This window comes from Paenibacillus sp. GCM10012306, assembly GCF_042649265.1.
Lineage (GTDB): Bacteria > Bacillota > Bacilli > Paenibacillales > Paenibacillaceae > Paenibacillus_AQ.
The window spans coordinates 1-57671 of sequence record NZ_JBHRYW010000012.1; the positions used below are offsets into that span (position 1 = coordinate 1).

The window sequence follows — 57671 nt, forward strand, 5'->3', positions numbered from 1 at the left end:
TTCCACGCGTACCCATCCCGAACACGACCGTTAAGCCCTCCAGCGCCGATGGTACTTGGACCGAAGGGTCCTGGGAGAGTAGGACGCCGCCAAGCACATGAGTCCTTGTTGAGTAATCAACAAGGACTTTTTTGTTGTCTAAAGTTTTAATTTACAGAAAAATTCACAGATGAGTTTGTGGGTAAATACAGGAAAAGTGTAAACTATTTAAAGTTACCCACATGTGGATAAGGGCTTTTAAGTGTTTTTAAGTACTTTTTAGGTGAGTACTCCCCAGATTATGTGGATAGGCAGTGGGATATGTGGATACCGCCTACAAAACTGATAGATATTTTTACATGAAAGAAGGATACCTATGGATAACTCTAATAAACTTGTGTGGATAGAGAAGCAGGTTGTACATGCTAGCGATACAGATTATCGTTCCAATGCTAAATTGTCCTTTATTCTGGATATGATGCAGCGTGCAGCGGATTCTGCGGTAGGTGGGCTAGGAGTTAGTCTGGAGAAATTGTTAGAGGTAGGAATGGCATGGATGCTAATTACTCTGGACATTGATTTTCAATCCACGCCACGGCCGAATGACACGCTATCTATTCGAACTTGGAGTAAGGGAACCAAAGGCGCTTTGTGGCAGCGGGATTACCGAATTTTTGATAGTAGTGACAATGAGATTGCGAGCGCGCGCTCTATTTGGGCTCTGGTTGATATCGAAAAACGTAAAATTCTCCGGCCTTCGGCACTACCAGTTCCAGTGCAGCACTATGTAGCCGACTCAGTAGGAGAGATGCCGAGCAAAGTGGAGATTCCTGAGGGGTTACTTATGCAGGAAGCTTATCGCTATCAAGTAAGATACAGCGGACTGGACAATAACGGGCACTTGAACAATGCCAAGTACGGTGATTTATGTTGTGATGCGCTGTCTTTGGATGAATGGGATGGAAAAAAGCTGAAACGGTTTAATATCACTTATTCACAAGAGGCGACCTTTGGACAGGAGATAACAATTTCCCGGTCTTCGTTGTCAACTGAAGGAGCGTATGTGCAGGGGATTTCCGGCGATACGATCTTATTCACTGCTTGTTTGATATTTGAAAGATAAGAAAATTGTATATAGTACTCTTTTTTATTAAACGGAGAGATCTAATCTGATATAGACAAGGTCCTTTGTTTTTAGGAAAGATGTATGCCCTTACAGTAAATCAGTCCTGACGTTATTTGCTGTCTTTCATTTAATGCTATAATAATTCCGTATGGAAAGGAGAGAGTTATGAAGGTACTCGTATTGGCGGAAAAGCCGTCTGTGGCGCGGGAGATTGCGCGGGTTATGGGATGTAAGGAGAAGCAGAAGAGTTATATTGAAGGACCTAAATATATAGTCACCTGGGCTTTGGGGCATTTGGTTGGCCTGGCGGAGCCTGAGGATTACAACAATAAATTTGCAACCTGGGCTTTGGAGGATCTGCCGATTCTGCCGGAGAAAGCGAAGCTGAAGGTGCTGCGGGAGACGAGCCAACAGTACAAGGCGGTACAGCATCTGATGAAACGGCAGGATGTCGGAGAGCTGATTGTGGCTACCGATGCTGCGCGTGAGGGTGAGCTGTTGGCGCGTTGGATCATGAACATGGCCGGTTGGAAAAAGCCGTTCCGGCGCCTTTGGATCTCTTCGCAGACAGATAAGGCGATCAAGGAGGGGTTTGCTGCACTGCGGCCGGGCAAGGATTTTGACCGGTTGTATGAATCAGCACGCTGCCGGGCAGAGGCCGACTGGATGATTGGGCTGAACGTAACGCGGGCATTGACCTGCAAGTTCGGCGCACCGCTATCGGCGGGCCGGGTGCAGACACCATCGCTGGGAATGATCATGGATCGGGAAAATGAAATTACCAGCTTCCGCTCGCAGGATTTTGAGACCTTGTCTGCTGATTTTGGGCATTTTCAGGCTAGCTGGCGGGCCAATGGTGGAGATGGACGGATTTTTGATAAAGAGAAGACAAAAACTTTAAGCGAGAAGCTGACCGGACGGAACGGACGGATTACGAAGGTACAAAAAAGTGAAAAGAGTGAGCCGCATCCACTCGCTTATGACCTGACGGAGCTGCAACGCGATGCTAACCGCAAGTTCGGCTTCTCTGCGAAGCAGACATCCAGTGTATTGCAGCGTCTTTATGAACAACATAAGCTGGTGACTTATCCGCGTACGGATAGCCGTTATTTGTCCTCTGATATGACGGGAACACTGAAGGAGCGTCTGGATAGTGTGGCTGTCGGGCCTTACGCGACGTTAGCCCGTCCTCTGCTGCGCAAACCGCTGCCGATCACGAAGCGGATTGTAGATGACAGCAAGGTGAGCGATCACCATGCGATCATTCCTACGGAGCAGACGGTGCTGCTGAATGGCTTAAGCACGGAGGAACGGAAGCTGTACGACCTGATCGTACGGCGCTTCATTAGCTTGTTCTATCCACCGGCTCGCTACGATGCTGTAGCGGTGACTGTACAGGTGGAGGGCGAGAGCTTCCACGTCAAAGGCACCACGGTAAAAGATGCCGGATGGCGTGAGGTTTACGGCGGCGATATGAGTAACGACGACGAGGATGAGCAAGCGGCGGATGAACCAGCCGCGAGCGGTGTAAAGCTCCCCGAGCTGCGCGAGGGCGAGACGGTTACGGTCCGGCGCTGCCTAGTCAAAGCCGGACGGACTCAGCCGCCGAAACGGTATACGGAGGCGTCGCTGCTGACGCAAATGGAGAAGCACGGGCTGGGCACCCCAGCCACACGCGCCGACATTATCGAGAAGCTGGTTAGCTCGGATACGATCGAGCGTCAAGGGAATTCGCTGCATCCGACGGGCAAAGGAAAGCAGCTTATCGGTCTGGTATCACCACAGCTGCGCACACCGGACCTCACTGCTCGCTGGGAAGCAGAGCTGGAGAAGATCGCTCGCGGTCAAGGCCGTCCTGAGCCATTCCTGCAGGGTATCCGCAGCATGGCACAGGAGCTTGTATCTGGCGTAAAGACCAGCTCGGCGGAATACAAGCCGCATAATGTTTCGAACAGTCATTGCCCGGAATGTGGAACAAGACTCTTGGAGAAGAAGAGCAAGCGGGGTAAGATGCTCATCTGCCCGGCAGATAGCTGTGGCTACACCCGTTCGGGAGAGAAGCGCTTATCCAACCGCCGCTGTCCACAGTGCCATAAGAAAATGGAACTGAAAGAAGGCAAGGCAGGACTGTACGTACAATGCCTCGGTTGCGGTATTACAGAGACGATGGATAAAGACCACAAGCATGTCAACAAGCGTGAGCAGCAGAAGCTCGTGCAGCAGTACAGTAAGCAGGAGAGCATCGGCTCCAACCTGGGTGAGCTGTTAAAGGCTGCAATGGAAGGCAAGAAAGGAAACGAGTAGCGAGTAGGGCCGCGTATCTTCAAAAAAAAGGAGCAACGGGGTCAGTAATAGTAGCAAGTAGGGAATTCGCTTGTTTAAAATCTCAGGAGTAGCTAAAGGCCTCACTATAGAGGGCGAGCTGAAGCTTCAGACGTTATAAATATAACGATATGGATCTAACCTTATGAATCGGTAAATCCCTGTTGGGGTATGGTATCAGTCGGTTGACGCTTATTAATTCTTAAGTTCAGCTTATAATAGAAAAAAAGACATTACGAACAAAGCTGATTAGATTAGATCAGAGCAGAAGGAAGAAGAGGCTGGCAATCACTACAAGTAAGAGCTCCTCGCCTCCAATCTTGAAGTACGTTGAAATTCACGCTATTAAGTAAATGTGTTGGGGTCAGAAACACAGCCTAATTTTCATCGAAAAGATAAGAGAAAGATTAGCTGGCTTGGCTCTAAAAATATGAAAGGACTCGGTGTTGGTTGCCGAGTCTTTTTTTGTATCGTGCCGCCATAAGGTACTTATAATAAGGATGAACAAGGCATAAATTTGACGTTAACGTTAACATTATATATAATATAAGAGTAGTCAAAAATAATCATAAAGTAATGACCTAATAGATTGGAGCAGGAGGCTGTTATGAGCTGGTTAAAGATTGAACAGGTCGCGCAGGAGACTGGGCTAACCAAACGAACCATCCGCTATTACGAAGAGATGGGGCTGCTGGCCTCACCGCAGCGGAGCGAAAAGGGAACGCGGCTATACACCGAGGAGGACATTGAGAGTCTCCGTAGGATTATGGATGCGAAGGAAGTACTGGGCATCTCACTGGTGGATTTGCAACAGTTTGTAGCTTTTCATGATTTGCTGGAAAGCTATCGCAGCCATTACAAAGGGAGAGACGAAGTGCCAGGACGGAAGGAAAAGCTGATTGAATTGGAGCAAAAGCTGGGTGAACAGTTAGAAGCTCTGGACCGGAAGCTGGAAAAAATGACATCATTCCGTGCAGAGCTGGAGGATATGAGGAAGCGATCCAGAGATGTTCTGGATCAACTGTAGTCACAGGAGAGTTGAGTCCATACTAGGACAAGATGACATCATTCCGAGCGGAGCTGGAGGATATGAGAAAGCGATCCAGGGATGTTTTGGAGCAACTGTAGTCACAGGAGAGTTGAGTCCATACTAGCTGGAAAAGATGACATCATTCCGAGCGGAGCTGGAGGATATGAGGAAACGATCCTGGGATGTTCTGGAGCAACTGTAGTCACAGGAGAGTTAAGTCCATACTAGCTGGAACAACGATCGATGAGGTCTGGGGATAGTTAGTCTGGACAGCTTGAGATCTAAATTTGGAGGGAAAGAAAATGGGAATAGACTCGGAAGGTTTGCAACGCAATGCCGGACGATTGACTCAGCCACGGGCGGTTTGGGCCGTGGCTTTTGCTTGCGTAATTTCTTTTATGGGACTTGGATTGGTGGACCCGATTTTGCCGGCTATCGGTAAGCAATTGCATGCTACGCCGAGTCAGGTATCACTGCTGTTCTCCAGTTATAATCTGGTGACTGGGATCGCGATGTTGGTTACAGGTTTCATTTCTAGCCGGATCGGGATGAAATGGACGATGATGACGGGAACGGCATTAATAGTCATATTCGCTCTGCTGGGCGGAATGTCGAGCAGCATTGGACAGCTTGTTGGTTTCAGAGCTGGCTGGGGTCTCGGCAATGCGCTGTTCATTGCCACAGCCCTCTCGGCGATTGTAGGCCTGTCGGTGCGCGGTTCAGCTAAGGCGGTTATTTTATATGAAGCGGCTCTGGGGCTAGGGATTTCGGTCGGACCGCTGCTAGGCGGTGAACTCGGTTCAATTTCGTGGCGCGGGCCGTTCTTCGGTGTAGGCGCACTGATGGCAATAGCTTTTATATCCATAGGGCTGCTAATGCCGAAGATTCCAAAACAGAAAAGCCGGGCTTCACTGGCTGATCCTTTTAAGGCGCTTAGACATCCGGGCTTGCTGGTGCTGGCCATTACCGCGTTCTTATACAACTTTGGATTCTTCACACTGATGGCGTACACGCCGTTTGTAATGAATCTGGATGAGCATGGTTTAGGTTATGTGTTCTTCGGCTGGGGCTTGCTGCTGGCCTTCACTTCTGTCTTTGTCGCCCCGCGTCTGCAAAAAAGGTTCGGGTCGATCCGCTCCATGTCTGCTGCTCTACTGCTCTTTGCCCTTACGCTACTGGTCATGGGAATCTGGACCTCTTCACAAATTACGATGATTCTGGCAGTAATCATTGCCGGAGCTTTCCTCGGAACCAATAACACGCTTATTACAACGGCTGTTATGGAGGCGGCACCTGTAGAGCGGTCCACGGCATCGGCTGCGTACAGTTTTGTACGCTTTATCGGCGGTGCATTGGCACCTTGGCTGGCCGGCAAGTTGGCGGAATGGTACAACCCGCATGTTCCTTTTTACATTGGTGCATTATTCGTTGTGGTTGCTATCGGCATAGTTTTGTTGGGACGCAAGTATCTGACACATGTGGATAAGGCTTCTGCCGGACACTGAGAGATTTGTTGTCGATAGAGGTTGACTCGCTCCATCATCTTCCAAACCCGTGAGGGATGTGTTTTACTTAAAGGGCCGAAGACGAACCCTGTGAAATACCAAGCCTTCGGACTATGAAGGATGGAGCAGGTGATGGTATGTCCGATCTGCGACAGGCAGATCAACTTGCATCGGCAGGAACCTCACATCGGGGTCGGAACAGCCGATTTTTCTTTTTGATCATTGTTTATTTCTATTGGTTCTCTTCTTATATCTATGTTCCAATACTTTCACCTTACGTAGAGCATTTGGGTGCTTCCTACATGATGGTTGGCATGGTGCTTGGTGTGTACGGGCTGATGCAGATTTTGTTCCGTCTACCAATGGGCATCGGTTCGGACTATATGAACCGCAGACGACCGTTTATTTATTTGGGACTTATTGCAACAGCGGTGAGCTGTTTGCTGTTCATGTGGGGTGCAGCGCCTGGTTGGGCGCTTGCAGCCCGGGCTGTGTCCGGCATTTCTGCATCGGCATGGGTTGTGTACACGGTGATGTTCACGGGATATTTTTCTAAGGATGAAGCCGGAAAAGCAATGGGCATGCTGCAGTTTACTACAGTGATCGCCCAGCTCACAAGCATGATGATCAGTGGCTATATTGTTGATCACTGGGGCTGGAGTACACCGTTTCTGATCGGTAGCATTGTTGCTATCTTGGCCCTGTTGTTGGCTCTCCGCTTGCCGGAGCAAAGGCTCGAGCGAAGCGAAGGGAGGATGCAGGTCAAGGATTTGGCACTCGTTATTAAGGAGCCGCTGCTAGTCAGGGTATCACTATTGTCGGCTTTGGCCCACTGCGTGCTGTTCATTACGATGTTTGGTTATACGCCGAATCAGGCGTTGAGTATCGGGGCGAGTAAAGAAAGTTTGGGTTGGCTGACACTGGCCTTCATGGTCCCGCATGCGGTAGCCACTCTCTATGGTTCTCGTATGTTCGGAAAGCTACTGGGTGACCGAGGGACATTGTTACTGGGTTTTGTCGGAACTGCTTTGTGTACCTTATTCATCCCATTCATGCCGACGCTTGCCGCCCTATGCATCACTCAAGTGGGCAATGGCTTTATGCAGGGCCTCATTTTTCCGCTGCTGCTAGGTAAGTCGGTCTCGGGTGTTGACCCGGCTAAACGGGCTACGGCTATGGGGTTTTACCAAGCGGTGTATGCTGCAGGAATGTCGGCTGGACCGTTCGTGGCTGGCTGGATGAGCTCGGCGTATGGTCTTGCGGGGGGATTTTGGCTAGGAGCAATTGCTGCTGCCTTGGCGGCGGTGTTGTCCCTGGTATGGATCGAGGGAAAAGTGCCTGCGAAGAAGGTTTTGCGCTGAGAGTGTCAGGCCGGTAGAATGTTAAGAATCTCGAATGCCCAGTTGAACAGTCAGAACAAGATAGCCCGGCCTCGCGGAACATCGGGGGACTATTATTGGTTTTTTGTGAAAAGGGTAATATAATAAGAAGTAGATAGGTTGCAAGGAGGAGGGGCCGGAAAGAATGGTCAAATTGGTCATGCTGTGGTTTGTGGCGATTAATATTATTGGGTACGTGGTCATGTCAGAGGACAAGAACAAAGCCCGGAAAAGACGGGATCGGGTACCTGAAAAGACCCTGTTTCTGCTGGCGGCCATGGGCGGAGCATTAGGTGTGCTGATCGCAATGTACCGCAAGCGCCACAAGACGCGACATATGTCCTTTAGGATCGGAATTCCGCTGCTGCTGCTTCTGAATGCCTTGCTCTACAGCTATTTTCTAAGATGATAGCATTATGAATTTCATGATGGCTATACAAAACAGAAAAAGAGGTGGCGTACATGTTATTCTCTAAAATTTTGCTCGCCTATGACGGTTCTAAGGCTTCCAATCAAGCGTTGGAGCGCGCAATTGAACTGGCCAAGGTCACACCAGGTTCATCCCTGCATGTCGTACACGCATTTGATTTCCCGCGCTTTTTCATCGGGGAAGCTCTTGCGCCTCTGCCAGCTTCGGTGAACAAGGAATATTATGATCTCGCGGTGCAGACGACAGAAGAAGTGAAGGGACGTCTTGAGGCGGAAGGGTTGAATGCAAAGGTAGAGCTGCTGCAGGGTTCGCCTGCGGAGGTCATTCTGAATTATGCCAAGGAGAACGGTGTGGATGTGATTGTCATCGGTAGCCGTGGGCTTGGTGGGATCCGTGAATTCGTTCTGGGAAGTGTCAGCCATAATGTCGTGCAAAGTGCACGCATTCCAGTGCTGGTTGTCAAATAAATCGATTATAGGGGAGGCCGCTAGCGGCATTCCCCTTTTTTGCGTACAAGTAGGTACAGGTTGTCAGGTCCCTAATCCTGAAGGTGGAAGCCTTTGTAAGAAAATAAATCTGTTTTGCAGAACATTAGCCCTTTATTACGAAAGAAAAGATACTCAAAAGCGAACGTTTAAACTTTTGTATTTTACAATGTTCGTGTTTAAGTTGACATGATGTGTAGGGCGTTGTTAAACTAAAGCTATGAACAGCTCGTATAAAGCCGGGGATATGGCCCGGAAGTTTCTACCCGGGAACCGTAAATTACCGGACTACGAGGAGATGTGATGAAGGATAGCCGCAGCAGCACCGGGCCCGTATAACTGGCCGAAGCTGTATGTGCTTTTCCCGCACCGGATGAAATGTCATTCAGGGACAGCGGGACCCGCCCTCATGTATTTCCTTGGCAGTCCGATCCTCCCGCAGCAAAATGCGTCTGGAAATCGGGCTTTTTTTTTCGGAATTATGGGAAACTAATGTGTATCCATCTTATTTTTACGGAAGGCAGGGTCAAATCATGTCTGTGCAAGTCGGTGTCATCATGGGCAGTACATCGGATTGGGAAACGATGGAGCACGCCTGTGCAGTGCTTGAGGAACTGGAAATATCCTATGAGAAAAAGGTAGTGTCCGCGCATCGTACGCCGGACCTGATGTTCCAATATGCTGAGGAAGCGGTGGGGCGTGGCCTCCGCGTCATTATTGCAGGCGCAGGCGGAGCAGCGCATCTGCCAGGGATGGTGGCAGCGAAAACGATACTGCCAGTCATTGGTGTGCCCGTACAATCCAAGGCCTTGAACGGCCTGGATTCGCTGCTCTCGATCGTGCAGATGCCAGGCGGGATTCCGGTGGCGACTGTAGCGATCGGCCGTGCTGGAGCCGTGAATGCGGGCCTCCTGGCCGCGCAAATCATCGGCGCATTCGATCCGCAGGTGCAGGATCGAGTGCAGCTCCGGCGGGATGCTATTACCGCCGGAGTGCTGGAAAGCAGCGACAGCTTATGAGGCCGGAGGCACAGAAGCTGTTGGCTGCGGATGTGGCAGGCGGCGCGGGTAATGGCGCCGCTGCTGCCCATGGGGCGCTGGATACGACAGCGGCCGGTGGGGCTGGTTCGGGGACGGACGGTGGAACAGGGCCGTCCGGATCGACAGCGGCCGGTAGAGATGGTTCGGTAACGGACGCCGGAACGGGGACGTCCGGGGCGGCAACGGCCCGGACACTGCTGCCGGGCTCGACCATCGGCGTGCTCGGCGGCGGCCAGCTTGGCCGCATGCTGGCGCTGGCTGGCAGCGCCATGGGCTACCGCTTTGTGGCGCTAGACCCTGCGCCGGATGCGCCCTGCGGGCAAGTAACGCCGCAGATTACGGCGGCGTACAACGACCGGGACGCGGCGCGTGAGCTGGCGCGCCGCTCCGATGTGATCACGTACGAGTTCGAGAACGTCGACGCAGGCGTAGCCGCGCTGCTGACGGAGGAATCGTACGTGCCACAGGGCAGTGCGCTGCTGTATACGACACAGCACCGACTGCGTGAAAAAGCTGCGATCGAGGCTGCCGGCGTGCCGGTCGCCCCGTACCGCAAGGTGGGCAGCCTGGCCGAGCTTGAGGCCGCGGCTGCCGCACTGGGCCTGCCCTGTGTGCTGAAGACAGCCACAGGGGGCTATGACGGCAAGGGGCAAGCCGTCATCCGCGAGGTGGCCGAGCTCGAAGCGGCGTTCCGGCAGGTAGCGCCGGGAGCCGCAGTGGCTGGAGCGCCCGCCGGTGAAGCGGGCAAATCAACCGAAGCAGCCGTGCCGGAGCTGGTCCTGGAGAAATTCGTTGCTTTTCAGTGCGAAATCTCCGTAGTTGCCGCCCGCAGCGCGTCTGGCGAGGTGAAAAGCTTCCCGCCTGCGGAGAATATCCACGTGAACAACATTCTGCATCTCTCTATTGTGCCTGCAAGGGTATCGGAAGAGATTCAGCGCAGAGCCTGCGAGCTGGCGGAGAGACTGATCACCGGATTGAACGCTGTCGGCCTGCTGGCCGTGGAAATGTTCGTTACGGAGGATGGTGAGCTGTTCGTCAATGAGCTGGCGCCAAGACCGCATAATTCTGGGCATTATACTATGGACGCTTGTGCGACCTCGCAGTTCGAGCAGCATGTGCGGGCGATTACCAATCTGCCGCTGGGAGACACGACGCTACTGACCCCGGTGGTGATGGTCAATGTGCTTGGACAGCACTTGGAAGGTGCGGTAAGTAAGGTTAGCGCTTATGATGAAATAGCCGGCAAGCTGGGGGTTATCCCTAAGCTTCATATATATGGCAAGACAGAGAGCAAAAATGGTCGTAAAATGGGCCATATCAACCTGCTCTGCAAGGACACCGGAGACGGGCTGTCCTGGGTAGAGCAATCTAACCTTTGGAGGAACTGAAAAAATATGATCGAACGTTACAGCAGACCGGAAATGCGGGCCATTTGGACCGAAGAGAATAAATTCGCAGCATGGCTGGAAGTAGAATTGTGCGCATGTGAAGCATGGGCCGAGCTTGGCGTAATCCCACATGAAGATGCGGCGAAGCTGCGTAAGGATGCCAAATTCGATATCGACCGCATTAATGAGATTGAGCTGGAAACCCGCCATGATGTGATTGCTTTTACCCGTGCCGTATCCGAGAGCCTTGGTGCGGAACGCAAATGGGTGCATTACGGCCTGACTTCTACGGATGTCGTTGATACTGCGCTGGGATATCTTTTGCGCCAGGCGAACGAGATACTGGAGAAGGACATTATTAACTTTATTGAAATTCTGAAAGACAAGGCGATTGCCTATAAAGATACACCGATGATGGGCCGTACACATGGTGTTCATGCTGAGCCGACTACTTTTGGTCTCAAAATGGCGCTTTGGTATGAAGAAATGAAACGGAACCTGGAGCGTTTCCGCCGTGCAGCTGATGGTGTGCAGTTTGGTAAAATCTCCGGTGCGGTTGGCACGTATGCCAACATCGACCCGTTTGTAGAAGAGTTCGTCTGTCGCAAGCTGGGCACTAGCCCGGCGCCAATCTCCACACAGACCCTGCAGCGTGATCGTCATGCAGAGTACATGGCTGCGTTGGCATTGGTTGCAACTTCACTCGACAAATTCGCTACTGAAATCCGCGCCCTGCAAAAGAGCGAAATCCGCGAGGTGGAAGAAGCTTTTGCCAAGGGACAAAAAGGCTCGTCGGCAATGCCGCACAAACGCAACCCAATCGGCTGCGAAAATATCTCCGGCCTGTCCCGCGTGATTCGTGGTCATATGGTTACTGCTTACGAGAACGTGCCGCTGTGGCATGAGCGAGATATCTCCCACTCTTCCGTAGAGCGGATCATCCTGCCGGATGCGACGATGTTGCTGAACTACATGCTGAATCGTTTCGGGAACATCGTGAAGAACCTGACTGTCTTCCCAGAAAACATGAAGCGCAACATGAACCGCACCTTTGGCGTACCGTTCTCCGGCCGCATTCTGACGAAGCTGATCGACAAAGGCCTCAGCCGCGAGCAAGCGTACGATACTGTACAACCGCGCGCGATGCAGGCTTGGGAAGAACAGACGCAGTTCCGCGATATCGTGGAAGCTACACCTGAGATCACCAGCGTGCTCAGCCCGGAAGAAATTGAAGATGCCTTCAACCCTTCGTGGCACCTGAAGCATGTAGACACCATTTTCCGCAAGCTGGAGCTGATTTAGTAGATAGAGTGCTACAAGCTTCCATAACGGAGTAGCGGCGGGATGGATGCAGGAATGCATGGTTTATCTGCCAAGTAGTGGTGGCACGGAGAAGTACTATATGGTTTTGCTTGCTAACTAGTGCTGAACAGACGTGGTGCTATATGGTTTTGTCTGCTAAGTAGTCGTAGGACGGCCACCGTGCTACGTGCTTTTAACGGCCACGTAGCACTGGAGCGGCCGCAGCGATTGTGAAGGACGTTAGTATTAGTGCGATTTGCAATTAACGGCAATATTGCACCTTATATCCTGTGTTTAAGGCTAAAAAGGGGAAATAAGAGCATTTTTGTACCTTATTTTTAGGGAAAAGGCCCCTTAGAGGGCAATTTGAAAGATTTAAGGTGCAATAATGCCTTTAATCTGAGGTTGCCCCGGGGTTGGCACTAATTAAGGTACAAAAATGCCGTTATTTACGCGTAGAACCTGCTTTGATTACCGATATGATATAGGCCGTAAATGGTGAATACCGTAAACACCGCTCTCAAGAAGCAACGTAGCAGGAGATACTCTTTTCGCAAAAGTTACAGGTTTCGCAAGTTATAGAAGATCATTCGTTCATAGGGAGGAAAGATCATGACATCACCGGCCATATCCACAGCTGTGGAACTCATTGATGCGCCGCTGCTCTATAAAGGGAAGGTTCGTGAGCTGTACGATTTGGGGGATAACGTATTGATCGTCGTCACAGATCGCATCTCCGCGTTCGACTATGTGCTCGATCCGGCGGTGCCGGAGAAAGGCAATGTGCTTAACCGGCTGAGTGCTTTCTGGTTCGGCCAGACGAAGAACTTGATCGAGAATCATGTGGTGCATATCGATGTGGATCAGCTTGGCGGGATCGTCAAGGATCGGGAAGCTTTGCGCAACCGTGTTATGGTGGCCCGCAAGGCGGAGCGTATCGACATCGAATGCGTCGTTCGGGGCTGCATCACCGGCGGTGGCTGGAGGCAGTATCAGGAGACCGGCAAGGTCAATGGTATTGAGCTTCCTACAGGCCTGCGCAAGAATGCGCTGCTGGCGGAGCCGATTTTTACCCCGGCGGCTAAAAACGATGTCGGTCACGACGAGGATATTCCCTTCGAGAAGATGCAAGAATTGATTGGAGCGGAGCTGGCGCTTGAGCTGAAGGAGAAAAGCCTGAAGCTGTTCGCTTTTGCCAGAGAATACTGCGCCGAACGGGGCATCATTCTCGCAGATTGCAAATTCGAGTTCGGTCTGCTGGACGGCAAGGTGATTCTGATCGACGAGATTTTCACACCGGATGCTTCACGCTTCTGGGCTAAGGACAATTACGCACTTGATATTGAGATTGATAGCATGGATAAGGAGCCGGTACGGTCGTACCTCGCTGCCTCTTCCTGGGATAAGAATAGCAAGCCTGATCCGCTTCCAAATGAAGTGGTGGAGGAAACCACCCGCCGTTATCTGGATATTTATCATCGTCTTACCGGCAAGTCTCTATAGATGCTCTACGGTATGCCCACAAACTTTTAGGAGGAACTACAAGCGTATGTTAAAAGCAACGGTCTATGTCACCATCAAGAAAAGTGTGCTCGATCCCCAAGGGGTAGCAGTTCAGGGTGCACTGCACTCAGTTGGCTTTCAGGAAGTAGAAAGTTTGCGTATCGGTAAATATATGGAGCTGACCTTGGATACGAATGACCGCGCTGAAGCGGAAGTACGCCTTAAAGATATGTGTGAAAAGCTGCTGGCCAACACGGTGATCGAGGATTACCGCTACGAATTGGAGGACTAAAAGTCATGAAATTTGCGGTACTTGTCTTTCCGGGCTCCAATTGTGATATCGACTGCTATAAAGCGGTAGAAGAAGGCCTCGGCGAACCAGTTGATTATGTGTGGCATACGGCGACAGACTTGTCGGCCTATGATTGTATTCTCGTTCCAGGCGGCTTCTCCTATGGAGATTATCTGCGCTGCGGCGCTATTTCCAGATTTGCTCCTGTAATGGCTGAAGTGGCCAAAGCAGCAGAGCAAGGCAAATTCGTCCTAGGTATCTGCAATGGATTCCAGATTCTTACTGAAGCTGGACTATTGCCGGGCGCACTGCTTCGCAACGAGTCGATGAAGTTCCGCTGTCATGATACGGTGCTTAAGGTGGTTAACAATGGGACACCATTTACCGTGGATTATGCCGAAGGCGAAGAGATCGTTGTTCCTATCGCGCATGGCGAAGGCAACTATTACTGTGACGAAGAGACACTTGAGCAATTGAAAGCTAATGATCAGATCGTATTCACATACAGCGACAATCCTAACGGTTCCGTGGCTGATATTGCAGGTGTTAGCAATATAGCAGGCAACGTGGTTGGCATGATGCCTCACCCTGAGCGTGCAGTCAACAGCCTGCTTGGCTCGGAAGACGGTAAACGGATGTTCACATCAATCTTGAAGACCTGGAGGGATCGTCATGGCGCAGCAAGTATCCGCTAAGGAACCGACCGCAGAACAGATCAAAGAGCAGAAAATTTACAGTCAATTCGGCGTGTCGGACAGCGAGTATGAGCTGATTACGTCCTTCATGGGCCGTTTGCCGAACTACACAGAAATCGGTGTATTCAGCGTAATGTGGTCCGAGCACTGTGCGTACAAGAACTCCAAACCGCTGCTCCGTCGTTTTCCGGTGACTGGACCACGTGTCCTGATGGGACCGGGCGAAGGCGCGGGTATCGTGGATATCGGTGACAATCAAGCGGTTGTTTTCAAAATCGAAAGTCACAACCACCCTTCGGCAGTAGAACCTTACCAAGGCGCGGCAACAGGTGTGGGTGGTATCATTCGTGATATTTTCTCGATGGGTGCAAGACCGGTGGCGCTAATGAACTCCCTGCGTTTCGGGAAGCTTGAAAGTGACCGGGTAAAGTATTTGTTCGAGCATGTAGTATCCGGAATTGCAGGCTATGGTAACTGTATCGGCATTCCGACTGTCGGCGGCGAAATTATGTTCGACGACAGCTACGATGGCAATCCACTCGTCAATGCGATGTGTGTGGGCTTGATCGATCATGATAAAATCCAGCGCGGTGTCGCTAAAGGTGTGGGCAACCCTGTCTTTTATGTAGGTCCTCCTACAGGTCGGGATGGCATTCATGGTGCAACCTTCGCTTCCGTCGAACTGAGTGAGGAATCCGAAGCTAAACGTACAGCCGTACAAGTAGGCGATCCGTTCATGGAGAAGCTGGTTATGGAATCCTGTCTGGAGCTGATCGACAGCGGCATTGTGCTCGGTATTCAGGATATGGGTGCGGCCGGTCTGACCTGCTCTAGTGCGGAAATGGCAAGTAAAGCGGGCAATGGACTGGAATTGTACTTGGATCAGGTGCCACAGCGCGAGGAAGGCATGACGCCTTATGAAATGATGCTGTCCGAATCCCAAGAGCGGATGCTGTTTGTAGTTGAACCTAAGGATGAGGCGCAGGCCCAGGAGATTTTTGACCGTTGGGGCGTAATCTGCCGCAAAGTAGGTAAGGTTACGGATGATGGACGACTGAAGCTGTTCCATCACGGCGAAGTGGTTGGCGATATGCCGGTAACGGCGCTAGTAGATGAGTGCCCGGTGTATGACAAGCCGTCTGCAGTTCCTGCTTATTATGAAGAGAATGCTTCTGTAGATACATTGCGTTATGAAGAAGTGACTGATCTTGGTGGTGCACTGCGCAAGGTGCTGGGATCGCCAACTGTAGCAAGCAAAGCTTGGGTTTACAACCAATACGACTACATGGTACGGACTAGCACTGCGGTTCGTCCGGGTTCGGATGCGGCAGTAGTTACGATTCAAGGAACACGCAAAGGTCTGGCGATGACAACGGACTGTAACGGTCGTTATGTCTATCTGGATCCTGAAGTAGGCGGACGGATTGCTGTCAGCGAAGCAGCACGTAACATTGTCTGCTCTGGGGCGGAGCCGCTGGCGATTACAGACAACTTGAACTTTGGTAGTCCCGAGAAACCGGATATTTTCTGGCAAATGGAACGTGCGGTTGATGGTATGGCTGAAGCTTGCCGTGTGCTGGATACGCCAGTTATCGGCGGAAACGTCAGCTTGTACAACGAAAATGCTTCCGGTGCGATCTATCCGACACCTGTTGTTGGTATGGTGGGTCTCGTTAGCGATACTGACCATATTACGACTCAAGCGTTCAAGCAGGAAGGCGATGCGATCTTGCTGCTCGGTACGACCAAAGCAGAGCTTGGCGGTAGTGAGTTCCAATATGCGGTGCACGGTGTAACTGAAGGCCGTCCGCCGGAGCTGGATCTTGCGGTTGAGCGGAAACTGCTTGATGGTGTACTTGGCGCTATTCGCGGCGGGTTAGTACGTTCAGCGCATGACCTATCCGAAGGTGGCTTGGCTGCGGCGCTGGCTGAGAGCTGTATCAGCGGTGGCATCGGTGCCAACGTGAACCTGTCTGCGAATGGACTTCGCCGTGATGTGGCGTTGTTCAGTGAGAGCCAATCGCGGATTATTTTGACAGCAGCACCGGATCGGGCCGAAGAACTGAAAGCTGCGATTGCTGCGGCTGGAGTTCCTGTGGAAGTTATCGGAACCGTTGGCGGAGACAGATTGCGTGTGAACTTGGACGACGCAGCCGCGCTTGATGAGCAGGTATCTGCGCTGAAGTCCGTTTGGGAGGATGCCATTCCATGTCTTATGAAATAAAGACCGGGAAAGAGCAGACGGAACCTATTCTGTGGACCGGCGACTTTTACAATGAAGGAACGGGCTCGGGAGATATTTTTGATACGTTAAAAGAAGAATGCGGTGTGTTCGGGGTCTTCGGACACCCGGAAGCCGCATCCATGTCCTATTACGGTCTGCATGCCTTGCAGCACCGTGGGGAAGAGAGCGCAGGTATCTGCGTGGCAGATGGACGCGATTTTAACTACCACCGCGGCATGGGGCTGGTTAAGGAAGTATTTGATAAGGACAGAATTGCCTCACTGGTCGGCGACATGTCCATCGGGCATGTCCGTTATTCCACCAGCGGCGACAGCCGATTGACCAACGCGCAGCCGCTTGTGTTCAAGTACCGTGATGGTGATCTGGCGATTGCTACGAACGGTAACATTGTGAATGAGCCATTAATTCGGCGTCAGTTGGAGCAAAGCGGCTCGATCTTCCAGACCACAAGCGATACAGAAGTGCTAGCACATTTGATTGCGCGTTCGCCGAAGGATTTTGTCGAAGCGGCTAAGGATGCTTTGGAGCAACTTGTCGGTGGGTTTGCTTTTCTACTGATGACCAATGACAAGCTCTTGGTGGCTTCCGATTCGCACGGCTTGCGTCCGCTGGTCATGGGACGTGTTGGTGAAGCTTATGTGTTCGCTTCTGAATCCTGTGCCCTGGAAACCATTGGTGCAGAGTTCGTACGTGATATTGAGCCGGGAGAACTGCTCGTACTTGATAAAGACGGTCTCCGCGAAGATCGCTTCACTGAGCCGAAGCGTAAGGCATTGTGCGCGATGGAGTACATTTACTTTGCGCGCCCAGATAGCGATCTGAACGGCTCGAACCTGCACGCCGCCCGTAAGCGGATGGGCAGTCGGATGGCGCTGGAAGCTTTCGTCGATGCGGATATCGTCACCGGCGTGCCGGATTCCAGTATCTCAGCAGCTATTGGCTATGCCGAGCAGACGGGGATCCCGTATGAACTTGGACTGATCAAGAACAAGTATACTGGCCGCACGTTCATCCAGCCGAGTCAGGAATTGCGTGAGCAAGGCGTCAAGATGAAGCTAAGCGCCGTACGCCGTGTCGTAGAAGGCCAGAGAGTCGTCATGATCGACGATTCCATCGTGCGCGGTACGACCTCGCGCCGTATCGTCAATCTGCTGCGCGAAGCCGGAGCGGTTGAAGTACACGTGCGGATTACTTCGCCGCCATTCAAGAATCCTTGCTTCTACGGCATTGATACGCCTGACCGCCGAGAGCTCATCGCGTCGTATAAGACGATTGAGGAAATGTGTGAGGAGATTAACGCGGATTCCCTCGCGTTCCTCTCACCAGAAGGGCTGATCAGTTCTATCGGCGGATATAACAGTAATGACTATAAAGGCGGGCTTTGCCTGTCTTGCTTCGATAATGATTACCCAACGCAGGTGGATTTCGGTGGGGAAGAGAAGGATGGGTGCTCCTGCTAGGGTTGTCCATCCCCCTAAATCCCCCTTGCTAAGGGGGACCCCGGAGGGCGCTGCCCTCCGGCCACCCGAAAGCTTGGCGGTAGGTGTTTGGTTTTAACTTGCTAAGGGTGCTGGGGTGCGGCTGCCCGCATTGTCCCTGTTTGCCTCCGGCAAATACGGGACAAGCTCTACGGCGTTCCGCCCCCTGGCGGCATGCTGCACGCCGGGCAACGGCTGGCGCTTGGCTTCGTTCCAAGCGCCGACTGGCGAGAAAAGCTAGCCCCTGTTTGCTGCGCAAATGCGGCTTGCGCTTTTCTCGCCTAGTGAGGTGCTTGGCTTGGCCAAAGCACCGAACCCTTGCTGCTGTGCAAGGTGCGTACTGCGGCTTGCGGCAGGGTTGTATGGTGGTTTGGAAGTCATGGAGAGGAATTTTGGAGCTGTAGAAGCGTAGCGTTCGCCTTTATGATTGGATTTCTACCGAGGATAGCGGTTTAAATCAGGAAATCCAATCATAACAGCGATCGGAAGTCCAAACATTCATCGTAATGACGTCTGAAAACCACCTCCTTCCCTGCCGCCCCGCAAACGCACACTAAACTATAAAGATGAGGTGTCCAATAGTGTCGGAAGCTTACAAGAACGCCGGAGTGGATATTGCGGCTGGCAATGAAGCGGTAGAACGCATGAAAAAGCACGTAAAACGCACGTTCCGTCCCGAGGTCATGACTGAGCTGGGCGGATTTGGCGCGCTTTTCGGCCTCAATAAGGATAAATATGAGGAGCCTGTGCTGGTCTCGGGAACAGATGGCGTAGGCACGAAGCTGAAAATCGCGTTCGCGGCGGATCGCCATGACACCATTGGCATTGATGCAGTGGCCATGTGTGTGAACGATATTGTGGTACAAGGCGCAGAGCCACTGTTCTTCCTCGATTATCTAGCCTGCGACAAAGTAGTGCCGGAGAAGATTGAAGCTATCGTGGCAGGTATCGCAGAGGGCTGTCATCAAGCAGGCTGTGCCCTGATTGGCGGCGAGACAGCGGAAATGCCAGGCATGTACTCGGCTGGCGAGTACGATATCGCAGGCTTTACAGTTGGTATTGCCGACAAAGCCAAACTGGTTACCGGAGCAACCATTGCACCAGGGGATACAGTTATTGGACTAGCTTCGAGCGGAGTGCACAGCAACGGCTTTTCACTCGTACGCAAGCTTTTGTTGGAAGAAGACGGATATGCTCTGAATGAGACAGTTGATGAGCTGGGAGCACCGCTTGTAGATGTGTTGCTGGCACCGACCAAAATCTATGTGAAGCCTTTGTTGTCGCTGCTCGAGCAGCTTCCAGTGAAAGGGATGGCGCATATTACTGGCGGTGGATTCATCGAGAACATTCCGCGTGTGCTGCCGGACGGTGTGAATGTGGAGATCAACTACGGTTCGTGGCCGATTCTGCCAATCTTTAACCTGCTGCAAAGCAAAGGCGACGTAACCAATCGCGATATGTTCACCACATTTAACATGGGCATTGGTCTGGTTCTGGTCGTTGACTCTGCGAATGGCGAGCGGGCACTTGAGTTGCTCAAAGCAAGCGGCGAAGAGGCTTATATTATCGGTACTGTGACCGAAGGTGAGCGCATCGTTACCTTTACGGGGGCTGAAGTATAATGCAATTGAACCGGATCGCCGTGTTTGCTTCAGGTCAGGGCAGCAACTTTGCTGCGCTGGCTGAAGCACAAAAGGCAGGCAAACTGGGGGCAGGGAGTATTGAACTGCTTGTCTCCGACAAGCCGGAATCAGGGGCGGCACAGCGGGCAGAGGAGGCGGGTATTCCGACACTGCTGCTTCGTCCGAAGGATTTTGCCAGCCGGGAGCTATATGAAGCAGAAATTGTGGCCGAACTTCAGCGCCGGGATATCGGGCTGATTGTGCTGGCCGGATATATGCGGCTTATTACACCCGTTCTGCTTACGCCATACGCAGAGCGGATTATCAATATTCATCCTTCGCTGTTGCCGTCATTTGCCGGAATAAATGCGATTGGTCAGGCACTGGATTATGGTGTAAAGCTGACAGGTGTGACGGTGCATTTTGTCGATGGTGGCATGGATACAGGCCCGGTTATTGCCCAGCGAACGGTCGCTGTGGAGGATAACGATACGGCCGAGACGCTCGCTGAGCGGATTCATCAGGTAGAACACGGATTGTATGCCGATGTGGTCGGTGCTTTTGCCGATGGTCGAATTGAACTGTTGGGCAGAAAAGTAACGGTCCGCGAAAAGTGAGTTGCTTAGGCATGTAGTAGTTGCTACTTAGGTTGAACTGGAAAGTAACATAGTGGAAAAAGGGTTGGCGAGTAGCGACATAATTGATAGGAATTTGGAGACAACAGTGAAGAAATGGGAACATTCCCGCACCGCCGATTACTCCATTATGCAAACCCTTAGCTCAACCTGAAATTACGACACCAAGCAACATATCGAGCTTACACCGGCATTGTATGATATTTCTCGGGAAATATTGCACAAACTGCGAGTGATGTCGCATGGTGAGGGATGTAGGCCGATGGTTTAACAGGAATTTCTCCCGTTAATGTGCCTCATTTCCGTGCTTTGGACGATTTAAATGGAAAAACTCCAGTTAATCGGCCTGTTTGGACAGGTTTTGATGAAATCGGACGAAATAACAGGATATTTTCCCGATAAATTGTTCAAAAAGGTGTGAATGGCTAAATTAACAGGAAGAAATCCTGTTAATTGGCAGGGGGCAGATTCTAGTGGGCCGCTAGTGCAGCAATAAACCGGCAGCTTAACATTTTCCATCAAGACAGCTATTCTCAGGTATTCAGATTCACTTCGTTTAGATTGAGGTCCCTTATTTTTTAGTTTATCTTGGCTATTACGGCTTTATAAATTGCACGGAACATCCGGAGGAGGACTATTCAAAGTGAGTATCAAAAGAGCGCTGGTTAGCGTATCGGATAAACAGGGTATCGTGGATTTTTGCCGCGAGTTGTCTGCATTGGGCGTAGAAATCATCTCCACAGGTGGAACTAGCACACTTCTGGCTAAAGAAGGTGTGCCGGTCATCGGCATCTCCGATGTGACAGGGTTCCCCGAAATTATGGACGGACGTGTCAAAACACTTCATCCAGCTGTACACAGCGGCTTGCTAGCTGTTCGTGACAATGAAGAGCACACACGGCAAATGCGTGAGCTTGGTCTGGATTACATCGACCTCGTCGTGGTCAATCTGTATCCGTTCGCGGAGACGATTGCCAAGCCGGATGTTACTTATGAAGATGCAATCGAGAACATTGATATCGGCGGACCAACGATGCTGCGTTCTGCGGCGAAGAACCATGCTTTTGTGAGTGTGGTTGTGGATGCCAGTGACTACGCAGCCGTGCTTGAAGAGGTTCGTGCAGGTGGAGATACGACGCTCGAGACTCGCAAACGTCTTGCGGCAAAAGTGTTCCGTCATACGGCGGCTTATGATGCCCTGATTTCCGATTATTTGTCAAATGTAACCGGTGATCCGCTGCCGGAGCGCTACACGGTAACTTACGAGAAGATCCAGGATCTGCGTTATGGCGAGAATCCGCATCAGAAGGCTGCTTTCTACCGCAAGCCATTGGCTCCGCTGGATACGCTGACAGCGGCCGAGCAACTGCACGGCAAAGAGCTGTCCTACAATAACATCAACGATGCCAACGCTGCCCTGCAAATCGTCAAGGAATTTGAAGAGCCGGCTGTCGTGGCGGTTAAGCATATGAACCCTTGCGGAGTGGGCGTAGGGGAGAGCGTATATGAGGCTTATCAAAAAGCCTACAACGCTGATCCGACCTCCATTTTTGGCGGGATTGTTGCTGCTAACCGGATCATTGATGCGGATACAGCGAATCTGCTGAAGGATATCTTCCTGGAGATTATTTTGGCGCCGGGCTTCACGGATGAAGCGCTCGAAATTCTGACCAAGAAGAAGAATATCCGCCTGCTTAAAATCGGCAATCTCAGTGCGGCAGCTGCGCGCAAGAGCAGCTTTGTGGTGACCTCCATTGACGGTGGTATGGTGGTTCAAGAGAGCGACGTGCACTCCATTAACCCGGATGATCTGCAAATCGTTACGGATCGCAAGCCTACAGAAGAAGAACTGAAGCAATTGCTGTTCGGCTGGAAAGTCGTTAAGCATGTGAAATCCAACGCCATCGTGCTGGCGGCTGATGATATGACGGTCGGCGTAGGCGCAGGTCAAATGAACCGTGTTGGCGCAGCGAAGATCGCGATTGAGCAAGCTGGAGAGAAAGCCAAAGGCGCTATTTTGGCTTCCGATGCCTTTTTCCCAATGGGAGATACCCTGGAAATCGCAGCAAAAGCAGGAATTACGGCGGTTATTCAGCCGGGCGGCTCCATCAAGGACGAAGAGTCCATCAAGGTTGCCAATGAGTATGGCATCGCTATGGTCTTCACCGGCGTACGTCACTTCAAACACTAGAGCTGGCTTGGGAGGATTTCATTGTTATGGATATTTTAGTGGTTGGCGGCGGCGGCCGTGAGCATGCGATTATATGGAGCCTGTCCAAGAGCCCGCGCGTCGGAAAAATCTACTGTGCACCCGGCAACGCCGGGATTGCGCAGTTGGCGGAATGCGTGCCGATCGGTGTATTTGAGTTCGACCAGCTGACGGCTTTTGCGAAGGAGCGGGAGATCGGTCTGGTTGTCATCGGACCGGATGATCCGCTGGCTGGCGGGATTGTCGACGCTTTTGAAGCAGAAGGCATCCCAGTCTTCGGTCCGCGCCGTAATGCGGCGGAAATTGAAGGCAGCAAAACCTTCATGAAGGATCTGCTGCAAAAGTACAATATTCCGACAGCGGCTTATGCAAAATTTGATAATTATGAAGCAGCTTCTGCTTATCTGCAAGAGCAGCCACTGCCGATTGTTATCAAGGCGGACGGTCTGGCAGCGGGCAAAGGTGTGACTGTAGCCTACTCCAGAGAAGAAGCGGATAAGGCGCTGGCAGATATTATGGTCAGCAAAGTATTTGGCGAAGCGGGAGCACAGGTTGTCATCGAGGAATTCCTGGCTGGGCAAGAGATGTCAATTCTGGCCTTTGTGGATGGAGAGACGGTGCGGCCAATGGCTGCGGCTCAGGACCACAAGCCAGTATTCGACGGTGACAAAGGTCCTAATACGGGTGGTATGGGGACCTATTCCCCGCTGCCGCATATTGACGAAGCCATTATCCGCGAAGCTGTGGAGACAATCATTGAGCCTACGGCCAAAGCCATGGTAGCGGAAGGGCGTTCCTTCACTGGGGTGCTGTTCGCAGGGCTGATGATTTCGCCGGATGGCAAGCCGAAGACGATTGAGTTCAATGCTCGTTTTGGCGATCCAGAGACCCAGGTGGTTCTGCCAAGACTAAAGAGTGATTTGCTCGAAATCTTTTTGGCCGTGGTGGAAGGCCGTCTGGCAGACATAGAGATTGAGTGGAGCGAGGAAGCGGCTGTGTGCGTAGTGCTGGCTTCAGGTGGCTACCCGGGCTCTTATCCGAAGGGCGAAGTGATCTCTGGTTTGGAAGAGGACGGGAAAGGGCTGGTCTTCCATGCCGGAACGGCTCGTGGCGAGGATGGAAGCTGGTTGACGAATGGCGGACGTGTCCTGGGCGTCGTAGGACTGGGAGCGGATATTCGCGAGGCCCGTGAAGCGGCTTATGCCCGTGCCGAAGCGATACATTTTCCCGGAAAGCAAAATCGCAGCGACATTGCGATGAAGGCGCTCCTCTAAGGAAATAGGACTGTATCTAGCATTTTTTACGCTATAAGTCCTAAAAAAGGACTGACAAGTGATAGAAGAAGTGCTATAATACAACACGTACGGGGGAAAATGTGCGGATATATACAGATAAAGGCCTTTCCGATCATGGAAAGGCCTTTTTAAACATCAGAGCATGCGGACTTATTACCTGGCTTAAGGCCAATGACTTGAAATCGTATCTTTCAGAACATATGATAAGAAATGGTTCATACCGGGGAAAGATAGGTATCAGAGCATGCCGAAGTTACGCTGAATGGCGTATATTCAGTCACAGATTTAAGGGGGAATTAGTTTTGAGTAAGGTTGGAAGAAATGACTTGTGCCCGTGCGGCAGCGGGAAAAAATATAAGAAGTGCTGTCTCAACAAAGAGACGTCTGCGGTTGAATCCATACTGCGGCTGGTAACAACGGAAGAAGCTGCGGCACATGAAGCAGCAACCGTCGCCCCGGAAATGGATCAAGAGGCAACAGTACAACCCGCCAAGCGCCCGGAGAACAAGCTTACCCTGGCCAAGCTTAGAAAAATGGTATCCCGTGACCTAAAGTGGGAACATCCGTCCCATGAGCAATTGGGGTTGCATCTCATAGAGAGCATGAGAAATGAATTCGACAAGGAGCTTATTCAAGAGGCGCTTGTCCTGTGGAACGGCTATTCTCGTCAGACCAAGCCTGCGGTCAAGAAGATGGGTTCCTTCTGTGCAGCGATAGAATATCTGCTGTCTGAAGAGTACGGCTTCCTTCTCACCCAAGCGGAATTGGCGATTAAATATGAGGTTACTGCGGCAACGATCTCACGTAAAGTGAAGGAAATGCTGAATTATATCGAAGAGTTCGGTATGGGCGAAGCGCCTGACACATTGGCTGAACTGAACAGCCTGGGGAGTCCGAAAGAGAAGGAACATGCACTGCTGCAAAAAGTGATGGAAACCCCATCGGCCAAACGCCGGATTCAGCTTGCGCGTACGATTCTGGAAATTTACCCTGACAGTGCTGACGCTTATCTTGTTCTCGCTGAGGAATCCGAGGATGAGGAAGAGGCGCGTGCTTTTCTAAAAGCCGGGATGGATGCCGGAGCACGCGAACTGGGCGAAGACTTCTTCAAGGAGAATAAAGGTTATTTCTGGGGTCTTGTAGAGACCCGGCCTTATATCCGTATCTGTAAGAGCTACGCGGATTCTTCTTGGTTCGGCGGAAACACTGAAGAAGCGATTAACACGCTGGAGCACGTGCTGGAGCTGAACCCGGACGACAACACCGGCGCCCGTTATTTGCTGGTAGCAGCCTATCTCTACAACAACAAGCTGGGTAAGGCGGATCAGCTTCTTAAGCAATATGGTAAAAATGATGCCGCTGCTTCCTATGCCTATGGCCGTATGTTGCTGGAGTACAAGAAGAACGGACTGACTGCCCAGCTAAAAATGCTGTATCGTGTTGCCCGCAATGTGAACAAGCATGTGCCTGAATATCTGCTTGGCACCAAGCGGCTGCCTCATAATCTCCCGGACTATGTTGGGAGAGGCGATGCCAATGAGGCGATTGAGTATGTCATCGTGAATTCACGCCTTTGGACAAGCGTGCCAGAGCTGCTGAAGTGGATGTTGAAGCAATAATGGAAGAGTGATGTCTGAGATGCCCCTGCTGGCGTCCAGCAACGAATAACAAGAGGTGTCACGAAAGTCATGAAAGGATGACTGCGGGACACCTCTTATTGTATTTTCTACCTAAGAAAAACTGGCCTTGAAAAAAGTCTGAGGGAATAGTATGTTACAAGAAGCAAAACGATTAGACAGAGACAGTGAGGCGAGGAGAGTCATGAGAGAAGACGAAGACCGGATCTTGGGGATGGAAGATATTGTACGAGCACACCACGTGCTGCGGGAGGTCATTGTTCGTACGCCGTTGCAGCGTGATGCGGTACTGTCTGCCAAATATGAATGCGAAGTGTACTTGAAGCGGGAGGATCTGCAAATTGTCCGCTCTTTCAAAATACGCGGGGCTTATAATATGATTCGCAGTTTGTCCCCAGAGGACAGAGAGAAAGGGATTGTCTGCGCCAGTGCAGGCAACCATGCCCAAGGTGTGGCTTATTCCTGCAAAGCGCTTGGAATCAAGGGCAAGGTCTATATGCCGAGCACTACACCAAGCCAGAAGGTGAAGCAGGTTCGTCGCTTTGGTGGGGAGTTCGTAGAGGTCATTCTGAAGGGAGATACCTTTGATGATGCCTATGATGAAGCGTTGCAGGCCTGCATTGATTACGGTATGACGCTGATTCATCCGTTTGACGAGCCGAGAATTATTGCCGGCAACGGAACAATTGGCATGGAGGTTATGGAAAGCTTGGACAACCCTGCCGACTTTATTTTCGTGACCATTGGCGGCGGTGGCTTGGCTGCAGGCGTCTCAACCTATGTCAAAACGGTTAGCCCTGCTACGAAAGTCATTGGCGTTGAGCCACTTGGCGCGGCTTCCATGAGTGAAGCCTTTAAACAGGGCAAAGTGGTGACCTTGGATCACATTAACAAGTTCGTGGATGGTGCGGCTGTTAAACGTGTAGGTGGATTGACGTACGATATCTGTGCACGTTCTCTGGATGATGTCGTTATGGTGCCTGAAGGTAAGGCTTGTACGACTATTCTGGAGTTATATAATGAAAATGCTATTGTTGTGGAACCAGCAGGCTCCCTGCCTATCGCGGCGCTTGATCAGTATCGGGATCAAATCCGCGGCAAGACGGTGGTCTGTATCGTCAGTGGCGGCAATAATGATATTGATCGGATGCAGGAGATCAAGGAACGCTCGCTGATCCATGAAGGTCTGAAGCATTATTTCATGGTGAATTTCCCGCAGCGTGCCGGTGCACTTCGCGAATTCCTGGCAGAGGTGCTGGGTCCGGAAGATGATATCACTCGTTTTGAGTACACCAAGAAGCATGACAAGGAGAACGGCCCTGCACTGGTTGGCATCGAGCTGTCCAGTAAGGAATCGTATGCCCCGCTGATCGAACGGATGCAGCAGAAGGGCATGGATTACACAGAAATCAATAAGGATATGAATTTGTTCAATATGTTAATTTAATTGGATACGGCAGAGAGCTGTATGATCATAAAAAAGGCCCGTCCCACTGTGTTCAATAGTGGGACGGGCCTTACTGTTTAGCTGTCGTGTTGCATAGCTGTCTGAAGGTCTGCATTGCATGATCCCAGGCTACGGAAGTCATTAATGACTCTCTGCGTAACAGTTATATGGCTAAGTCAGCGGGACTTCCTTGGATCTGTACTGCTCTACCTTGTCGTCGAGCAGATAGCCGTTCTCTTTCAGCAGCTTCATGAAGCCTTCGAGCTTCTGCAAGAAGGGGCTGTTATCCGTGTTCTTGGCTGATAACAGACTAGCATAGGCCTTCTGTGCCTCCAAATCCATTTCGAGATTATCGTAATGGAATAGGGGGGTGTTATTCAGGCCGTAGAATGTGCTGGCTGTGTACTTCGTGTACAACTGCTTGGCCGCCGTAATCCGGTTCGACTTCGGATAGCTTCGGGTAAACTGCTCGGCTGCCAGGGCACGGGCAGCGACCTCGGTCCAAGCGATGACCAGCCCGTTATCCTTGGCGGAAGGCAGATCCGATTCAGCAGCCATCATCGTGATGTAATCACTGATGTCCTTCATGACATATATTTTGTATTTACGGTAGGCTCCATAATCAATTACAGGGAAGTAAGTCCCTTCTGCCGTCTCAAGTTTATAGCCGCTCTCTCCAGCGGTCTCCAGCAACGTTCGCAGGGCAGGGTCCTTAACACTCTCTGCCAGTTTGACCATACTGACCTGAGGTTTGTATACGGCAGCCAGCTGGCGTTGCACATCACTTCTGCTAAATTTGTTCTCCCATGCCCCAAGAGCGGCCTTGTGCAGGTTCTCAAGCTGCAAAGTCATCATCGTGGCCCGGTAAGAAGTCACTGCATACAAGTTGCTGTTCAAATATTTAATCGCCTGGGGAAGCTTGGACGACGACGAGAGCAGAGGCTGGGCAGCCTTATATATTGCTTCCGAATGACTGTTGTCTGCGCCTGTTGTGGAAGTCTTGCTGGTATTTTCTTGAGTGCTTGATCCACTCCCTGCTGCATATGTAGATTCGGCAGGTACAGCTTGTACACCGATGGTAATCGCAAGAACGGCTGCTAATAAGTAGGGCTTCTTGTTCATATGTGCTTCCTCCTGTCTGTTTGGAATGGAGTAAGAGACTTATTTTTTCAAGAACAGCACTTTCAGGCCGATCGCCCCGACAGCGAAAATAATCAGACTAACCCAAGGGGAGATCGTGAAGACGGGCAGCAGCGTATCCAGGTACATTCCAACAAATATCACTATAGCTGCTATAGCAATATAAATACCCAGTCCCTTGAGGTCAAAACCCTTTGCCTGCGGAGTGTCGCTGTCAGACAAGGCAGACATCCACTTCAGAAACAATTCAATGACGACAATGGAGCCAATGCCCACGGCAATGAGGGTGAAGAGGCTGATCTGGCTGAATATACCTGCTGAGCCGGTAGTCCATTGAAACAACAGACCGAATGCGCCTAATACACCGAAAAGGGAGGTCAGGGCCGCCCATGGAATCATCAGGTAGTAACTCAGCTTGCTTCTGGCAGGAGCCTCAGGTACACTTTCCACGATTTCTCTGAAATAGTCTTCCGGATGCTCTCCGAAAACTTGTTTAGCGTTCTTCCCCTTGCCTTGTTCCTGAAGCAGCAGCTTGGCCGCTTCCAGGAGTAGTTCCTCCGTACGAAGAGCATCAACCCGGCTGGCCCGCATCGCGAGAATCATATCCTCAAAATACGAGCGGTTGAACGGTGTCATCTGCTCGCGAAGTGCGTTGTTTTCCTTAATCATATCTTTGACTTTCATGGGTTGGATATTACCTCCAGTATCGTAAATCATGAGTACCTTAGCCTAAAGTATACGTTTGACGAGCCGGTAAGTGCAAGGAAATGCATTTCAGCCCGTGATGCATAATCCTTATCAAAGCGTGAACACTGATAAGGTAATGGCTTGAACAAATACAGCACTTGGAAGGGCAGGCGAAGGTTATGGGACATGGTGATCAGAAGGAGCAGAATAGATTCATGGGCGATGGCTTTGAGCCTGAACCGACTCATAGCATGGTTGATTGGGGCGGCTCCGATGGCTTCAGTCTCTGGGATGCTGCCACCGATACGTCCGAGGAGAACTGGATGAAGGATTGGGAAGGCAGACAAGAAACACATGACATGTTCCACAACAGCTATGAATGACGGGCCCTTTTAAGCCACTGTGGCCTCTTTTGTTCCCGGTGAACAAAAGAGGTCTTTTCCTTTTCTATTGACAATAATTATGGATACCGTATAATAAGAATATAATTCATACTAATTCAATCGGAATTACAAAATATATCAAATGCAGGTATAGATTTTAGAAGGAGGACATGGCAATGGAACGCGCAATTGTAATCCGGCATAACGGGGAGGAACTGACCGCTAGCATTCATTATCCAACAAAAGAAAAAGGGACTACCACCGGGCGCTGCAAGGATCGGGTTCCTCTGGCAGTGATTTGCCATGGATTTGTAGGCAACCGGATTGGGGTGGACCGGATTTTTGTAAAAGCTGCTCGTGAGCTGGCTCAGGATGGTTACTTGGTCATTCGTTTTGACTATGCAGGCTGCGGTGAGAGCAGTGGGAATTACGGCAGCGAGGATATGGAATCCATGATCGCCCAGACCCGTGCGGTATTGGATTATGGTATCAGCTCCTGCGATGTAGATCCGCAGCGGGTGACGCTGATTGGACATAGTCTTGGCGGAGCCGTTGCGCTGCTGACCGGGATTCGTGATCGTCGGGTGAAGAATTTGGTCTTGTGGGCGGCAGTGGGTTATCCATTCAATGATATCGTGAAGATTGTCGGCCGGGATGCCTATGATCAGGCGGTCAAGAAGGGTTCAGCGGATCATGCTGGATATTCGTTCACCCCTGTGTATTTTAACTCTTTGGCTGCTTTCCAACCGTTCCAGGAGGCTGGAAAATTTAGCGGTGATGTGTTGGTCGTTCACGGGACCTCAGATGATGTTATTCCGGTGGACTACGCCTTTCTTTACCAAAAGCTGTTCTGGACTCGGCCGGAAGGCCGCTGCGATAAAGAAATTATTTTTCAGGGAGATCATACCTTCTCCTCCGGTCCGGCGCAGGAGCAATTGCTTAAGCGGACACGGGAGTGGATGAACGAGCAGGAGCATCTGCAGGAGGAATGGCAGAACTGGATGATATAGAAAGCTGTCCTCTACTCGCCAAATAGGGGAAGAAGGGGTAAAATAAAGATGCAGGCCATATACTGGGTTAGGAGGTTGGCATCCTATGAAATTACCCGCATTTTTTATCGCGCATGGTTCCCCGTTGCTTGCCCAGGAGGATAACGAATATACCCGGTTTCTGGAGCGACTCGGCCGTGATTTAGAAAAACCCCGTGCTATTGTAGTCTTCTCAGCGCACTGGGATAGTCCGGAGCAGCTCTTGACTGTGGACGTTCAACATGAGGCGAAACACGACTTCTACGGATTTCCTGAGGAGATGTACTCGCTGACCTATCCGGCTCCGGGCGATCCTGAGCTGAGCCGTGAGATTTCGGAGCTGTTCAAGGCAGAGAACCTGCCGCATCAGCCGGTGCTTGGCCGTGGACTGGATCATGGCGTATGGGTGATCCTGAAGAAGCTATTCCCGCAGGCAGACGTACCTGTTGTTGCGTTATCGGTAGACTCTTTGCGCTCCCCTAAGGAGCAATACAACATTGGGCGCATGCTGGCCCCGCTGCGAGAACAGGGCGTGCTCATTATCGGCAGTGGCGGATTGGTGCATAACCTGAGACTGCTGAGAGAAGATGATCAGCCCGAAGCATGGGCACAGGAATTTGACGCTTGGGTTGGTAAAGGCCTTCAGTCCTGGAATCTTCCTGAGCTGTTCGCCTATGAGAAGAAAGCACCGCATGCCCGAGAAGCTGTTCCCACTTATGGAAAAGAGCATTTTGTGCCTCTCTTCTATGTTATGGGCGCCGCGGATGAGGGCAGACAGGCACAGCTAATGATCCAGGCTTATCAATACGGGACCCTTAGCCTGAATTGCTGGATGCTGGACTAGAACTGAATATGAGACCTTGAGGATAATGAATATAGGGTGCAGCCGGATTTTACCGGGTGCACCCTTTTTGAATATTTTTTAAATCCAAGCGAAACCAAGACAAAATGGACTAGCTGTGATTAAATGGAAGAAACGCTTGAAAGAGAGGAATTTCCCGCTTATGATATTGAACCGTGCTTCTTCCCGTTTGCTGTGCAGCCTTCTTCTTGCCGGGGGGCTGTTGTCTGCTTGTGGAACCGAGACTGCACTGAATCAGCCGGTAGCAACCAATGAGTCGGTCCCCGAGCCGACGGTGTCCATTGAGCCTTCGCCATCCCCGGTGCCTGCCGGTGGGCCTATATCCGGCTTGACGGGACTACAAGTCCCGGAGGAAACCGTGCTGCCGCGGCCTTTATCCATAATGATCAACAATGCGCCAGCCGCCCGTCCACAATCGGGGGTAAGCGAAGCGGATATTTTATATGAAGTGCTGGCTGAGGGGGGGATTACCCGCTTGATTGGTGTGTTTCAGAGTCATACTGGTGTTGTCAAAATCGGTCCGATTCGCAGCATCCGCCCTTATCTTATTGATATCGGCGAAAGCCACGGGGGAGTGACCGTGCATGCGGGAGGTAGCCCAGACGCTTATGCCATTCTGCAGAGACAGAAGAAGGAAGATCTCGATGAGATCGGCCGGGCCGGGGCCTATTTCTGGCGGGACAAGGAGCGCAAAGCGCCGCATAACCTGTACAGCAACACAGCAAAGCTTAGGGAAGGGTCGGAGAAGCTAGGATATGCGCAGGATACGCCAGTACCCGGTTATCTTTTCAACAATCCTGATGCCGTACCAACCGGAGGGAAAGCCGCACCTGAATTCAGCGTGAATTTTCTATTGAAGAGCTATGATGTCGGGTATAAATATAATACTGAGCGTGGGACCTACCAAAGATCGGTGAACGGTAAGCCACATTTGGATCTCAATAATGATCAACCAGTGGAAGCCGCGAATATTGTCGTAATGGGAAGTGACCATAAGGTGCTGGATGATGTCGGCAGGCTCCATGTTGATGTGGAGCTCGGAGGAGAGGCGCTGCTGTTCCAGCGCGGAGAAGTCATTCAAGGACGCTGGACGCGGAGGCCCGGTGATATTATTCGTTTTGTGAAGGATGGAAAAGAAGCAGGGATGTATCCGGGTGTCACGCATATTTTGATTGTGCCCAATGCACCGTCATTCAGCAGTCACATTGTTTATCCGGGGGCGGAAAAAACAACCTAGGGAATAAGTTGAATCATACAGGCGAACAGTAAGGGTATGCCCCAGTTATTAGGCAGGAAAGTGTTGGCAGCTGGTAAAACGCTTAAAATGGCAGTTTTCCAATCCAGTATGTCCCATTATTTCCGCGAATGTAGAAATATTATATCTATTCGTCGAATTTGTTATCATACTGTAAAAAAGTTGTCGACTTTTACTTCTATCCCTTCCACCGTTATGTTAAGATAACAGAGTTGTCATTCATTTTCATGCTCTTTCATTTGGATGACTTCGCGTTTAGACCGTTATTTTATGTAAAGGGGTTTAAAATGATGAAGTTGAGAAAAAAGGACATATTCTTTGAGACGCTGGAAAATATGGCGGATACCATTGTCCAAGCTGCGGATTATTTTGCTCAAAATATTGCTAATCTTCAGAATAACGTGGAGAGCTTTGCCGCAGAGATGAAGAAATACGAATCCCAGTGTGATACTTACACGCACACCGTTATCAAAGAATTGAACAAAACGTTCATTACGCCTCTAGAACGCGACGACATTATGGACCTGATCACGAGCATGGACGATGTCATTGACGGCCTGGAAGCTTCAGCCTCACGTTTCTATATGTATAACCTGCTTGACCCGGACGAATACATTATTCAATTTGCAGAGATTCTCCGTCAGAGCGCTTATGAAATTCAAAAAGCGGTTCACCTTCTGTCCCAGAAGAAATTGCTGGCAATCCGTGAATATACCATTCGTCTGAACGATCTCGAGAATCAGGGTGATGAAGTGCTGCGTACTTGCACAAAAGTCCTGTTCGAAAAAGTGAAGGACCCGATTGAGCTGATCAAGCGCAAAGAGCTGTACGAACGGCTGGAGACGACGACCGATAAATGCGAGGACGTCGCCAACAAGCTGGAATCGATCATCATGCGTAACTCATAATAAGGGGCCTTCAAATATATGGATACATCATTATTGGTGCTTGGCATCGTTGTATTTCTCGCGCTTGCGTTCGACTTTATCAACGGTTTCCATGATACGGCCAACGCAATCGCTACCTCTGTATCAACACGGGCGCTCCCGCCGCGTACAGCGATCATTTTGGCAGCTTCTATGAACTTCATCGGCGCACTGATGTTTACCGGTGTCGCTAAGAAGATTGGCGGAAGTATAACGGACCCTACCCTGCTGGATAACGGAATTCAGGTCGTTATTGCCACACTTATCGCCGCGATTATCTGGAACTTGGTAACCTGGTGGTTCGGAATTCCGTCCTCCTCGTCCCATGCGCTGATCGGTGCTTTGGCTGGGGCAGTGTACATTGGAGCCGGTTCGGATCATATCAAATGGAACGGTTTTATCGAAATCGTGGAAGGCCTTATCTTCTCGCCACTGATTGCTTTTGTGATCGGTTATATTGTAATGACGATCCTCAAGTGGATCTTCGCGAAACGCAGTCCGCATACCGTCAACAAAGGCTTCCGGACGATGCAGATTATTACGGCCGCGCTGCAGTCCTTTACCCACGGTACGAATGATGCGCAGAAGGCGATGGGAATTATTACTTTTGCCCTAGTGACCTCAGGTCATCTGGACTCCATGGAAGTGCCACTCTGGGTTAAAATCGCTGCAGCAACTGCGATGGCGCTCGGAACCTCTGTGGGCGGCTGGAAGATTATCAAGACGATGGGCTCGAAGATTTTCAAAATCGAACCGATTAACGGCTTCGCGGCTGATATCTCGGCAGCTTCGGTTATTTTCTCGGCAACATTGCTGCATTTGCCTGTAAGTACGACTCACGCCATTACCTCGGCAATTCTCGGGGTTGGATCGGCTAAGCGCTTCTCTGCTGTAAAATGGGGCGTAGCCGGACGGATCGTCATTACCTGGTTTATTACGATTCCAATCAGCGCAGTGCTGGCGGGACTGATCTTCAAACTCTTTTTCTAAAATAATAGGTAAGAGTTCATATAAGAGTCTGATCGACATTAGTCGATTGGGCTCTTTTTTTTGTAGTTGGGAGGAAGGGGATGAATGCGGTACAATGAGAGCAGAGGCCCGAGGACAGAACGGAGGATTTCATCATATGATACGTACGATGGCGGTAACCCATCAGGGCGAAGTGCTGACAGGGCTGCTGCTTCCAGAGATCCAAATAGCGGATTACGCTTGGATCTGGGTTGATTTTGCAGCGCCTACAGCAGAGGAGACGGCACTTCTGGATAGCTATTTTCACTTTCATCCCCTGGCGATTGAAGATTGCATGCATGTGCTTCAGCGCCCGAAGCTGGACTATTACGAGAATGTACAGTTCTTCGTGCTGCATGCGCTGAATGAACGCACATTGGAAGCGGAAGAGGTTGACCTATTCCTCAGCAAGAACTTTCTGGTCTCCTATCATCATCAGGAGAAGACGGAGATGAATGAAGCGTGGGAGCAGGTGAAGCAGGACATTCATAGCCGTAAAGGCTGGTCGGGCGGACCGATGGCTGCCGCGTATTCAGTGATGGACAAGCTGGTGGACAAATATTTTCCAAGTTTATATAGTATCGAGGATGAGCTGGCGGATCTGGAGAGTATGGGCAGCAAGGAATCCGTGGAGGAGTTAATGAGCCAAGTGTTTGATGTCCGTGGGCGTCTATTGAAGCTGCGCCGGACCATTGTGCCCATGCGTGATCTGATGTACCGGATTGTCAATTCACAGCATGTGCAGAGCAATGGGGAGGAACGGATTTATTTTGGCGATATCTATGACCATCTGTTGAAGCTGACCGATATGATCGAGGTGGATCGTGAAATGACCGCCGATCTCCGGGATAGCTATATCTCGCTGAACTCCAACCGGATGAACTCTATTATGAAAACACTAACGGTCATCACCACCATCTTCATGCCGTTGACGCTGATCGCCGGAATCTATGGGATGAACTTCAAGATCATGCCCGAGCTTAATTGGAACTTCGGCTATTTTGGCGTCTTGCTGCTCATGGTAGTTCTCACTGTTGGGATGATCGCTTGGTTCAAGCGGAGTGGCTGGTTTAAATAGGCTAGGTGGAACAAATATATGAGGCAGCAGCACAAATGTCCTGGGACATTTACGCTGCTGCCTCTTTTTGATAAAGTGTCGAAAATTGACGAGACGAGAAGTGCACAATAGACAGGAGCCGAAGCGGCAGGGCTGCGCAGTGATAGCGCAGAGAATCGTAGAGACTAGAGGCTGTAGAGGCCAGAGACGACAGAGACCAGAGACCAGAGAGACTGCAGACCATAAGACGCAGAAACCGTAGAGACCGCAGAAATCACATAAGACGCAGAAACCGTAGAGATCGTAGAAACTAAGACGCAGAAACCATAGAGACAGTAGAAATTGCAGAGATACAGCAGAGACAGTAAAACCGTAGAGATATCGCAGAGATACTGTAGAGATCCGCCGTGGTCAAAGCTGTTCGGCGAGCTGCCAGATCCGGTCAACGACCTTTAGTATCTGCTATTTACGACGACGTTGGCGGGAGGGTGAGGAAGTGGTGCGTTTGCCGCTGGAACGGGAAGATGATTTGCGTCGTCCGGAGGAAGGCGATCTTTTCTTACGGCGCTTGGGTCTGTACAGAGCGGCATCCTCTTCAGCGGCCAGTGCTCCGGAGGACCCTTTTCCCTTGCCAAAGGACCCCATGACCAGCTTTACCATCGGGGCCATCTGCTGAAAGCTCGACACCATCTTCTGGACCTTGCCCATCGAACTCACGATTCCGTCAATGCCACCCATCCGGTCGACAAAGCCTTTGATCTGCTCCATGTTGGCCAGATTTCCCAAATTCCCCAGATTCCCAAGTCCACCGAGAAGCCCGCCTGCTTTGGTAGTGACCTCCTCGGCTACTGGGGCCAGTGCCGTATCTGCTACTTCCGCTGCACCCAAACTGGGTAACAATTCGCTGTTTCCCAGCTCTGGAGTTTGTACGTAGGGACTGATTCCAGGGTAGGGTGATGTATTCAACGGATTAGCCAGTGAACGGTGGCTCCGGCGGGAATGATTATAGTAATGCTCAGGCATAATATCACATTCCTTCGTTTGAGGTTTGCTATAATGTATGTCATGGGCGAACATAAGGTATAGACAAACGCCCGGGTTTACGGGATAGGAGCGGAAAAGGGCGTATGCCCATATCGGGCTGTGGAAATGAAAAAAGCGTGTCTGCGCTTGATTTTCGACGCTTTTGTAGTACTATAGGGAAGGCGGTTTAACATCAGGGATGAAAAGGAGAGAGGGCGAATTACAAAAAAACATGTACACCTGGGGTGGACAAATGTCCGTCGATTTCGTTCTTTACAGCGTGAAACCGTTAATGCTTGAAAAAAGCGCTCCAGTACAATATAGTTAGAGGCAGAAGTCACAATAGGGGATGATTAATTAATGCAGCTGAAGAAGCTAAACGATAAAAGTGTGGATCAATTATTCGAAGCTATTTTAACATTGAAAAATATGGAAGAGTGCTACATATTCTTTGACGATCTGTGCACGGTGAACGAGATTCAATCGCTGTCGCAACGTCTTGAAGTCGCCCGCATGCTGGGCAAAGGCTCTACCTACAACCAGATTGAAGCAGAGACAGGAGCGAGCACGGCGACCATTTCGCGTGTCAAACGTTGCCTGAACTACGGCAATGATGGATATAAAATGACATTGGAACGTTTGGGACGCTAATTCGTGAGACCGGGCGTACTGATGATCAGTCACGGTTCACGCGACGATGCTTGGGTATCTATCGTGGATGAAGCCGTAAACGGCATATCGCTGCGGGAAGACCTTCCCGTGGCGGTTTCTTTTTTGGAGCTGGTGGAAGGCCGATTAATCCAGGACGGCATTCATGCCTTGGAGGCGGCGGGAGTCACGGATATTCTGGTGGTTCCGCTGTTCGTGTCGTCCGGAAGTACGCATGTCGATGAGATAGCATATGCGCTCGGCGTGAAGGCGGAGCCTGAACTGGAGACGGATTTACAGCCTTTTGCGGTTACCGCTAACGTGCATTATGGTGATCCCATTGATGATGATTCAGATATTGCGGTCATTCTCTGGGATAAGCTGCGTGAGCTGTCGGTTCATCCAGAGCGGGAGACGATTCTGCTTGTGGGGCATGGTAGTAGGTACGACGGCTTTCGCCAGCGCTGGGAGCGGGGGATTGCTTCACTGGCGCAGCGCGTAGGACAGGTTAGTGGCGTTGCTGCGGCTGATTACGCCTTGCTGAATCCCGACAGCGTTCGAAGCAAGGCCGAGTATTGGCAGCAACAAGGTCATGAGGTACTGGTAGCTCCGCTTTTCTTGAGTGAGGGGTACTTTACCAAGCGCGTGATTCCACAGCGGCTTGAGGGCGTAGGCTATCAATACTCTGGACGCACACTGCTCCCACACCCCCTTTTTCCAAAATGGATTGAACGGCAGGTGGAGACCTTGCTCACGTCTGTCTTGTCCAAAGCTGGGCATACTGGGGATTGAGCGCTGAGCACGATGTACGATGGGAAATGATGAATATCCGGAATTAGAGATTGGTTGTTTGACTATGTGGTGAAAAGCAGCCTGGCTGCATACACATATTTAGATAGGTTATTTTGGATTAATAATTGCTATAAGATATGATTTCAGTGAGCTAACCTGTCGTTTTAAGATGTGCAGGGGTCTCACTTTTTGCTTTGATCTTAGAAGTCATATGATCGAAGGTTGCCTGGAGTTTTGTATGGGGAGAGGACTTCCCTTGTGGTGACGTAAGGTATGGAGTAAGATTCGTAAGAGCGCTAACGGCCTGTTTCTTTACCCTGAATGCTGCACCTGTGCCGCTGCTGAACGCTGGAATATGGTTGCTGTATGGTCTGGTAACACCTTCAGTTTCATTTAGATCTTATGGAGGTTAAGGTTATATTGCTGCGACTTCTGGGCGTTGTAAAATCCCATTCCTACGGGTCCCAGACATTGATTGTAGGGTATTGAATTGGGTATAATCAGTAAGGCTATTTAATTATACAAACAGGTGGCGTTTCGGTAATGAAAACTGCGAGATTAATATATAATCCCACTTCTGGACGGGAAGAAATGAAGAAGCGGCTCGCCGATATCCTCCACCGGCTTGATTTAGGAGGTATTGAGGCTTCTTGCCATGCGACGACAGGTGAGGGTGATGCTACGGCGGCAGCAGCGGATGCGGTTGCGCGCGGTTATGATCTGATCATCGCAGCAGGCGGGGACGGCACGCTCAATGAAGTGATCAACGGGATGGCGGAAAAGCCAAACCTTCCTCCACTTGGCGTTTTGCCGCTGGGAACAACCAATGATTTTGCCCGCGCGATGGGCATTCCGAAGAACTGGGAAGATTCAGTGGATCTGATCATCCGTCAAGAGTCACGACTAATTGATCTAGGCAAAGCCAATGATCGTTATTTCATTAATATTGCCGGCGGCGGCAGACTGACCGAGCTGACATATGAAGTACCCAGCAGGCTGAAGACGATGATGGGCCAGCTTGCTTACTATTTAAAAGGTATTGAGAAGATGGCCAGCCTGTCTCCACAGGAGCTGATCATCCGCGCCAACGGTCAAGAGCTCATCCATGACGAGTTCATGCTGTTCCTGATCGCCAATACAAATTCGGTAGGCGGCTTCGAGAAGCTCGCCCCGGATGCCCGAATCGACGACGGTCTGTTCGACGTTATTGCAGTTAAAAAGTGTAACCTGGCTGAGTTCATCCGCTTGGTCAGCCTCACCATTCGTGGCGAGCATCTGCAAGATAAGCGGGTCGTCTACTTCCGCACAGATGCTATGGAGGTTACCTCTCCGGGCCATGTCCAGCTCAATCTGGACGGCGAACTGGGTGGTTCGCTGCCAGGGCATTTCCGTATATTGCCGCAGCATCTGCGGATTTTTGCGCAGAATAGCTGAGGTGGATGAGTGGAAGTGTGTTAATGGATAAATAGTATGGTGACTAAACAAAAGACGATAATGATCAAATGTTTGGTCGAACCAAACTAACATCTGAACATCTGCGTGCTTCACACGTGTAGAGTAGGTGAATAACGGGATTTATTCCCGTTAAAACTCTGCAAATAGCTGTTTTCTGAGAAATAACTGGAATAACTCCAGTTATTTCTGTACACATACCCGATTCCACAAGTTATACTCAATAATAACTGGAGCTTTTCCTGTTGTTATCTTCTCATATAAAGTTTAACGGAGCATTAACTGGAGGAATTCCAGTTAAAATTAATTTTACATGGCTGCGTTTAACCCCATCATAGGGGCCAATGCTCTAATCCATTTTTTATAACAGATATTTAGCATCATTAATAATGAAGAACATGAAAGAAGTGAATGTGAACTAATGAGTAGACACCGCAGCGGCCGTAATACAAGCCGCCGGGACGGCACGGCCCAAGTGGCCGGACTGCCTGTGAACAAGAATGACGAGGTTATGCTCGATATCATCGGCATGACCCATGAAGGTGAAGGGGTAGGCCGCGTAGAGGGCTTTACCCTTTTTGTGCAGGGCGCTTTGCCCGGGGAGAAAATTCGGGCAAAGGTGCTCAAAACCAAGAAGCAGTATGGCTACGCCAAGCTGCTGAAGATTGAACAAGCGAGCGGCGATCGCATCGCCCCGCCGTGCGAGATCTATGACATGTGCGGCGGCTGCCAGCTGCAGCACATGGATTATGCAGCCCAGTTGGCATGGAAGCGCCAACTGGTGGTGGACAACCTGGAGCGGATTGGCAAGCTGCGGGTGGCTGGCGGACGGAGCGCAGCCGGGAGCAGCGTAGATAGCGGAGCTGGCGAGGTGCCTAATGTAAGCAATGGTAATGACTCTGCGGATGGAACTGCTGCACTTCATACCAGCGGTATTATCGTTCGTCCTACTTTGGGAATGGACGAGCCTTGGCGCTACCGCAACAAAGCCCAGGTCCCGGTTGGCGACTCTGAGGGCGGCCTAGTTGGCGGCTTTTACGCACGCGGCAGTCACCGGATTATCGACATGGAGACTTGTCTGATTCAGCATGAAGAGAATGACAATGTCGTCCGCCAGGTCAAAGAAATCGGTCGGCGACTCGGGATTACAGCCTATGATGAAGAGACTGGCAAAGGTCTGCTTCGTCATGTGGTCGTAAGAGTAGCCTTCGTTACTGGCGAAATGATGGTCGTTCTGGTTACTAACGGCGATCGCATTCCGCGCAAGGACGAATGGATTGCAGAAATTCGCCGCGAGCTGCCAGCAGTTACGAGCATCTGCCAGAACGTAAATACCCGGCAGACTAATGTGATTTTCGGAGACGTAACCCGCACCCTATGGGGCAGTGACGTCATTTATGATTATATCGGGGATGTGAAGTTCGCCATCTCCGCGCGTTCTTTTTACCAAGTGAATCCGGCACAGACCGAGGTATTATACGGCAAAACTGTCGAATACGCCGGACTTACCGGCAATGAGACTGTCATCGACGCCTATTGCGGCATCGGCACCATCTCCCTGTTCCTGGCGCAGCATGCCAAGCAGGTCTACGGTGTAGAGATTGTTCCCGAAGCCATCGAGGATGCGCGGGCTAACGCTCGCCTGAACGACATGAACAATGTAGTGTTCGAGGTAGGTGCATCGGAGGATGTCATTCCGAACTGGAAAGAGCAGGGCATCACCCCCGACGTCATCGTCGTCGATCCGCCGCGTAAAGGCTGCGACGCTCGGCTGCTGGAAACTATCCTTGCGATGAAGCCAGAGAAAGTGGTTTATGTTTCGTGTAACCCTTCCACTTTGGCACGTGATCTCCGCGTGTTGGAGGATGGCGGGTATCGTACGGTGGAAGTGCAGCCGGTGGATATGTTCCCGCATACGGTGCATGTGGAGTGTGTGGCGGTATTGGTGAAGAGTGAAACAGTGGAATAAAACCTTTTATTTACTTGAGTTTTTCAATATGGTACAGATTGAAAAGATTGATGGAACAGATAGCGGAGATCAGACTTGATGTAAAACTGATGTGAAATTCCACCCGATTTCAGCCTATATGAAAAGAAGACACCGGGGAATTGAAGTGCCCCCTGTCAAGTAGACAAATACAAAGTAATGTTAAGCAGCCTGAGTTCCGTATTTATAGGGACTCAGGCTGCTTAGTTTCGTTTGGAAACGTGTATGGTTGTAAAAGCGGATGTATAGATAATAAAAGTATTGAATTGAGATCCAAAGTAGAAAAGTACGAATAGCTTGTCCTATTTTATTCTTTGCCCCCCATCCCTAAGCATAAAGAATAAGCCCGCTGGATGGCAGAGTCTTTGCCGTCCAGCGGGCTATTAGTGTTAAGAACTTAGTGACCGGGTCATTGACCTCTTATTCCTTCGTTGCACCTGTCCAAGGAGGGGCCGGTCTTACTAACAGGGAGGATAGTGAAGATTAATTAAGGGGAACCGTACCATAAGTGACGGCGAAAAGTTGAGTTGAAGGTTGAAGCTTTAATGCTAAATCTATCAGGAATAGTTCTCCATCATTTGATATAAATAATTTCGAAAGTCTTCAACATAGGTTTTGGGCTCTACAACTTTTAGATGAGTGCCGAAGCTTGCTAAAAGTTGAAATCCCATACGATTTTGTGGGACATAAATGGTTGCTAATAAAAATCCAGAACTATGGTCTTCAATACTTCTTCGACCATACCTTTCGATGATTTGATCTTTTATGCTAGGCGATATCCATGCCTTAATCGTGACGAATTGCGGTAGATAACTTGCTTCGTGTCCTTGCTCTGACCAATCGTCTCTAAGATGAAACGGGCGTTCATCCATAGTAATATGATCGATCCGAGATAACTTGAAAGTTCGATATCCCTGTCGATGTAAACAGAATCCTTTCAAGTACCAACTCGATTCGCTAAAATGCAGCTCATAGGGCTCGACCATTCTATTCGTTACAGCCCCGTCCTTATCTGTATAATCAAACGAAACCAGCCTTTTCTTTAAAATGGATGTTTGACATGTCTTTAAGGTTTCAAGAATCTCGGACCGACCTTCCCATTCATAAAACGACAGTTGAATGGAACGATTTAGAGACAATGGACTAACCATTGCCTCTATTTTTTTTATCGTTCTTTCAACTTCTTCAGTACGGAGGATTTGTTCCAATCCGCCGAGCGCAGTTAATATATTCTGTAAATCGGAGCTGCTTAAAAGGCGTTTATCAACCTTGTATTCATCCATTATGCCGTAGCCCCCTTTGACCCCATTGACAGAGTAGATCGGGATGTTCGATAAGCTCAATGTTTCCATATCGCGAAGGATCGTTCTTTTGGAGACATTGAATAGTTGTGAGAATTCCGTTGTAGAAACAACCTCTTTTTTCAGCAATATCATGATAATCGAAATGAGTCTCTCCACTTTGTCCATAATTGCCCTCTGTTTTTCTACATGATTTCAAAAAGGTGACACTTAGATGTCACCTTTTGTTCATTATACTACATGTATCACAAGAAGGAGGAATTGCAATGTTTAATCCAACCGATTTTCCCAAGCCCACCCTTATTTCAGTCAACGGTGTGGAACTCGAAGTCTTTGAAGCAGGCCGACAAAATTTAGGAAAACCTATTGTACTCTGTCATGGCTGGCCAGAGCATGCCTTTTCTTGGCGCCATCAGATGGACGCACTTGCCGCAGCGGGCTACCATGTCATCGTCCCCAACCAGCGGGGTTACGGCAACTCATCCCGTCCGACCGAAGTAACAGACTATGACATTGAACACTTGTCGGGTGATCTCATCGCGCTTCTCGATCACTATGGATACGAGGACGCTACCTTTGTCGGTCATGACTGGGGTGCATTCGTCGTTTGGGGACTGACCTTGTTGCATCCAAACCGCGTCAATAAAGTGATAAATCTGAGCTTGCCTTACCAAGAGCGCGGAGAAAAACCCTGGATCGAGTTCATGGAAGAAATACTTGGCGGCGATTTCTATTTCGTCCACTTCAATCGACAGCCAGGCGTCGCGGACGCCGTATTCGAAGACAATACATACAGGTTCCTTCGCAACCTGTACCGGAAGAACGAGCCTCTCAGAGCACCTGAGCCAGGTATGGCGTTGATCAATCTCGCCAGGGCAGAAACACCGCTCGGTGAGCCCGTAATGAGCGAAAGCGAGCTGGCCGTTTACGTCTCCGCTTTTGAAACATCAGGGTTCACGGGCAGCATAAATTGGTACAGGAACCTTGACCGTAACTGGCGCTTATTGGCGAAAGTGAACCCAATCATCCAGCAGCCGACCCTCATGATCTACGGCGACCGGGATGTGGTTGCGAAGTCTGAAAACCTGACAAAGTTCGTGCCCAATGTGGAAGTGGTCAATCTGAATTGCGGTCATTGGATCCAGGAAGAAAAGCCGGAAGAAACAAACCAAGCGATTTTAAAATGGCTGGAACAATGGGAGATGTAGTTTTTTTCAACAACCAAGAAGAGTTTAACGATTGGTTAGAAGAACATCATGCTGAAGCTAGTGAAATTTGGGTAGGCTATTTTGGGATAAGTACAGGGCGTGCAAGCCTTACTTGGTCTGCATCAGTAGATGCCGCTCTTTGTTTTGGGTGGATTGACGGTATACGAAAAACCATTGATAAACAAAGCTATAAGATTCGCTTTACTCCGCGCAAAGTAAATAGTGTATGGAGTGCTGTGAACGTAAAGAAGGTAAAAGCACTAATACAGCTTGGAAAGATGAGACCAGAAGGAATGCACGTCTTTAACAACAGAACCGATGCACAAGGCTATTCCTCTGAACAAAGAAACGTGGAACTTGCCAAAGAATATGAAGAACAAATCAAGGCAAATCAATCAGCCTGGCTATTCTTCACTAATTTATCACCATCCTATAAAAGAGATTCTATCTGGTGGGTAATGAGCGCCAAGAAAGAAGAAACACGATTAAGAAGGCTTGGAATATTGATCGCTTCATCTGAAGAAGGGTTAAAATTTCAACATTTCAAGAAAATATTGAAGAATAAGGAAATATAAATAACAAAAGAATCGTTAAAAGGATTTTTGGTACTGCATAAATCAAATCGCTAAATGAAGAAGGGATGAAACAGTTCATCCAAAATCGCAACCCCCTTCATTTTTATGGTACAGCCGACCCTCATGATCTATGGTGACCGGGATACGGTCCAGAGGTCTGAAAACCTGACAAAGTTCGTGCCTAATGCAGAAGTGGTCAATCTGGATTGCGGTCATTGGATCCAGCAAGAAAAGCCGGAAGAAACAAACCAAGTGATTTTGAGATGGCTGGAAGAGCAGAATGATGCTGAATAGAGTCGCTTAGCAAGCAAAACTTAGAAAAACAATAAGGACACCCAAACAGGCAATGTTATTAAGTTAGGCTCAAAGGTAAGAACGGGAATAAAAATGGAATTCAAAACGGCATGGGAAAGCTCCGTGCCGTTTGTTTTTTACTTCACGCAAGGAAAAGGCGTATAACTAACAAAGCAGAAATACTGCAATAATTGAACAGGCGGAGAGAAAAGCATCGCTCTATGTTCTGTTCCAATCCAGTAAGATGCTCTTGGTACTGAAGAATGAGGGTAATAAGGACTTTCAAATTGATTAAGTGGCTTGCATACATGGTTTGCTGAAATAGGTTTTGTTTTGCCGCATCTAGCGGCCGTTGCACCCGTTGGTTAATCCAGTCCTCTGAACGCCCCCGTTTTGAAGAAAGCAGTTCTTTCATCTTAGATTTGAGTGTGTCTTCATCCGTCTGCAATACTGAATAGGAGGTTGCAAATTCACTTAAAAACCGTAATGAAATACCGGAATACATAGCTCCAAAGACACCTTTGTATGCAGGGGAAACCTGATCTAAAACAGCTTGGAATTGTAGTTTAGTCTGTACACACATCTTTGAAAGAGATTCATATTGTCTTGTAAGATAGCGCAGATTGAGAAGTTGCACACCTCTTTTTTTATAAGGTTCAAATTCTTCTTTGTAGTACAGCTCTCCCAATAGGTAAGCGTCAGCAGCATCCGTCTTTACTTTACGAAGTTGAGACTTCCTAAGCCGATGGCTTTCCGCGCTCTAGAAAGGCTTGTCCATGGCTTTCTTCTTTAGAAATATCTAGACCGATAACTGGATTCATTTCATCTCCCCATCTAAGTGTAGATTCACCGGCATCCCCTAAGGTTGATCTTCTTGTCGCTTCATAGCATCGCTTGTTATACGGGATCTTACGTCCCAACCAGCCTCAATCATGGTCATGACAAGTAGGGGTGAACATTATAGCTCTCGGGATCAAGTCCCACGGGCAGGTACGTTCGACCAGGCTACTTTAATCCTCTATGCAAATGAAAAAGGATCAACCAGAAAGAACTGGTTGATCTCATAATACGAACGGGCAGGAGAGTTGAAGATCAAACGCGGTGAACCGTATCATAAGTAGGGCGAATTTTTGGCTGAGTATGCTTGGTTAAGCACTAAAATTAGGTTCATTGAGAGAAGTATTTCCAATTATTCTGCTGTTCAAAAATTAGTACCATGTGCTAAAATAGTGGTGTGTGTTTAGTTGTTTGAAATGTAAAAAATGTATTTATTTGAGGAGTTGAGGGACGATGAAGACTCGGGATATTGATATACGCGCCTCTCTTCATTCGGTTCTTCGAGAAGAGCACAAAAATGAGCCCGATACTTTGATTCTTGATGAACTTGGCTTATGCCAAGGTGATGCAAGGATCGATGTCGCTGTTGTAAATGGAGCAATCAATGGTTATGAAATCAAAAGTGAGAGCGACACTTTGGAACGATTACCCAGACAAACCGATGCATATAATAGAGTTTTTGATACAGTTACTATTTTGACTGCTTCTCGTTTTATCGAAGGAATTGAGGATATTATTCCTAAATGGTGGGGGATAATCAAGGCGGAAATGGATGCTGATGGAATAGTCTACTTCTTACCATACCGAACGCCTCATCAAAATCCAAGTATTGATCCCATTGCGCTTGCACAGTTGCTTTGGAGAGAAGAAGCACTTTCTGTGTTAAAAGAAAGAGGCTTGCAAAAGGGGTTACTTAGCAAGCCTCGACAAGTATTATGGGGTGCACTTGCGGAGCAACTCGAGCTTAGGGATCTTCAAGACGAGGTGCGGAAGAGACTTAAGGCAAGGTCACGGTGGAGAGTTCATTAGCGATGTACATTAAATGGTGATTGGTCCCGGCTTTGCGCCAGCTTGTGGCGTTCCCGGGGCCATCATTATTTTGGGCTACATCGTCTATATACAGATCACCTGCTGAAAAATTGCGACCCGAATACTCAGGATGACTTACAACTTGGCTGGCAAGCTGATGATACTGAGCGCTTCCGTATCTTCTAGTAATCTGACCTTTGAATATAATGAATTTATCATCAGCAGTGTATCGGATATTCGCACTCATGTTAATGAAGCGGGGGTCACCCTCAAATGGCTCAGGGTTGGAGATACCGTAATCCCCGAAAATTGGATCGCGGTTTACGGTGCCTGCTCGCAAAATCCTCTTCCATATTATCCATTCTGCACGGTCAATTTGATCGACAGAGTTTGCGCTCACATCGGATAAGTTCTTAGGGAATCCTGTTCCGCACAAAATGACATTCCTCCATGCATGCAAATATGGGAGATTGTCAATTAATCCGGTAAGGAATAGTGTGGTTCTCGTTAAAAGTGCAGGCTCAACATAGCCGTAGTCGACAACGAGATCAATTTGCTCTGGGCTCATTTGTAAAGCTCCCAGAAGCGAATCAATGGTTGGTTGAAGAGAATCAAAATCTCTTTCGGTTATTCTGATTGCGGCACCTAAGTGATCTATTTGGTTCGAAGCCACTACCTCTGCATTATAATCCGCATCACGTTCGGAGCTTGTAACAGGGACGAGAGGATTATGACGCGCTCGTGCTTCTTGTAAAATATACGCCAGAGGATGTAAACCGGACGTCATTCTCTCAGATGGATGAAGGTATAGAAGGTCGATGAAGGCTTTGTGAGGCCAAGAGCGTACCAGAGTTTCTCCGAAATTGACGAGGTGCTCGTCCACCGTTTTCTTTGGCATCTCATTTTCAAAGTCCCAGTCGATGGGAGCGATCTCAATAAGAGGTGTAATTCTTTCTTTCGAGGTGGGAGTGAGGACTTCTAGAGCCCTCTGCTCTCCTTGTTTCCATTTTACAACGGGTACATAATGTCTTCTTTCAAACGTCATGAACATTTCCCCTCCTAGTCATAGGTAATTAGTACCCATCGGTTGGGTGAAGGTCTCAGTTCTTCCAGTCTATATAATATTACATCAAAAGTCCTGGTTTGGCGATTTTTATCGTTTTTTGAGGGATAAAGGAAAAGCCCTTTCCGCCATATTGTCTGCGGAAGGGGCTACGCTTAAAAAATGCTTTTTGGTCTCTGAATTGAAGCTGAGTTCTACATCCTTGACCTTGGCTTGCCATCCAGGTTCATCTTCTTGACGATCAAGTGCAAGAACGTTTTACGTTGCTCGAATGGGGACTTGTGGAGCAGATCGTCGAACGCTCCATTAGGGAATGTACAAGCTCGTAGGGTCCAGGTTCAGCTTCGTCATCTCGCAGTTCCAGCTCTATTATGAGGTTTACGGAGTCCAACTATTCATCGGATAATCGCAATTAATTCGAGGATTTCTTGGAAATAAGTTATCCTACATTTCGATTTTTTTTGGACAAGAAAGATGAAAAGAAGTAATATATAGGTAAATAGTTCTATTTATTAGAAATGACAATAAGGAGTGGATGAGTTTTATCTTTTAAATGATAGGACCAACATTATGGATGAGTTTAATAATCCAAAGAAATGGGGAATTAATTTTGATTCGTTTTCTAGTTGTGAAACCAAAGCAAGCAATAGAAGATTCCTACATAACTAATTTAATAGATATCTTAAATGAACCTACCAATTCTATTGAATGTGTAATATATGATAATAAAGAAGCTGATTGGAAAGTGAAAATAGAAGGTGCCAATAATAGTGGTACTTTCTTCGCAAATTTCTCTTTAAACACATATGATGGGATTGCGCAGCTTATAGTTTTTATAGAACCTCAACGAGTTGAGTCCAATTTTAACAATGAATTACATCGTATTAAGGTATTAATAAAGGATACTTTGCTAAAACAATGGGAAAAATGTGTTTGGTTGTTTGATGAACAATCTATTTATTTTGCTGAAATACTTTATGGAAGAATGTATCGAGTAGAAAATCTTTTACGAAGTGTTATAAGTAACATAATGGTCACGCATATTGGTATTGAATGGTGGGAAAAGTTGGCTCCCCTCCAACTTAAAGAAACATATCAAAAGAGAGTCCGTGGCTATAAAACTCTGACTAAAGACTTTAAAAATGTAGATGATTATCTGTTGGCAATTGATACAGATCATCTAAAAAATATAATGACACATACCACAAAAGAGTGGACTCCTTCCTATGACTCCGAGATTGAATCATTACTTGAAAGAGATAATCAAGCAGATTATGGGAGAATAATGGGTTTGCTGAAAAAGCAATTGAAAAACAAACAAAATCTTTGGGATACTCTTTTTAGAAATTATTTTAAAGGAAATCCTGATTTTGAAGAAAGTATTTCTGATACTATTGATTTTCTTGAAGCATGGGATGAATACTGTAAGTATAGAAATCATATCGCTCACAATAAGCTTTTGGATTTTCATGCATTTGAATTAATTGAAAACAATGTAAGTTTAGTTGAAAGTCTCATCATAGAAGCGGATAAGCGTTTCCAATCTTCGAAGGTTTCCGACGAGCAGATGCGTGAGGCTCACGAACTAGTAATGGAATTTGAACTTGAGCAAAGGATGTATGATGCAGCAGGAGTCAAGGTTTATTCTGAAGATCGAATTCAGCAGATAATGCAAAACTTATTCCTTCAATTCGCTTTGAATATAGAAGAAGAAATAAACAGATTGGATCTTGAAGCAACTGTAGAGGTTGAACCTATTTTTATTCCTGAAAAATTCAGCTCCATTCTAGAAATTGAGAGTAAAATTGATGAAACAAAAATAATAGTCCAAGTGAAGACTGAAAAGTTATCAGAAGATGCGGGAGAAACTAGTGTCTTTTTAGTTCAACTGGTTAATTCTGAAGGCGAGATTATTGAAGATTGTAAGGTTGAATGGAGAAATGGAAATGCTGAATGGAGCGCAGAGGATGGTTTTTATAAACCAACAGTAAAAGAATATTTAGATGATGCAGAGCTTAATCTATTGAAAGACAATATACTCAAAAATTTAGATGAATATTTTACTAATTATATCGACGAACTCGATTCTGGAAAATATGCAAGCGTAAAAGACGGTGACAAATATCCAATTTGTAATGATGCATGTGAAAATTGTGGGGAATTAACTGTAAGTATTGATGACAGCATATTATCATATGGTAAATGTGCAACCTGTGGTTATGAGAATGATATATCAACATGTATGAGATGTGATGAGGAATTCATTGGTACTTCTGATTTATGCGAATCATGTCAAGACTATATTGATGCTGAATGAGTTTAATTTGAAAGAGCCTTGAATAAAGGCTCTTTTTTGTGAGACAAAAGATTATCTGCTTATGATAAGAATGGGCGATTTTTGTTCGTTTTAATTCAAGAGATTTCGCCCTATTTATGATACGGTGACCTTAAACAAGGCAAGCCTGAAGAGATACTATGAATTGTTAGCGGTACCATACTGATCGGATTGATTTCGGGACTCTTAGAGCCCTACTAAAGTGAGGAAAAATAAGAGAATCCTTGGAGTAAGGAAAGAAATTAAGGGTTTCGAGCAAAAATGGACAATTTTACCGGTATATGCTGATTTACTCCTGTTTCTTTACGTTGAATAAATTTTCTGGAACGTCTATAATAAATTATAATTTCAAATGCGCATTATGCAATAGCATGCACCAGAACATCGCGAACTTCGAAAACGCGAGGATATGTTCTGTAAGTTTGTTTCGTACAAACTTTGATGGCCGGTTACTCAACCACAAGGAAGAGGCATGGTCTATTCAGACTATGTCTCTTTTATTGTTTCAAGAGCTAGACAAGCCGTTGTGATTTGTGGTTTGAAAAATCCAGATTGCAGGAGGAAAGAAATTGGGCAATTCAAAATCCACAAAATCGAAGACTAGGGGGCAGAGGGAGTTTCAACTCACGAATATCGCTTCGACGATCGCAGTATCAGGCCCCTCGGGTTCTGGTAAGTCGTATCTGTTATCGTTAGTTCTCCCTGAGACCAGCAATAACCTGTTGGTCTGGAACGTGTGGTTGAAAAAAGCCGCATTGATTGAAACGAAGTGTTTTATATGAGCAAATGGACTGTTAATGTATTACTCTTGATTTTTGCACTTGGAGTGCTACTTTTAGCCTGGCATTATGGAGTTATTACCATAAATGTTTTTGTAACTAAAGTGCAACTCTGGGCGGCTCTGGAATGGTTCCTAGGCATTTTAGCTTCTGGTCTCCTATGTTACTACATAGGTACAAGGAAAGGTGGTCCTAAACCAAATGGGTGAGGATCCTCTTCCCCTGTTTTAGGGTTTCTATCAAAAACCATTAGTAGAACAAGAGTTAGCAAATACCGGTCTATGTAACTTGTAACTCTCCCGGCTAGAAGGGGATGTTGTTGTTCACCGCAGGCGAATTGTAAAAGAAATTATTTCGTAGGAGGAAGTTCCATAAATGGATAATATTAATTCGAAGGACAAGATGAAACAGAAACGCTCTCGGTTTCGTATGCAAGAAAATGCTCCGACAATCACAGTATCAGGCCCCTCGGGGTCTGGTAAGTCGTATCTGTTAACGGTAGTTCTCCCTGAGACCAGCAATAAACTTTTGGCCCGAAACGTGGGGATGAAACAAACCACCTTGATTAATACAAAATTGATGCTCGATGGTACAATGAACAAGGATGAAGCAGTCATTCGCGTTAAAATAAGGCCTTTTGACACCATGTTAATCAAACCAATTATACACGAGATGATACTGGACGTCATATTTGAGAACAGGGATGAGCTAGAGGAACTGGAATTAGACGAGGATGTGGTGTACAACGTGCTCAATCCTCGAAATCGGGCCTATCACTTTGCTGAATTTGTCCAAACACATAGTGGTGAACAAGGGTGTCCAGATCAGGAAATTCTCCGGAAATTGCTACAGCGTTTCTTTGACGGCTTGATTCCAGAAATAAAAGAGGCAGTTAAGGAGAAAGAGAAGGAGACCAAAACCGTCTATCCTAAGCCTAAGAAGAAGGAAATTTACGAAATGGTCATTCAAGAGCGCTTGGGAGAAGGTGAAGTTCAAAGTCTGGAGAATGAAGTCTATACCTGGTTCATGCAACTCTACAGTTTTGTTAAAGGTGAGATACTAAAAACGTGCGAATTTCTTGATTCAGAGCAGGTGTACGCGGTTGTTGAGGACCGTGTAGAAAGCGACTCGATCAAGAATCTTATTCAGGACACCTACGATGTGGATAGCCCATACTCGCTTGTTATTGAGGAACTGTCTTACTGCGTGCAGCCATCCACACCCTTTGTGGTGGCTTTTGAGGAAGCCTATCGTGAGGAGGCAAAGCTTGGGAAGGTACTTAGACTCAATATTCTCGATACGCCTGGTTTAACTCAAACGGGAGAGACGAAGGAAGAAATGCAGGAAGTTCTGCAACAGGTAATGGGGCATCAATCTGACGCATACCTATTCCTTTGCAGTACGGATGAACGCCCGGTGGTATATGAAAACATGAAGGAACTTCTTATTAAGAGAAGGGAGAAATTTCAGGAATTACCGATTAAACTTCTTCGGACCAAGGTGGATTTGAACCTGTATGAATTGATGAAGCAGGATCACCTTATGGATGTAGGCCGTCCTGAGTTTACGGATACTGAGGCACTCTTTTATGCCGAAAAAGCTTACGAAAAATTCACACAAGCTATCGAAGCAGAAAACGTCGAATTGAGCGAAAGTTTGGGTGTCTATAATCCGCTTGATTTCATTTCATTAGACTTTACGCGCCTGCGCAGCTTGGCCTGGTCTTTCTTCGAAAATAAACCGACAATAGAAAAGGAAAAACTGTTCCATATTTTATTCGACCTTTCCCGTAAAGTACATGATGCTCATATGCCGTCATATGCAGGACGCCGCTACCTGCAAGTGAAAGAATTGGATGAACCAGCACTTTTGGTTAAGATGAATAAGGAAATGGAACAACTACTGGAAGACTTTGCTGCACACATGAAATTGATGAACTCACGCGAGTATCAAGGGAACTACTACCAATTTGAGTCGAAAAAGAAACTGTATCATGGTCGTTCAGTATATACCGGCCTGAGGAAGGCTCGGATCGGAGAAGGGCATGAGACACGTGCAACGGTGTACGAAAACTTTAACATCCATGTCCGAAGCATGATCCAAAAGTGGACGACAGCATTTATCCAGAACCGTTCAGTTGTATTTGATGTCTCATTTGAGAATATTAGGGATTCCGAAACCAAAAGATTAGCGGAGATTGAGGCACCGCAAGTTTTGAGGGACATCTTCCGGCAACAATTGTCTCAAATTCTTTACCGCATTGGTAAAGCGTTGAGTTACGACGGGATGAAGATAGAAATTGAGGATATCTACGCCAAACACGCACCAGACCAGGCCTTCCGAAATAATATGCGCCTTTTTTACGCCAAATTCAGTGACGAAATGTATTGGAAGGAGGGACTCTCACGATTCTTACAGCAGGAACTGAATCAATTGCTTAGTAGGATGTACTTTTACGAATAGGCAAAAAATATGCTGAATATGAGACCTTTGATTGGATATTGCCATGACATATTCCATTCTCAGTTTGTCATTTTATAATTGTGGAAGAGAACTCTTGTATAATGCTTTAAAACTTAGTAGAGAGTATAATATTAACTCGTGGATTTCAGGTTTAGTTATTTTCTTTGGTTTAATTATTGGATTAACAAATTTATATTTCTTAGTGTACTGCTTTATTTTATTTGCTACCGTAACAGGGCGAGGGGGTGCTGATTGGTCCACTTCCCCAAATATCATGAGCATCACGCGGCGTCGAATTGTGGATTTATACAGCCACGACTCACCGTGTCGAACCCTTATCCCAAACCATCAAAGGCACCCAATCGGGTGCCTTTAGATTTCGCTCTATAACTGATACGGTGAACCTTATCATAAGTAGAGCGAAATTTTTGTTGTAATGACAAGACGAGAATATTATTTCAAAACGAATTGGTTCCTATTTTCGTTATAATCTCTTTCAAGAACTTTATATAGATCTTTATATAGATCTTTAGGGTCTTGAACACAACGTTTTGTACTTTTGTTTTTTTCTCAAACTGTGACTTAACTATAGGTTACAAGCAAGTCAATGTCTTTGGATATAGATATGGAAACGGGCATTATCTTAAGCATGTCCGCAAGGGTATGCCTACTGATAATGCCCGGATTGAAGTGCTTATTTTCTATGCTAAAGTTTGAAAACATGCCTTTGAACGTCACTGTTTACTATTATCTCAATCGGATGATCTTGTCTTACATATGGGGAGGAGATCCCTAAATTTAACTGCTTTTAGTTGGTGATAAGATTAGTTTGTAGGCTACAAAAGTTATGATAGCATACACGATACCATAAAGAACCCAAGCATCTAAATTTACTTTGAGCGTCCTTAAATTATTAGCGATAAATAGGAGCGGGAGAAGGGCAGCAATAATTAAACCTATATAAATTTTCCCCTCGAATCTAGTAAATAACAGACCAATTAGAAAAGCGATAATGGGGCAAACAACAAACAGTCCAATAAGCGGGTTAAGGTTAGGAAACAACAAATAAAGCATTTGAACACCCCACAAAGAATAATTTAATTAATTGTAAAAAATCGAATCATTTCTTTACTTGATTTATACTTTAATGGTATTATTTTATCTTCATTTCCGTTTCCTAGATCATATTTTCTAATCTCTCTTACTCGGTCAATAGGAGCATTTTTTACATAATCATATAAAACAAAAACGGTGTTACCCACATACTGAACTCCCGAGACGATTCCGCGTTCATCCTGTTTTTTTCTCAGAAATGCCTCATGTTGTTTTAGTTTAAGTGTCGTTGGTTCCTCATCGAGATTATTGAAAATAACAACATCTGAATCATCAGAGAAAATATAGATGCAATCGTTATAAATTTGACTGTCATAAAGCGAAAAAGGATTTTTAGATATTGTTATTTCTTTTTCCATTATACCACTTTCTGGATTGATTATTTGCATTATGGGGTGAAATTGTAGGTCGGAAGTGTTTCCATCAAGTAATACAACCAGTTTATCTTTTAATATTTGGAGGGAAGATATGTTTTGTCCTACGGTGCATGTGGAGTCGGTGGCGTTGTTGGTACGGAAGTAGTGTGAACATCTCAAAAAGTTGACCTAAGAATTTTAAAGTCGTGTTAAAGCTTATAAAGTCGTATCAAAAAGCCGAGCGAAACTCAGGTATCCACTCCTGTTTTCACTCCAAAGCGCTTTCTCTAACTCCATTCATTTCCCTTGTTATTCCCCTGCTATTTCAACTCGACTTTATTTGCCCGCATTGAAACAGGGGAGTGGGGTGAGAGGTGTCCAAGCCAAGTGGGACAAGGCTTTGCGGCAATTTGATGGGAGGGCGGCGTGAGAGACTATTTGGAAATTGCACAATAGTAATTTAAAGCACATTTACCTGCAGAACCCAAGCTTTATCAGCTTGGGTTCTTAATATTTGTATCCTTGGTAGTAGTAAGGAAGAGAATTGAACTAAGTGTTGGAGCAGCTATGCTACTAAAGAATCATATCCGATAAAAGCATTTAAAAAACGACATCGATAACCGATACAAGTAAGAACAAAGCACTTTCGAAAAGTGTTCTGTTCTTTACTATGATCATAGAAGGGAGAGACCTCAAATGAATAAAATAAAAGTGAAGCTAGCCATATTTCTGATTATTCTGCTAGGTTCGACCTCATTTCAATCTATCCAAGCAGCTCCTACAGTTGTTGAAAAGTTTGAGGTCGTAGATCATTGGTTTCCCAATGTGCGAATGTACCCTATCATTGTTTTAGCAGAATATAATAACGGAGTTTATGAACGAAGGCCGAACAGAGCAGGTCTACCTGATGGTATTTTAGCTTATTGCTTTGACAGGTCGAGACAATATCCACTTACGAAAGATCTTTTCGGTTATCGTGACGGTGAAGAGTTCTTTTCACCACTTAAAGAAATTAACAACTACTCCATTAAAGGAAAGGTGATTAATGGGGATATGTTAAGAGCGATCCTGCTCAATGGTTTTCCAATGAAGAGTGTTGCAGATTTACAAGCGGCCACTGGTATTACAGGTTTGGATGAAGACATGGCACTTTGGGCTACCCAATATGCTATTTGGCATTACACTAATGGAGCGAGTTTGAATGACTGGCGTGGGCAGCATTATCCGCCAACACCAGCGGGAGAGGATTTGTTTAATTACTACATCAGTTTAGCGCCTATAGGGCCAACGTATACAGAAGCCGATGTGGATGTATATGATCAGCAATTATCATTTGATGCGAATGATAACCTTGTTGTATCAGTATCCTATAAAGCAACAGAAAAGAACTATGATGGAACTGTCATTTTACCATCAGTCCAGCTTGATAATGCTACGGAGGCTAGATATCCAAAAGCGACTGTAGTTGAATCAACATACACCAATCCAAGTCTTAACAGTAAGACGATCACGATTACAATCGCTGATGGCGATTATGATGATACGGCTTCAAATGTAGATATTGGACTCCAATTTATGATGCGTCAATCTGTCAACGATGTGTTCATCACTTCGTCAGTGAAATATATCAATGATATTCAAGATTTTGGTGCGGTCGCAGTCAATGTATTGGATGTGCAAAGAAATGTGCTATTGAACTTTAAACTTCCCGTGTCGCCAACACCAGCACCAACAGCAACATCAACGCCAGCACCAACAGCAACAGCAACACCAACGCCAACACCAGCACCAACAGCAGCACCAACGCCAACAGCAACACCAACACCAACGCCAACAGCAACACCAACACCAACTCCAACAGCGACACCAACAGCAACAGCAACAGCAACACCAACGCCAGCACCAACAGCAATAGCAACACCAACGTCAACAGAAGAACCAGAACGGGGAGTAGAGCCAACGGCAACGCCGACGCTGACTCCAACAGAAGAACCAGGACCGGTAGAAGAGCCAACGGCAACACTAACGCCAACTCCAACAGAAGAACCAGGACGGGTAGAAGAGCCAACGGCAACGCCGACTCTAACAGTAGAATCAGAATGGGTAGAAGAGCCAGCACCGATGCCAACACTAACACCAGCCCCAACGCCAACAGAAAAAACAGAACGGGTAGAAGAACCAACACCAACGCCATTTGAACGGACAAATGTAAATGAAGAAATAAGCGTCCTTCCTAAAACGGGTGAAGAAAGTAAAACTATATTTTATATTATAGGAGCGGTATTTATTGTCGGCGGTTTGTGGCTATTTAGAAGAGATCGCATGGGTAGAGGTTGAGTAAATGATGTACCTTGAAAAAATGGCCGAAAGCTGCTCGAAAGAGGGCTGACCCTCCAGAGACACTCATTCTGCTGATCCACCCTACTATGTCGGCACCGATTATTACGGGGACGGCTTCTCTCTCAAGATCATCGCGACCTTGCTTGCTCGTCTGCTGGCAAATATCAAAAGCAAGGCGATGCTGCTACACAGCAAGGGAGAATGGCGTTCAAGAAGAGAACAGGGTTTGGTGGTCAGGGTGAAAATCGTTGTTTGCCACCTTGCATACTGTGCTCATTGCGGTAAAGGATTGAAATATAAAAATGACCGAGACGGTTGTCAGTTAAGGCGGAGCCAATGAACGTATTATGCAGCAGCGAAGTCAGGGGCTCTGCAGAGTTACAAATTGATGACGAGAAAGCTCTACGAAAAGTGCTTTAGCACTTGATTGAACACATCAAGATTGAGATGGATTATGAAATTATTATCAACTATAAGAAAGTCACGTAATAATAAGTCGGGCTCAGGCGAATGAAGCGCTTGGGCCTTTTTTTTGAACCAGTGCAAAGCTCTAAAGGGGAACGTTGGCGTGTTTTAGTATGAAGCACCATAGCCGGATATCATCCAGCAGTACAAGTGGAGGTGGCTGCCCTGTAATAAAAAACAAATAAAATAATGGACTACTGCTTATGTAAACTTCAGCTATG

At 48.0% G+C, this 57671-nt stretch carries 47 protein-coding genes, 1 rRNA gene, 1 pseudogene and 1 riboswitch; of the genes and pseudogenes, 40 read left to right on the top strand and 9 right to left on the bottom strand.

Translation table 11 applies throughout. From position 1 onward, the window contains the following. The 16 genes from rrf to purF form a co-directional block, all read left to right on the top strand. Positions 1 to 95, top strand: a 5S ribosomal RNA gene (rrf, locus tag ACFORK_RS22425); the annotation flags it as partial. A gap of 260 nt (positions 96 to 355) precedes the next feature. Next, positions 356 to 1102, top strand: coding sequence for an acyl-[acyl-carrier-protein] thioesterase (locus ACFORK_RS22430; protein WP_379203211.1), 747 nt, complete (start codon positions 356 to 358; stop codon positions 1100 to 1102). A gap of 168 nt (positions 1103 to 1270) precedes the next feature. Next, positions 1271 to 3409, top strand: coding sequence for a DNA topoisomerase III (locus tag ACFORK_RS22435; protein ID WP_379203213.1), 2139 nt, complete (start codon positions 1271 to 1273; stop codon positions 3407 to 3409). Between the two features lie 625 nt (positions 3410 to 4034). Beyond that, positions 4035 to 4454, top strand: coding sequence for a MerR family transcriptional regulator (locus ACFORK_RS22440; RefSeq protein WP_379203215.1), 420 nt, complete (start codon positions 4035 to 4037; stop codon positions 4452 to 4454). Positions 4455 to 4759: 305 nt separating this feature from the next. Beyond that, positions 4760 to 5962, top strand: a complete 1203-nt coding sequence (locus ACFORK_RS22445) for an MFS transporter (RefSeq protein ID WP_379203217.1) — start codon at positions 4760 to 4762, stop codon at positions 5960 to 5962. A gap of 113 nt (positions 5963 to 6075) precedes the next feature. Continuing rightward, positions 6076 to 7323: an MFS transporter gene (locus tag ACFORK_RS22450; protein ID WP_379203219.1), complete on the top strand. Its 1248-nt coding sequence runs from the start codon at positions 6076 to 6078 to the stop codon at positions 7321 to 7323. Between the two features lie 163 nt (positions 7324 to 7486). Beyond that, positions 7487 to 7750, top strand: coding sequence for a DUF1294 domain-containing protein (locus ACFORK_RS22455; RefSeq protein WP_379203221.1), 264 nt, complete (start codon positions 7487 to 7489; stop codon positions 7748 to 7750). A 53-nt stretch (positions 7751 to 7803) separates the two neighbouring features. Further along, positions 7804 to 8238 (top strand): universal stress protein, encoded by a 435-nt coding sequence (locus ACFORK_RS22460; RefSeq protein ID WP_379203223.1) that lies wholly within the window; start codon positions 7804 to 7806, stop codon positions 8236 to 8238. A 227-nt stretch (positions 8239 to 8465) separates the two neighbouring features. Then, positions 8466 to 8567: riboswitch (purine riboswitch) on the top strand. A gap of 222 nt (positions 8568 to 8789) precedes the next feature. Next, positions 8790 to 9275, top strand: coding sequence for a 5-(carboxyamino)imidazole ribonucleotide mutase (gene purE / locus ACFORK_RS22465; protein WP_379203225.1), 486 nt, complete (start codon positions 8790 to 8792; stop codon positions 9273 to 9275). 266 nt (positions 9276 to 9541) lie between these two features. Further along, a complete protein-coding gene (gene purK / locus ACFORK_RS22470) occupies positions 9542 to 10684 on the top strand; it encodes a 5-(carboxyamino)imidazole ribonucleotide synthase (RefSeq protein WP_379203535.1) in 1143 nt (380 codons plus the stop codon). Positions 10685 to 10690: 6 nt separating this feature from the next. Then, positions 10691 to 11986, top strand: a complete 1296-nt coding sequence (gene purB, locus ACFORK_RS22475) for an adenylosuccinate lyase (protein ID WP_379203227.1) — start codon at positions 10691 to 10693, stop codon at positions 11984 to 11986. Between the two features lie 612 nt (positions 11987 to 12598). Further along, positions 12599 to 13489, top strand: coding sequence for a phosphoribosylaminoimidazolesuccinocarboxamide synthase (locus ACFORK_RS22480; RefSeq protein WP_379203229.1), 891 nt, complete (start codon positions 12599 to 12601; stop codon positions 13487 to 13489). 46 nt (positions 13490 to 13535) lie between these two features. Then, on the top strand, positions 13536 to 13781 hold the full coding sequence (purS, locus tag ACFORK_RS22485; protein ID WP_066379412.1) for a phosphoribosylformylglycinamidine synthase subunit PurS: 246 nt from the start codon (positions 13536 to 13538) through the stop codon (positions 13779 to 13781). A 5-nt stretch (positions 13782 to 13786) separates the two neighbouring features. After that, on the top strand, positions 13787 to 14476 hold the full coding sequence (purQ, locus tag ACFORK_RS22490) for a phosphoribosylformylglycinamidine synthase subunit PurQ (protein ID WP_379203231.1): 690 nt from the start codon (positions 13787 to 13789) through the stop codon (positions 14474 to 14476). After that, complete coding sequence (gene purL / locus ACFORK_RS22495) at positions 14454 to 16700, top strand: phosphoribosylformylglycinamidine synthase subunit PurL (protein WP_379203233.1); 2247 nt, start codon at positions 14454 to 14456, stop codon at positions 16698 to 16700. Before purQ ends, purL begins: the two co-directional genes overlap by 23 nt. Further along, the gene (gene purF, locus ACFORK_RS22500) at positions 16685 to 18181 is read left to right on the top strand and encodes an amidophosphoribosyltransferase (RefSeq protein WP_379203235.1); all 1497 of its coding nucleotides are present in this window, start codon (positions 16685 to 16687) and stop codon (positions 18179 to 18181) included. The genes purL and purF overlap by 16 nt, the downstream gene beginning before the upstream one ends. A gap of 28 nt (positions 18182 to 18209) precedes the next feature. On the opposite strand, the gene ACFORK_RS22505 is transcribed toward purF, so the two are convergent. Next, entirely contained in the window at positions 18210 to 18416 is a 207-nt protein-coding gene (locus ACFORK_RS22505) for a hypothetical protein (protein WP_379203237.1), read from the bottom strand. 20 nt (positions 18417 to 18436) lie between these two features. After that, a complete protein-coding gene (locus ACFORK_RS22510) occupies positions 18437 to 18580 on the bottom strand; it encodes a hypothetical protein (RefSeq protein WP_379203239.1) in 144 nt (47 codons plus the stop codon). Positions 18581 to 18780: 200 nt separating this feature from the next. Here ACFORK_RS22510 and purM point away from each other — a divergent pair, with 200 nt between their 5' ends. The 6 genes from purM (at position 18781) to ilvA (ending at position 27044) form a co-directional block, all read left to right on the top strand. Beyond that, positions 18781 to 19821 (top strand): phosphoribosylformylglycinamidine cyclo-ligase, encoded by a 1041-nt coding sequence (gene purM / locus ACFORK_RS22515; RefSeq protein WP_379203241.1) that lies wholly within the window; start codon positions 18781 to 18783, stop codon positions 19819 to 19821. Next, a complete protein-coding gene (gene purN, locus ACFORK_RS22520) occupies positions 19821 to 20438 on the top strand; it encodes a phosphoribosylglycinamide formyltransferase (RefSeq protein WP_379203243.1) in 618 nt (205 codons plus the stop codon). The genes purM and purN overlap by 1 nt, the downstream gene beginning before the upstream one ends. Before the next feature lie 661 nt (positions 20439 to 21099). After that, positions 21100 to 22647 carry a bifunctional phosphoribosylaminoimidazolecarboxamide formyltransferase/IMP cyclohydrolase gene (purH, locus tag ACFORK_RS22525; RefSeq protein WP_379203245.1) on the top strand — a complete coding sequence of 516 codons (1548 nt, stop codon included), beginning with the start codon at positions 21100 to 21102 and terminating at the stop codon, positions 22645 to 22647. Between the two features lie 26 nt (positions 22648 to 22673). Further along, positions 22674 to 23939, top strand: coding sequence for a phosphoribosylamine--glycine ligase (purD, locus tag ACFORK_RS22530; protein WP_379203247.1), 1266 nt, complete (start codon positions 22674 to 22676; stop codon positions 23937 to 23939). A gap of 323 nt (positions 23940 to 24262) precedes the next feature. Continuing rightward, the gene (locus ACFORK_RS22535) at positions 24263 to 25579 is read left to right on the top strand and encodes an SEC-C metal-binding domain-containing protein (RefSeq protein ID WP_379203249.1); all 1317 of its coding nucleotides are present in this window, start codon (positions 24263 to 24265) and stop codon (positions 25577 to 25579) included. A gap of 202 nt (positions 25580 to 25781) precedes the next feature. Next, a complete protein-coding gene (ilvA, locus tag ACFORK_RS22540) occupies positions 25782 to 27044 on the top strand; it encodes a threonine ammonia-lyase IlvA (protein ID WP_379203251.1) in 1263 nt (420 codons plus the stop codon). Between the two features lie 171 nt (positions 27045 to 27215). Here the strand turns inward: ilvA and ACFORK_RS22545 are convergent, their stop codons facing one another. Beyond that, the gene (locus ACFORK_RS22545; RefSeq protein ID WP_379203253.1) at positions 27216 to 28166 is read right to left on the bottom strand and encodes a hypothetical protein; all 951 of its coding nucleotides are present in this window, start codon (positions 28164 to 28166) and stop codon (positions 27216 to 27218) included. A 39-nt stretch (positions 28167 to 28205) separates the two neighbouring features. Further along, positions 28206 to 28868: a DUF1129 family protein gene (locus ACFORK_RS22550; RefSeq protein WP_379203255.1), complete on the bottom strand. Its 663-nt coding sequence runs from the start codon at positions 28866 to 28868 to the stop codon at positions 28206 to 28208. A gap of 182 nt (positions 28869 to 29050) precedes the next feature. Between ACFORK_RS22550 and ACFORK_RS22555 the strand changes: the two genes are divergently transcribed. From ACFORK_RS22555 to corA, 7 genes are all read left to right on the top strand, one after another. After that, positions 29051 to 29254, top strand: coding sequence for a hypothetical protein (locus ACFORK_RS22555; RefSeq protein WP_379203257.1), 204 nt, complete (start codon positions 29051 to 29053; stop codon positions 29252 to 29254). A gap of 176 nt (positions 29255 to 29430) precedes the next feature. After that, entirely contained in the window at positions 29431 to 30264 is an 834-nt protein-coding gene (locus tag ACFORK_RS22560; RefSeq protein ID WP_379203259.1) for an alpha/beta hydrolase family protein, read from the top strand. 85 nt (positions 30265 to 30349) lie between these two features. Further along, positions 30350 to 31126, top strand: a complete 777-nt coding sequence (locus tag ACFORK_RS22565; RefSeq protein ID WP_379203261.1) for a DODA-type extradiol aromatic ring-opening family dioxygenase — start codon at positions 30350 to 30352, stop codon at positions 31124 to 31126. Positions 31127 to 31286: 160 nt separating this feature from the next. Beyond that, on the top strand, positions 31287 to 32381 hold the full coding sequence (locus tag ACFORK_RS22570) for a DUF3048 domain-containing protein (protein WP_379203263.1): 1095 nt from the start codon (positions 31287 to 31289) through the stop codon (positions 32379 to 32381). 308 nt (positions 32382 to 32689) lie between these two features. Then, on the top strand, positions 32690 to 33307 hold the full coding sequence (locus ACFORK_RS22575; protein ID WP_379203265.1) for a DUF47 domain-containing protein: 618 nt from the start codon (positions 32690 to 32692) through the stop codon (positions 33305 to 33307). Between the two features lie 18 nt (positions 33308 to 33325). After that, entirely contained in the window at positions 33326 to 34315 is a 990-nt protein-coding gene (locus ACFORK_RS22580) for an inorganic phosphate transporter (protein ID WP_379203267.1), read from the top strand. 136 nt (positions 34316 to 34451) lie between these two features. Then, a complete protein-coding gene (gene corA, locus ACFORK_RS22585) occupies positions 34452 to 35411 on the top strand; it encodes a magnesium/cobalt transporter CorA (protein WP_379203269.1) in 960 nt (319 codons plus the stop codon). A 441-nt stretch (positions 35412 to 35852) separates the two neighbouring features. On the opposite strand, the gene ACFORK_RS22590 is transcribed toward corA, so the two are convergent. Then, positions 35853 to 36413: a tyrosine protein kinase gene (locus tag ACFORK_RS22590; RefSeq protein ID WP_379203271.1), complete on the bottom strand. Its 561-nt coding sequence runs from the start codon at positions 36411 to 36413 to the stop codon at positions 35853 to 35855. A 360-nt stretch (positions 36414 to 36773) separates the two neighbouring features. Between ACFORK_RS22590 and ACFORK_RS22595 the strand changes: the two genes are divergently transcribed. From ACFORK_RS22595 to rlmD, 4 genes are all read left to right on the top strand, one after another. Further along, on the top strand, positions 36774 to 37064 hold the full coding sequence (locus tag ACFORK_RS22595; RefSeq protein ID WP_066379478.1) for a YerC/YecD family TrpR-related protein: 291 nt from the start codon (positions 36774 to 36776) through the stop codon (positions 37062 to 37064). Positions 37065 to 37085: 21 nt separating this feature from the next. After that, positions 37086 to 37853 (top strand): sirohydrochlorin chelatase, encoded by a 768-nt coding sequence (locus tag ACFORK_RS22600; RefSeq protein WP_379203537.1) that lies wholly within the window; start codon positions 37086 to 37088, stop codon positions 37851 to 37853. 543 nt (positions 37854 to 38396) lie between these two features. Beyond that, positions 38397 to 39287 carry a diacylglycerol kinase gene (locus ACFORK_RS22605; protein ID WP_379203274.1) on the top strand — a complete coding sequence of 297 codons (891 nt, stop codon included), beginning with the start codon at positions 38397 to 38399 and terminating at the stop codon, positions 39285 to 39287. A gap of 439 nt (positions 39288 to 39726) precedes the next feature. Then, a complete protein-coding gene (gene rlmD / locus ACFORK_RS22610) occupies positions 39727 to 41274 on the top strand; it encodes a 23S rRNA (uracil(1939)-C(5))-methyltransferase RlmD (RefSeq protein ID WP_379203276.1) in 1548 nt (515 codons plus the stop codon). Positions 41275 to 41849: 575 nt separating this feature from the next. On the opposite strand, the gene ACFORK_RS22615 is transcribed toward rlmD, so the two are convergent. Further along, positions 41850 to 42761, bottom strand: a complete 912-nt coding sequence (locus ACFORK_RS22615; RefSeq protein ID WP_379203278.1) for a helix-turn-helix transcriptional regulator — start codon at positions 42759 to 42761, stop codon at positions 41850 to 41852. Between the two features lie 98 nt (positions 42762 to 42859). On the opposite strand from ACFORK_RS22615, the gene ACFORK_RS22620 reads away from it, so the two are divergent. The 3 genes from ACFORK_RS22620 (at position 42860) to ACFORK_RS22630 (ending at position 44670) form a co-directional block, all read left to right on the top strand. Continuing rightward, positions 42860 to 43801, top strand: coding sequence for an alpha/beta fold hydrolase (locus ACFORK_RS22620; protein WP_379203280.1), 942 nt, complete (start codon positions 42860 to 42862; stop codon positions 43799 to 43801). After that, positions 43777 to 44376, top strand: coding sequence for a YdeI/OmpD-associated family protein (locus ACFORK_RS22625; protein WP_379203282.1), 600 nt, complete (start codon positions 43777 to 43779; stop codon positions 44374 to 44376). Before ACFORK_RS22620 ends, ACFORK_RS22625 begins: the two co-directional genes overlap by 25 nt. A gap of 105 nt (positions 44377 to 44481) precedes the next feature. Continuing rightward, positions 44482 to 44670 (top strand): alpha/beta fold hydrolase, encoded by a 189-nt coding sequence (locus ACFORK_RS22630; RefSeq protein WP_379203284.1) that lies wholly within the window; start codon positions 44482 to 44484, stop codon positions 44668 to 44670. Positions 44671 to 44887: 217 nt separating this feature from the next. Here the strand turns inward: ACFORK_RS22630 and ACFORK_RS22635 are convergent. Beyond that, positions 44888 to 45491, bottom strand: a pseudogene (locus tag ACFORK_RS22635) (IS110 family transposase); the annotation flags it as partial. Positions 45492 to 45960: 469 nt separating this feature from the next. On the opposite strand from ACFORK_RS22635, the gene ACFORK_RS22640 reads away from it, so the two are divergent. Beyond that, positions 45961 to 46536, top strand: a complete 576-nt coding sequence (locus ACFORK_RS22640; RefSeq protein ID WP_379203287.1) for a sce7726 family protein — start codon at positions 45961 to 45963, stop codon at positions 46534 to 46536. Here the strand turns inward: ACFORK_RS22640 and ACFORK_RS22645 are convergent. Further along, positions 46505 to 47581 (bottom strand): beta family protein, encoded by a 1077-nt coding sequence (locus ACFORK_RS22645; protein ID WP_379203289.1) that lies wholly within the window; start codon positions 47579 to 47581, stop codon positions 46505 to 46507. The genes ACFORK_RS22640 and ACFORK_RS22645 overlap by 32 nt on opposite strands. Positions 47582 to 48152: 571 nt before the next feature. Between ACFORK_RS22645 and ACFORK_RS22650 the strand changes: the two genes are divergently transcribed. Continuing rightward, on the top strand, positions 48153 to 49916 hold the full coding sequence (locus ACFORK_RS22650) for a hypothetical protein (protein WP_379203290.1): 1764 nt from the start codon (positions 48153 to 48155) through the stop codon (positions 49914 to 49916). A gap of 1172 nt (positions 49917 to 51088) precedes the next feature. Next, a complete protein-coding gene (locus ACFORK_RS22655) occupies positions 51089 to 53176 on the top strand; it encodes a P-loop NTPase family protein (protein WP_379203293.1) in 2088 nt (695 codons plus the stop codon). Between the two features lie 1097 nt (positions 53177 to 54273). On the opposite strand, the gene ACFORK_RS22660 is transcribed toward ACFORK_RS22655, so the two are convergent. Beyond that, positions 54274 to 54648, bottom strand: a complete 375-nt coding sequence (locus tag ACFORK_RS22660; RefSeq protein ID WP_379203295.1) for a hypothetical protein — start codon at positions 54646 to 54648, stop codon at positions 54274 to 54276. A gap of 693 nt (positions 54649 to 55341) precedes the next feature. Here ACFORK_RS22660 and ACFORK_RS22665 point away from each other — a divergent pair. Continuing rightward, positions 55342 to 56982, top strand: coding sequence for a TQXA domain-containing protein (locus tag ACFORK_RS22665; RefSeq protein ID WP_379203297.1), 1641 nt, complete (start codon positions 55342 to 55344; stop codon positions 56980 to 56982). Positions 56983 to 57671 lie beyond the last annotated feature (689 nt).

Excerpts from the sequence above, each read along its gene's own strand:
- ACFORK_RS22545 (WP_379203253.1), bottom strand. The coding sequence starts at position 28,166 with ATGAACAAGAAGCCCTACTTATTAGCAGCCGTTCTTGCGATTACCATC.
- ACFORK_RS22640 (WP_379203287.1), top strand. The coding sequence starts at position 45,961 with ATGAAGACTCGGGATATTGATATACGCGCCTCTCTTCATTCGGTTCTT.
- ACFORK_RS22655 (WP_379203293.1), top strand. The coding sequence starts at position 51,089 with ATGGATAATATTAATTCGAAGGACAAGATGAAACAGAAACGCTCTCGG.
- ACFORK_RS22430 (WP_379203211.1), top strand. The coding sequence starts at position 356 with ATGGATAACTCTAATAAACTTGTGTGGATAGAGAAGCAGGTTGTACAT.
- ACFORK_RS22550 (WP_379203255.1), bottom strand. The coding sequence starts at position 28,868 with ATGAAAGTCAAAGATATGATTAAGGAAAACAACGCACTTCGCGAGCAG.
- purL (WP_379203233.1), top strand. The coding sequence starts at position 14,454 with ATGGCGCAGCAAGTATCCGCTAAGGAACCGACCGCAGAACAGATCAAA.
- ACFORK_RS22450 (WP_379203219.1), top strand. The coding sequence starts at position 6,076 with ATGAAGGATGGAGCAGGTGATGGTATGTCCGATCTGCGACAGGCAGAT.
- ACFORK_RS22630 (WP_379203284.1), top strand. The coding sequence starts at position 44,482 with ATGGTACAGCCGACCCTCATGATCTATGGTGACCGGGATACGGTCCAG.
- ACFORK_RS22660 (WP_379203295.1), bottom strand. The coding sequence starts at position 54,648 with ATGGAAAAAGAAATAACAATATCTAAAAATCCTTTTTCGCTTTATGAC.
- purS (WP_066379412.1), top strand. The coding sequence starts at position 13,536 with ATGTTAAAAGCAACGGTCTATGTCACCATCAAGAAAAGTGTGCTCGAT.
- ACFORK_RS22560 (WP_379203259.1), top strand. The coding sequence starts at position 29,431 with ATGGAACGCGCAATTGTAATCCGGCATAACGGGGAGGAACTGACCGCT.
- ACFORK_RS22580 (WP_379203267.1), top strand. The coding sequence starts at position 33,326 with ATGGATACATCATTATTGGTGCTTGGCATCGTTGTATTTCTCGCGCTT.
- ACFORK_RS22565 (WP_379203261.1), top strand. The coding sequence starts at position 30,350 with ATGAAATTACCCGCATTTTTTATCGCGCATGGTTCCCCGTTGCTTGCC.
- rlmD (WP_379203276.1), top strand. The coding sequence starts at position 39,727 with ATGAGTAGACACCGCAGCGGCCGTAATACAAGCCGCCGGGACGGCACG.
- ACFORK_RS22460 (WP_379203223.1), top strand. The coding sequence starts at position 7,804 with ATGTTATTCTCTAAAATTTTGCTCGCCTATGACGGTTCTAAGGCTTCC.
- purN (WP_379203243.1), top strand. The coding sequence starts at position 19,821 with ATGCAATTGAACCGGATCGCCGTGTTTGCTTCAGGTCAGGGCAGCAAC.
- ACFORK_RS22615 (WP_379203278.1), bottom strand. The coding sequence starts at position 42,761 with ATGGACAAAGTGGAGAGACTCATTTCGATTATCATGATATTGCTGAAA.
- ACFORK_RS22665 (WP_379203297.1), top strand. The coding sequence starts at position 55,342 with ATGAATAAAATAAAAGTGAAGCTAGCCATATTTCTGATTATTCTGCTA.
- ACFORK_RS22455 (WP_379203221.1), top strand. The coding sequence starts at position 7,487 with ATGGTCAAATTGGTCATGCTGTGGTTTGTGGCGATTAATATTATTGGG.
- ACFORK_RS22620 (WP_379203280.1), top strand. The coding sequence starts at position 42,860 with ATGTTTAATCCAACCGATTTTCCCAAGCCCACCCTTATTTCAGTCAAC.
- ACFORK_RS22650 (WP_379203290.1), top strand. The coding sequence starts at position 48,153 with ATGATAGGACCAACATTATGGATGAGTTTAATAATCCAAAGAAATGGG.
- ACFORK_RS22590 (WP_379203271.1), bottom strand. The coding sequence starts at position 36,413 with ATGCCTGAGCATTACTATAATCATTCCCGCCGGAGCCACCGTTCACTG.
- ACFORK_RS22440 (WP_379203215.1), top strand. The coding sequence starts at position 4,035 with ATGAGCTGGTTAAAGATTGAACAGGTCGCGCAGGAGACTGGGCTAACC.
- corA (WP_379203269.1), top strand. The coding sequence starts at position 34,452 with ATGATACGTACGATGGCGGTAACCCATCAGGGCGAAGTGCTGACAGGG.
- ACFORK_RS22625 (WP_379203282.1), top strand. The coding sequence starts at position 43,777 with ATGGCTGGAACAATGGGAGATGTAGTTTTTTTCAACAACCAAGAAGAG.
- purE (WP_379203225.1), top strand. The coding sequence starts at position 8,790 with ATGTCTGTGCAAGTCGGTGTCATCATGGGCAGTACATCGGATTGGGAA.
- purD (WP_379203247.1), top strand. The coding sequence starts at position 22,674 with ATGGATATTTTAGTGGTTGGCGGCGGCGGCCGTGAGCATGCGATTATA.
- ACFORK_RS22600 (WP_379203537.1), top strand. The coding sequence starts at position 37,086 with ATGATCAGTCACGGTTCACGCGACGATGCTTGGGTATCTATCGTGGAT.
- ACFORK_RS22445 (WP_379203217.1), top strand. The coding sequence starts at position 4,760 with ATGGGAATAGACTCGGAAGGTTTGCAACGCAATGCCGGACGATTGACT.
- purK (WP_379203535.1), top strand. The coding sequence starts at position 9,542 with ATGCTGGCGCTGGCTGGCAGCGCCATGGGCTACCGCTTTGTGGCGCTA.
- purQ (WP_379203231.1), top strand. The coding sequence starts at position 13,787 with ATGAAATTTGCGGTACTTGTCTTTCCGGGCTCCAATTGTGATATCGAC.
- ACFORK_RS22555 (WP_379203257.1), top strand. The coding sequence starts at position 29,051 with ATGGGACATGGTGATCAGAAGGAGCAGAATAGATTCATGGGCGATGGC.
- ACFORK_RS22575 (WP_379203265.1), top strand. The coding sequence starts at position 32,690 with ATGAAGTTGAGAAAAAAGGACATATTCTTTGAGACGCTGGAAAATATG.
- ilvA (WP_379203251.1), top strand. The coding sequence starts at position 25,782 with ATGAGAGAAGACGAAGACCGGATCTTGGGGATGGAAGATATTGTACGA.
- ACFORK_RS22480 (WP_379203229.1), top strand. The coding sequence starts at position 12,599 with ATGACATCACCGGCCATATCCACAGCTGTGGAACTCATTGATGCGCCG.
- ACFORK_RS22435 (WP_379203213.1), top strand. The coding sequence starts at position 1,271 with ATGAAGGTACTCGTATTGGCGGAAAAGCCGTCTGTGGCGCGGGAGATT.
- ACFORK_RS22570 (WP_379203263.1), top strand. The coding sequence starts at position 31,287 with ATGATATTGAACCGTGCTTCTTCCCGTTTGCTGTGCAGCCTTCTTCTT.
- purB (WP_379203227.1), top strand. The coding sequence starts at position 10,691 with ATGATCGAACGTTACAGCAGACCGGAAATGCGGGCCATTTGGACCGAA.
- ACFORK_RS22645 (WP_379203289.1), bottom strand. The coding sequence starts at position 47,581 with ATGACGTTTGAAAGAAGACATTATGTACCCGTTGTAAAATGGAAACAA.
- ACFORK_RS22605 (WP_379203274.1), top strand. The coding sequence starts at position 38,397 with ATGAAAACTGCGAGATTAATATATAATCCCACTTCTGGACGGGAAGAA.
- ACFORK_RS22510 (WP_379203239.1), bottom strand. The coding sequence starts at position 18,580 with ATGACTTCCAAACCACCATACAACCCTGCCGCAAGCCGCAGTACGCAC.
- purF (WP_379203235.1), top strand. The coding sequence starts at position 16,685 with ATGTCTTATGAAATAAAGACCGGGAAAGAGCAGACGGAACCTATTCTG.
- ACFORK_RS22595 (WP_066379478.1), top strand. The coding sequence starts at position 36,774 with ATGCAGCTGAAGAAGCTAAACGATAAAAGTGTGGATCAATTATTCGAA.